Here is a 55,702-nt window from a genome sequence, read left to right as displayed (position 1 = left end):
CAGTCCAGCGTCCTCGATGCGCTGCGAAACGGGGGAATGTGATGGCGGGCATCTACCGCACGAAGGAAGGCGATGCGCTCGACCTGATTTGCCAGCGGGAATACGGCATCGCGGCGGGCGCGGTTGAGCGGGTCTTGGAGGCCAATCCGCATATCGCGGCGACAGCGCACCGGCTGCAAGCAGGCATCGAGATCACCTTGCCTGACCTCAAGGTCCAAACCATCGCGGGCCAACCGGTGAGGCTTTGGGACTGATGGCGCATCCGAGTGTGACAGTGACGGTGGACGGCACGCCCATCACCGGCCCGATCTTGAGCCGTTTGGTGTCGCTCACGATCACGGATCGGGAGGGCATCCAGTCCGACACGGTCGAGATGACCTTCGCCGATGGGCCGCCATTTGTTGCCGCGCCCCGGCGTGGGGCGGTCATGTCTGTGAGCTTCAGCCTCGATGGTTTGGGGGTTTTTGTGGGCGCCTATGTGATCGACCGGGTCGAGTTTGCCTGCATGCCCTACACGATCACGGTGAAGGGGCATTCTGCGGATCTGCGCTCGGCGATGAAGACGAGCAGATCCCGGCATTGGGACGGCGCGTCGGTCCGGTCGGTGGTGGAGGAGATCGCCCGGCAGCATGATCTGGCCGCGCGGATCTCCGATGCGGCGGCGCGCCATGTTTATGATTGGCTCGGCCAGCAGGACGAAGCGGACCTTGCCTTTCTTGACCGCTTGGCGCGGCGGCATGGGGCTTTGTTCACGATAAAGAACCAGACGCTTTTGTGGCTTGAGCGCGGAGCCGGGCGGGGTGTCGATGCGGACCTTCCCATCGTCACGATCCCGGCCTCGGTGATCATCGAAGGATCGTGCCGCTTGTCGGAAACCGATGTGGATCGGTTCGGGACGGTCAAGGCGTTCTGGCAGAACACGGCGGCGGCAGAGCGCGAAGCGGTCGTCGTCCCGGCGGATCCATCGGCGACAGGCGAGCATGTGTTGCGCGAGCCGTTCAGTTCTCGGGCAGAGGCGGAACGGGCAGCACAAGCCGCCGCCCGCGAAATGCAGCGCGGCCTCATTGAGACGTCCTGCGCGATTGTGGGTCGCCCGTCTTTGATGGCCGGGCAGCCTATCACCTATTCCGGCGTGCGCCCCATGGTCGATGGCCGCGTGTTCATCCTTGAGATGGTCCGGCACACGTTCACGAAATCAAGCGGTCTTCGCACTGCATTCACAGGAAAACTGCAGGCTCCGACGTTGGGCTGAGATGGGGTGGTGATGACCGCAAATCCAAAAACCGATGTGGCGCTTTTGGCGGATAAGCTGGCCCATGCCTTGGCCAAGGTGGAGCAGGAGGAGCCATATATCTTCACCCGCTCCGAGGTCGAGACGTTGCAAAGCGTGATCGCCTTTGTCGAGAAACTGAAGGCGCTGCGATGGCTGGGGCGGGGGATATTCTACCTCGTTGTGGCGACGGGCGTTCTGGTCAGCAATTGGGACCGGATCAAAGAGGCGGTGCTCAAATGGTTCGCCTGACGCGCAAGCGCCGCTTCGACATCGCGCTGTTTCTGTTCGCGATCTTCTATGCGGCTCTGATCATCACGCCGGTCAGTTGGTGGTACGAACTGGGCGAGATTGAAGTGATCGACGCGCGCGAAGGCGAGCCGATCCTCATCGTCTATCATGGTGGTGCGACGCGCGAATTCCTTGGCTCCTATTCGGTCGTGGTGCGGGATTTTGCGACGCGCGGGATTGTCTGCGAAGGGCGGTCGGGGCGTTTTGTCTATGAAGTTGGTGCCCCGCGCCCGGATCCGCTGAGCATGGCGTGGTGGGCACCGTCTGACCCGCGCTGCGCGGCATTGCCCGCTGGCACCTATGTCATGGAAACCTGCTGGACGGTTTACAGCCCATTTTGGGGGCTGGTGCCGTCCAAAACCGAATGCCTGCGAAGCCCGGCTTTCACGATCCATCCGAAAGACTAACCACAAAAGGAGGCCATCATGGCTGTTGATCCTGTTCAGGCATCCCTGAACGGGCGCTTCACCTATCGTCCGGATCGCGGCGAAAGCTGGCGCATCCTAACAGGTGAAGACCCGGTCGAGGGCGATTGCGAAGACTACGCGCTGACGCTCATCTGGCTCTATGAGGCGCGATCCATGCTCCGCTTTTGGTGGGGGCTGATCACGTTGAAATATGTGTTGTGGCACTGCACCGGCCCCGGTGGCGGTGGGCATGTGGTGGTCTGGTGTCGCGGTCGCGGCTGGACCGACAATATCCAGCGCAAGATGGTGCCGAATTTGCCGCCGACCTATCGGCGGCGCTTTCCCTACATCCTGCCCACGCTCCTCCTGAAATTCGGCCTGCGCCCGCTCTTGTCCCGGCGCTGATCGCTCAAGGAACATCACCATGTTGGAACGAAACTGGCGCTTTATCGCGTTGCGGTCCTATACCGCGTGGGCGTTTTACACGCTCGCCTTGGTCACCCTCGCTCCGGACCTGATCTTCATCGCATTTGGGATCGATACCAATCCGGCCTTTTGGTCAGGTCTGTCGCTCTGGATCATCGGTTTGGGAATTCTTGGTCGGCTTGTCCTTCAGCCCAACGATGGCGTTCTGCGGCGGCGTATGATCTTGCTGGCCATCATTTTGGCGACGGTCTTCGTCGGATCAAAAGTAGCCGCGCAACCGTCGGAGCGGGACACGCTACGCGTGCTCATCCCTCTCATCATGAAATGGGAAGGGGAGCATCGCTGCGCGGATGATCCGGCCCTGCATTGCGCTTACCTCGACCTCGTCGGCGTCCCGACGATCTGCTTTGGGGAAACGCAAGGCGTGCGCCTCGGGGATCGGGCGACGGATGCGGCCTGTCGGGACATGCTGGAGCATCGCCTCGCCGCCGACTTTCGGGCCGGGCTGCATGGGTATTTCAACGCCACGACGCGCGCCCATCGGCTGACGCCCTACCGGGACGCGGCGTACGTCTCGCTCGCTTACAATGTGGGCATTCGCGGGGCGGGCCGGTCCACGGCAACCCGCCGCCTGAACGCCGGGAATATCGAAGGTGGTTGCCGCGCAATTGGGTGGTGGAACAAGGCCGGTGGTCGGATCGTCCGGGGATTGGTCAATCGCCGGACCGAAGAGGTGGCGCTGTGTTTGCGGGGCCTCTGATCGGGACGCTGCTGCGCGGGGTCTGGACCTTGCTCACAAGCCGGATCGGCCTTGCCGTGATCCTCTGTGGGCTGCTCTGGGCCTTTCACATCCATGACAAGCGGCAGGCCGTCGATGCGGCGCGGGACGGATTTGTCACCGCGTTCGAGCTTGCCGCGACAGAGGCGGAACTCGACGCCATGCGGCGGCGGCTTCTGACCGCAACCGTCGCGAACCAATCCTTGCAAGAAAAGGTGCAAGCAACCGAAGGCGACGCCCTGCGCTTTGCCGCCGAATTGGAGGCATTCAAACGTGATACGGATATCAATCCTCAGTGCCGTGTCGATGACACTGTTCTGCGTCGCCTGCGCGCCAACTGACCGCGACAGGGTAGAGGCCGCAGGCCGGGCGGTTGGGGAGGCGCGGGCGGAAGCGCTCCTGCCGGAGCTCCCGGATGACTGCCGAAAGACGACCCGGATCGGCGCTGTCGCGGGCGACCGCCTCGACGTTGCCCTGCTGCGCGCCGACAACGCCTTGGATCAACAGAACCGCCGCACTCTGCGCTGTGCGGATTGGTACGACGATCTGCAAAACGCGTGGCGCGAATGACGCGCCCGGCACGCTGGCAAGGGCGCGCGGATTGACTGAATAAGCCATCAATTCGCCCAGCCATCTTCGGACAAAAATCGCATGAAAAGAGCAACTTAGAGATATCGACTGTGCGCCCCACCAGAGCGACAAGTGTGGGGAAGCAAGGAGATGAACATGACCAACGCCGCAAAAAACACCCTGACCAACGAAGAGAAATTCGCCCTTGAGGCCATCGCGGGCCAGCACCTCGGCCTCGACACACTGGAAGCGCAAAACAGCGACGACGCGGATTTCTCAGAACAGGCCGTCTGGTCAATCGAAGCCGCGCTGCGCGCCGCTTTTGAGGCCGGTCGCGCCTCCGCGACCTCCTAACGACATACCCCGCCCGAAAGGGCGGTGGTGAAGGTGTGCAAACACCCTCACCACGCAGCATAAGCTCTCACACCAGCTGCGCCGATACCTCACTCAGATCGCATCGCCCGCGCCCCCCAGGAGGGAGCGGGCGTAGTCTAATCTGGGAATCACAATGGATCGTCAACACAAAGTGCCGCCAGCGGCACCCGTCGCCCCGTGGCTGGGCGGCAAGAAAGCCTTGCACCGTCGGATCATCCAGCGGATCGAGGCGATTGATCACTCTGCCTATATCGAGCCGTTTGTCGGCATGGGTGGGGTTTTCCTGCGTCGGACATGGAAACCGCGCACTGAAGTTGCCAATGATCGGAATGGTGACATCACCAATCTGTTCCGAATCTTGCAGCGCCACTATCCCCAATTCCTTCAGATGATGCAGTTTCAGATCACGTCGCGCCGGGAATTTGATCGGCTGCGCGCCTGTGATCCTTCCACGCTGACCGACCTCGAGCGCGCTGCGCGGTTCTTGTACCTGCAGCGTTTGGTTTTCGGAGGGCAAGTCAACAACGTGTTCGGTGTGTCCCCGCAAACGGCACCACGATTCAGCTTGGCCCGATTGGAGCCGCTCTTGGAGGCGGCCCATGCCCGGCTTGATGGTGTCGTTCTTTAAAACCTTGACTGGCGTGAGATGATCGATCGCTATGATTTCAAGGACGCCCTGTTCTACCTCGATCCGCCTTATTGGGGAGGGGAAAACGATTATGGCAAGGGCATCTTCGAGCGGGATCAGTTTGAAGCGATCGCCAACGCGCTGCGCGACCTTAGCGGCAGCTTCATCCTGTCGATCAACGACCGCCAGGAGATCCGCGAAATCTTCGCCGGTTTCCAGTTTGAGGAGTGTCGCCTGACCTACTCCATCGCCCGAGGCGAGGGCGTGGCCGCGAAGGAGCTGCTGATCAGCAATCGGTCAGATAGCACGATGTTGATCTGAGTACCGGGGTGTAAGCTGGACGTCGTAGCGGCAGATGGGTCGCTAAAAGCTGAATAGCGGCCCACGAAAATGCTCACTAAGTCATCTGTTCCGAGTGTGTTCGTTTGGATCTGTGTCAAAATCCAGCTTTCCGGGTCCAACGTTGGAAAACAAGGCAATCAATCCAAAAATTGTCCAGCCCGTAGTGCGTACCTGGACTTGGCGTACAAGATGTGCTAGGAGTTTTAGGTAGGTGACATTGGCGTGGGGAAAATAAGTGTTTCAAGGGGTTACGGAGAATTTCCATCACGAATCCAGTGACGGCGGGAACAACAGCCAGAAGGCCGCCTCGAGCCTCTACACGATGGTCGACCTCTTCGCCGGGTGCGGAGGCCTGTCGATGGGGTTCGAGAACGCGCAGTTTACGCCCGTGTTCGTGAACGAGCTCGATAAGGATGCCATCCAAACCTACCTCAAAAATCGTTACCACGAGCTGGGCGGTGAGAAGTTCGCGGAAAACGCGGACCTACGTTGCAACGACGCCCACGAGCTCCAGGGCGAGCGTCTGGAGCAGCTCGTGTCCGACCTGTCCTCCCTCAAGGAGGCTGATTTCCGGTTCGACACTGCGACCGCAGACAGCGGCGGCGGCAGTACCCTCGACGTGCTGGCCGGTGGCCCACCTTGTCAGGGCTACTCCGGTATCGGCATCCGCCGATCCTACGCGGTTGATCGCAAGGAGATTCCTGCGAATGTCCTTTATGGCCGAATGGCCCAGATCATTCGTCGCCTACGCCCCCGGATTTTTCTTTTCGAGAATGTAAGGGGCCTGTTGAATGCTAAATGGACCCGTGAAGGCGGTGAACCTATTTGGCCAGACGTGAAAGCCGAGTTTCGGAATATACCAGGCTACGAGGTGCGATGGTCACTTGTCTATGCGAAGGACTACGGCGTTCCGCAGAACCGCCCCCGCGTTCTCCTCGTAGGCATCCGAAAAGATATCCTCGATGCCTGCCCGTCCATTGACGCGAACGCCGACCCCGAGGATGCCGTGAAATGCGGCTTCCTGCCCGAAGGTCAACCGGGCACCTTCCCACACTTGAATGACCTACTTGGGGACCTCGTGGACCCCGGCGTGGCGGATACTCTTCGTTCTGGCAAGTTTGCGCCTGGCACCTTTGAGACCACAAGCTATCCCCGCCCTGCCCGCACGGCGATTCAAAAGCACTTGCGGTCGTCGCCCCCTTGGGACCCGAATGGCCAAGTGAGGCTTACGGAGCAGGAATATTCCAAGCACAAGTGGGCGGTGGTCGATAAGTTTGACCATATGCTGACCAACAACGGCGAAATCCCCCAGCACTACCAGACCCGGAAGTTTTCTCAACGGGTGTTGCCACCTCATTGGGGCAACAAGGAACCGCATATGACGGCGACCTCTTTGCCCGACGATTACGTGCATTACTGCCAGCCCCGCATCCTGACAGTGCGGGAATGGGCTCGGCTCCAGCTCTTCCCGGACTGGTACCGTTTCGCCGGTAAGCGCACGACCGGAGGGATCCGTCGCGCAGGAAACCCGCTTGAAGGCATCTACGACCGGGAGGTGCCGAAATACACGCAAATCGGCAATGCCGTGCCGGTGGGACTGGCTCAGAAAGTGGGTGAACACTTCCGAGGCATCCTAGACCAAGCATTGGGCGAGAGGTAGGCAATGCCTCTTCGCCAACTGACTGAAATCGAGCGGCGCCGGATGAAGCGTCTTACCGCCGAGTCCGTTGATATCACTCTTTTGCAGCCGACATGGACCGCTTTGGATAAAGGCTACATGGACGCCACGGCACCCGTTCGCAACTATCTTAAGGAGAACGGGCTGCACGACTTCGAGCTCCAAGGTCGTGGCGCACGCGAGAACGGGGTGAAAATCGAGGCGTTTCTTGTCAGCGAACAGCAGCAAATCAAAGCGCCAGCATCGCTATACAAGCCGAAGGCCAAGCCCACGAAGGACGGTGACCCGAGGATTTGGTTTTCCAAGCTGCATCACCATGCCAACCCGGACGACATGCTGGCCGTCACGGAGCATGCTGGCCAGCTCGTGGTTATCAACCTCACGCAGGTTGACGTGTCCCACGCGCTGGATGTCCAGCAAAGCGGCCCGTTGTGGGATGTCCTTCGGAATATCAGCGCAGAAGCGACCAGCATCGCGGACGAACTCTTGGGCAAGCTCCGTATCATCGCAGCGGGCGGTTACGTCCCTTCCATCATGGACGAGCGAGCGGATACCGCGATCGGTCGCACCCTTGAGGCCGCGCTTGGCATTGCCATGAACGCGCGGCGGGAGCCCGATTACAAGGGCATTGAGCTCAAGTCGTACCGGCGAAAACCCAAGTCGCAGGAGAACCGGAAACAGCTTTTCACGAAGGTTCCCAACTGGGAAATCAGCAAGTTCAACAGCATGACGGACGTGCTCAATGCCTTCGGGTATTTTCGAGATGGTCGAGACCGTCTGAATTGCACGGTCAGCGCGGCCAAAGTGAATTCACAAGGGCTCACGTTCAAGCTTGATGAGAAGAGCGGCATACTAAACGAGGTCTCGGCTACAACAGATCATGGAGCTTTCGCTGCATGGTATCTGTCTGAATTGCGGGCCGATCTGGAGAAGAAGCACTCTGAAACATTCTGGGTCGGCGCTAATGTCCATCGGATCGGAGGTCGTGAGCATTTCGAGTTCACGGATGTGATACACACGCGTAAACCGATAGGCTCTCAGTTCGATATCCTCATCGAACAGGGTGAAATCACCATGGACCATATGATGAAGCGGCTCGATTCAGGACGTGCGCACGAACGTGGACCCTCGTTTAAGATCGAGGCGGGTTCACTTGATCTATTGTTTCCACCAAGTAAGACTTATGCACTGGTTTGAGGTTGTGACCTGAGACCCGTTTCCTCCTCCAATTTGAGATAGAGTCCGTCCCAACGAAGGAGACGGACGGAAGGAAGAGATCAGGGTTCAGCGAAGAGCAGATCATTGCGATTCTGAAGCAGCAGGAGAGCGGCTTGGTGACGGCGGATGTCTGCCAGGGGCACGGGATCAGCTCGGCGACCATCTACAGATGGACAGCGAAGTTTGGCGGTCTAGAAGTGTCGGATGCCCGACGGCTGAAGGCTCTCGAAGACGAGAACGCAAAGCTGAAGAAGCTCTTGGCTGAACAGATTCTAGACAACGCCATGTTGCAGGATGTCGTGTCGCGAAAGTGGTAACGCCCGCGGCTAGGCGGGAAGCCGTGGCGCACCTCTGCCAAATGCATCAGGTGATCCAACGGCGGGCGTGTTCCGTTCTTGGTGTTGATCGGTCATACGACCGCTTCCTAAAATTTTTTGCGTCTGACAAGCCTTAGGAACTTTCGACATGCGCTGCCAACTTCGCGAGAGTTTGGCCGCCAAGTTCTACTGCACCAAAGCTTCAGGGACGAGCTCTCAAGCGGCGAAAGCTTCTACAGCCTGCGAGAGGCTCAAATCCTGATCAAAGAATGGAAGAATCACCGCAACACAAAACCCCCCTACAGTGCTCTATGCTACTTCCCACCGGCCCCTGAAACCATCATCCAGATGGACCCAAGGCCAGTCATGTACTAACAATCCCAATAGACCACTCAGGTGGGGCTGATCAGGGTCGCAGTTTCAAGCATTGAGTGCTGGAGGAGTTCAGGATTGCACATGAATTTGAAGGGTAGCCGAGAGTGGTAGAAAGAAATTGGTTTTACAAACGTGTTGATCCTGACGGCGGCGCTGGCGGAGAAGTCTTCAAGTCGATTTTCAACGGCAGTGGATTGGACGCCGCCGAACGCTTGGCGCGCGAGGCGCTGCAAAACAGCGTCGATGCGGCGCGAGAAGGTGAAACGCCGCGAGTTTCGTTGCGGATGCACGCCTATTCAGACGCCGATCTGGATCGTTTCTGGCATGGCGCTGGCTTGGATGCGATTGCCGCAAGGGTCGGTGTGCTCGGCTTACACACAGGGAACGCTTTCGAGACGAAACCGGAGACGCTTCGTGTCCTGCATGTCGTTGATTCCGGCACAACCGGCTTGGCAGGGGACCCGACGTCTCCCAGCTCGAAAATGCGCAAGCTGCTAATGGAAATCGGGGGCAGTCAAAAAGTTGTCGAAGAAAAGAATTCTGGTGGTTCTTATGGTTTCGGGAAAGCGGTCTACAGCGCTTCATCCCGGGTTGCTGTGATCTTTGCTTACTCGCGGACACATGATGCCAGTGGGCACCCGCTCTCAGTTTTGATGGGGTGCGCTTATCACCGAGAGCACGAATTCGATGGACAGGCCACGAGCGGACGCGCGTTTTTCGGAAGGCGGATCGAGGAACATAGCATTCCGATTCGACACGATCCCTTCGTTGGAGAAGAAGCTGACGAGTTGGCGGCGGAACTCAACATGTCGCGTGAAGAAGGCGACATCGGCACGACGATCGCCATCGTGGATTGTCCGCTCAAGATGGAGGACATCAAACGAGGCGTCGAGCGATCCTGGTGGCCGAAGATTCGCCGCGAAAACTTCCGCGTAACTATTACCGATGAAGACGGACAGCGGCTGCACTTGCGACCTCTCCAAGATCCTGAGTTGAGGCCATTCATCGATGCACTCGATGTCGCTTTGGGGCGTTCGCCCGAGCAGAGCGGAAAGTCCCGGCGCAAGGCTGACTTCAACAAATTGGACGGAAAGAAAATCGGTCAACTCGGGCTTTTTGCATTGGCGGATGAGCAAGAAGTGGATGAAATGTCCGATCAGGTCGATCGCCGCGACACAATCGCTTTGGTGCGTTCGCCCGGTATGGTCGTTCAATACTACCGGCGTGGTTTCCCAAGTCATCCGCCTGTTGTCGGTGTGTTTCTGGCAGACGACGATATCGACGATATTCTGCGTCGATCAGAGCCACCGGAACATGACCAGTGGGATGCGAATGCCGACAGATTGGATCCTTCGAGTAAGGAAAGGGAGATCGTCCAGTCAGTCCATGCGCGCATTTGGCGAGAGTTGCGCACTTTCCAAAAATTTGCGCGTCCGCCGGAGAAATCCGATGGCAATCGTTTTCTCCAACTGGAGCGTGAGCTTGCGAAGCTGTTTGGCCCGACCGGCAAACGGGAGCCGATCGGTGGGGGAAAGGGTGAGACCCCGGTTTCGCTGAGGCCCGATGTCCTGATCGAACAAGCTGCGGATGGCCTGAAGGTGAAAGGCCAAGTCACGATCCAACTAAAGGAAGATCACGAGGGTGATTTGCCGGTGATCGTGACGATGCGGCTGAGTTCGATCGACGAAGGCCATCGTCACCTTGATCCGATTGCATTGACCGCGTCGTTCTATGGTGCCGACGTCGAGATGGTCGATGTAGCGGAATGGCATCTGACGTTATCGCCTGGCGAGAAGGTCAATGTGGAGGTGGAAAGCGCGGTTTACGAACCCGATTGGACCGTGGATTTCGTGCCACGCGTCAAGCCGCTCGGTGCGGAGGGTAAGGAATGAACGCTTGGGTCAGATCACAACCGAAGACGCTCCGCCCCTATTTCGGGGCGCAAGCGGCAGAAGGTTTACTCGACGAAATGGAGCTGTTCCTGAAGTTCGGGGATGCACCAGTACAGGGAAACCGACTGATCGTCGATGACAGCCAAATGAAGGATATGGCTCCGCGGTTGTACCCGAAGCTGTCGGAAGAGCGGATCAATGCCGTATTCGGAGAGCGACGATCGGCCTTCGACCTGGTCGTCACTCTTCGGACCCCGCAGATGCTGCGCCGTGAGCTGGTGAAAAGGTTTTCGCTTGGCGAAGAGGCGCGGGAATGTATCGAGGTTCCTCAACACATGCTCAAGGATGCCAAATTGACGGGTCTTTTCGAACTTGGCGCTTCAATCTGCCTTTCGAAGGAAGTCGATCTCGGCCCGGGATGGCCAAACCATTTGGGAAGCTGGGTGGCAAAGGAGATCTATACGATCGGCCTGGATCGTAGGCAGTCGGCCTTCCGTATCGAAGTGTTAACCAAAGAAATGAGAGAGCAGCGCGCCTTACCGGATGAAACCCTAATTTGGGTAGATGTGGACGATCTGAACGAGGTCTATGAAGCCGGAACAACTTGTGCAACGGCTTACGTTAGCGAGCGACTTCATGATCGTTACAAATCCGGAAAGACGCATTCCGCGGTCAATGCGTTGTTGTACTCGGAAATCGTTTGTGCCGTTCTCGCATCTCCTGACAATGGTCTCAAAGAGTCGACTTTTGTCGCTCCCGGAAGTCCGCTCGAGAATATTTGTGAGCAACTAAGGCCTGGCGAGGCCCTGAATTTGAAAGAGCTTAAATCGTTCTTGGACGATCCAGTGCGTTTGCGGGCCTTCGTTCATGACAGTCGCGGAATGGCCAAAGAACTGGAGAAAATCTAATGCCCTATCCGCTCGTAAGCGAGGAGTCACTGAAGTCCTGGTATCTTGGTTGGCGGGATGAGTGCGAAAAAGCCTGGGCGAGGGTGCCGCCGACCGAGTGCCCGCAGGTTATAGAAAACACAACCGGTGCTGAATTCGACTGGGCGACGGAAGTCGCCACCATTATCGAACAGCTGCGAAAGATCCTCGAAGAGGAAGGCGACAAGTTATTCGAGGTCCGCGGTGCTGAGATCATTCATCGAGCTCTGCCCGACCACGAAGCTCTCAGAGATCCAGAGTTCTGGTATTGGATGGCGTCGGTTCCCGGACGGGAATTGATCGAAATGCGCTATCCTTACAAAGAGAAAATTCCCACGCGCGAAGACTGGGAGGCATCAGGGAAGACGGAAAAGCCTTCATTTCTGCCGGCCCGGGCGAATTTCGTGAGCCCGGATGCCAAAGAGGTTCTGTTCTTTCGTCTTTGGATTCGGGCTGAAATGAGCAGACTTGTCGACGACTCGGGATACGATCCTTATGAATACACCGGTGGCGGGACCGAATTTTGGCGAAGCCACCTTCTGCGCGTACTCTATGCTCAGCATCGCCCGTTTCTGCAAGCCTTTGTCGATTTTCAGTTTCCGGGGCCGGACCGTGATAAACCTGCGCTCGGTGTAGAAGAGATACGCCAACTGGCGAAGGACTTGTCCAAGGCTTGTGCCAACGTGTCCGTTGAGTTATTTGACAGAGATCAGAGCAAAGCGTTCATTGAGCGCGTCTGGGCGAGAACGTCCAGTGCTCGGGCTTGGGTCAAAGGCTGACCGGCCTGTCGTCATGAAAGTGGTACTATGAATATAGACGTGGCAGCGGATTGCCGCCATTCCGAAGCCGACACGGCGCATTCGGAATGGTGGCGGGGATTCTTGAAGGGAGATCATCTTTGGGATGATCCCACCAAGGAGCCATTGTCTGTTGTCGATTTGTTCTGCGGTTCCGGAGGGTTCGGATTGGGTGCAGCTCTTGCAGCCGGTTGCTTTGATCGCCGCGCGGTTTTCCGTGCAATCGCCGATGCGGATGTTTCCGCGATGGAGGTCTACGGTCGGTCCTTACCGGTAAGAAACAAGATCGCCGACTCTTTGGCGACGATTGTGGACTATTCGGTTGATCAAATGGGCGATACCGCAGAGTTCGACTATCCCCCCGAAATCATTCAACATGACCTCGCGAAGGAGGTCGGCAAAACGGATCTGCTTATCGCGGGGCCGCCATGCCAAGGGCATTCAAACCTGAACAATCACACCCGTCGAAATGATCCTCGGAACGATTTATTTGTCGCGACTGCTGCGATCGCAGTCGCCCTAGGGGCGAAGGCTGTGGTAATTGAGAATGTGCCAGGCGTGGTTCGCTCCCATAGCGACGTCGTCGAACTCGGACGCCGCCTTCTGGCGTCCGAGGGCTATGCTGTGGCCGACCATGTCCTTAGGATGGACGATCTCGGCGGGTGGCAGACCCGCGCGCGGTATTTCATGATCGCGGTCAAAGATTCGCAGCAAGAAATCTTGCAGGAAACGCTGACCCACTTGGCGACTGAGGCTTCTGGAGCATGTTTCGGGAAGCGGGAGCCACGCGACGTCCTTTGGGCGATCGCCGACCTCGAGGGCAGCAAGGGTAATTCCGTTTTCGACACGTCGCCTGTACCGGGACCTGAGAACCTTCGGCGGATAGACTTCCTCTTTGACGAGGGAATCTACGACCTCCCGAACAGCGAACGTCCCGACTGCCACAAAGATGGAACGACCTACACGTCGGTCTATGGTCGAATGCACCCTGATAGGCCCGCGCCAACGATCACGACCGGCATCGGCACACCTGGTCAAGGCAGATTTATCCATCCGACCCAGCGTCGCCTGGTTACGCCGCATGAGGCTGCTCGAATTCAATCCTTCCCAGACGGTTACGGCTTCATGGGTGGAGATAGCCAGACGCCTCGAAAGGCATTGGCGAAATGGATCGGTGACGCGGTGCCTCCCTACCTTGGCATGATAGCCGTATGCGCGGCACTCTCGGTCTTGACGGGCGCTGCTCCCAAGGTTCCCTGGGGAGCTAGATAACCAATGATCTGCGTAAGATCTGGTGCCCTAGAGCTCCGCAAGGACGCAATTCAAAGGGAGATGGGTGAGTAAGTGCAACGGTCTAGAGGTTTCGGACGAACGCCACCTTAACGATCTGAAAAGAGTTCAAGGTTTGTTATCCCCTTCGGGCATTATGACGCCGCGATATGAGTTGATATGCTGCACCGCCAATGAACCCGCACAAGGCTATGCGAAGCGCATTGCCGCGGTCCTTGAAGGAGTGTCCTGAGTTTTGTGTAGCTTGTGTGGGCCATGACCCAAACGCCCAATTAGAGAAGCTGCCGTCCACTGGAGTTGCAAGTGCTACATCCTGCCGAACTTCCGCTTCTTCGACGGAGCCATATAGTTTCACACATGCAGCGAACTTCCGCTCTCCGCCAAAATTTCTCTCAAATACACCGAACGGCCCAAACCGGCCAATCACCCGTAAAACGGCGTACTGCAGTGCGGCCCGTCAAACCGGACGTTCGCTGCAGGAGCAAAAACTCAGTTGCAGAAAGCTCGCATTTCGCGAGGAATAGTTGGTAATCTGGCCTCCCCTCGCATCCTCCGCTCTAGCTCCTGCGGTGCCAGTCAGAAATTGTCAGACTATCTCGACACTTTGTTCATTAGTCTGGATATCCTAAACAAAGGATGTAACATCTGCCTAACATCGATAGAAAGCACTTGGCACAATCTGGTACACAGGACACCACGACTGTTTTCGAGTAAAAACCTACAGGCACTTCAAAATGATAAACTTCCAGAACGCTGAGTTGCTGCTTGATAGTAGGGTCAATTGCGCGTCGTTAATGACATCAATGACGGTGCAAGACTATATCGAATTGGTCAACGAAGCTTACAAAGAACGCGGTGGTATTGCTGGACAGCGTGAGCCGCTGAAAACAACCAGTGCCAAGCGAATTCGGAAGCGAATGGTGGAGGATCTTCTCGCCGGTGCAGTCCTTCCACCTGTGGTCATTGGTAAGGTGGTTGATGACCTAGCTAGCCTTGATACCGCAGGTGCGTTGATGACCGCGATTTCAGATGAGGATAAAGGCAAACTTTCAATCATTGATGGAATGCAACGTACTACGGCTCTTTTAGAAGCATTCGCTGAGTCTGAACAAGTGATCAAACACCGCCTCTTGCGGGTGGAGTTTTGGATCGCAGAGGAGACTGAGAGCTTAATCTATAGAATGTTGGTGCTAAACACAGGCCAAGTTCCTTGGAATCTCAGCAGGCAGCTTCAGGTCGTGTACGCGCCGTTGGTTGCCGAGATGAAGGAAAAAATCACTTTTGATCGCGTCTTGGAAATTCAAGGCTCTAATCCTGAGAGGCGCACCAAAGCAGGTCAGTACAGGCCTGATGATCTCGCAGAGTTGTTTATTGCATTTGGATTACGCAAGACTGATGTTGATACCAAGGAAACATTAGCAGATGAATTCTCGCGCCTGGATATGGCCGAGGCGCTTTCTTCTCATCTCTACAGAGAATTTTTCTACCCGACAGTTCAAATGATGGTCGATCTTGATGGAGCTATTTCTCGTCTTGATGATCAGTTGATTCAGCCCAACGGGGATGACGAAACAGATGGAAAAAAATTGGTTGGAAGAAATGTCTTTGACAGTAAGCCCGCTCGCATTGGGTTCGTCGTCGCCGTCGCCATTGCAGTTATGGGACGAATTGGAATGGAGAAAGACAAGGATCAGCATGCTATGGAGCAGCGTATTAAAGCCATCGAAGATGGGTTGACGCAGCTAACAGACAAACTGGGCAGAATGGATGCTGAGGGCATGAACGATTTCCTCAGGTTGGGTGTTCTTCAACAACAACTTTACGGAACAAAGCGCTCCGCGGTTGGACGATATGAACGCGCCTTTTTTGAGAATGCATTCAAAATTTTGATCGAAGAAAGCTTTGACATACCCACGTTGGAGACATGCTGGCGCGGGTAAATGGCAAATCGGAATAGAATGCAAATGTCTACTGAGCTATTTGCGACGCTAGTGGCTTCCGTGGAAGCCTCGTCGGATCGAGCGCTTTCTAATAATGACGCACCACGTTGGATAAGAAAGCTATCAGAAGAAGACGCTATCCTAATGTCTCAAGCGGACGTTAGAGACGTTTGTATTGTAACACGTCATCTAAGGGCTTTATTATTACAGCATGAAGGGAAAAGGTTCCTAACCGTCTCAGGACTGGATGCAGACGATGATTTGCCTGAAGGGTTTGAAGCACTTGAACTCACGCCTAGTTTTTTGGCGTTAGCTGTTTCTCAATTGAAACTAGCACCAAGAGCAAGTCCGATTGAAATTTTTGATACCATTGAAAGCAGCTTTGCAGGCGAAGACGGCTACGAAGGTCACGAGCTTGAAGATATAGCCAAACTCTTCCCAAGTGTTTCTGTCTTTAAGCTGAACGAAGATGCAGATTCATCTGGATCAATTTGGAGATCCGTGGGCGTACTTCTTTCCAAATTCTACGGACAAGGTCCGATTGAATTGAGTGGCGAAGCACTAAACGGATTAAAAGAGCTCTATGAAGCGGGGTCAAATCACGTCCCATTTAGAAATATTGTGCAGGGTCATCTGGCCATAACTTGGAGTGGCCTGTTTTTGGAATTGTACAGAGCTATTGAACAATTGTACTCAGTGCCAAAATTAGTCAAATTAACCGATATTTGGGCTTCACCAAAATCATTCTATGAGCTTGCTGAACTGTTGGAGAGTCAGCTGGGGTGGCGCCCAAAAGAAGAAGATGCGCTGCGGGAGCTCATCGAGAGCTGCGATGCTTCACTTCTTGAAATGCTGGCCAACGAGCTTTGCCCAGATGCTGAAAACAAGTCTCAAGCCGTGGCTAAGGCGATTTACAAACAAAGAAATTCGTTGGTTCACTTTCGTTCAGCTATGCCAGAACAGTGTTATTCTAACGAACAATGGAACAACAGAATCTGTCTGATGATTAAGCTCGTATCTCAATTATACGAGAGGCATGGAAATAACTACATGTTACCCCGTGCGCAATGATTTCCCGATGCTGGGTCAAATTTGGGTGCGATATGCGATGAGAACATATTAGGAACATTCTGCTGTATCTGGCATGCTGCACACTTGCAGCGATCCAGGGTGTGTGTTCTAACTCAACTAAATAATGGAGTAGTCGTGAGAACTTTTTTCGAATTTTTTGCGGGTGGTGGCATGGTACGGGCTGGTTTAGGTCCGGGCTGGTCTTGCCGTTTTGCAAATGACTTCGATGCCAACAAGGCTGAAGCATACTGCGACAACTGGGGTGATGGTGAGATGGTTGTCGATGACATCCGCAACCTGAGCCCAGATGATATGGACGGCACGCCCGATCTCGCTTGGGGTTCCTTTCCTTGCCAAGATCTCTCTCTGGCAGGCGGTGGCGCTGGCCTAAAAGGTAATCGAAGCGGAACCTTCTATCCGTTCATCTCGATTATGAAAGAGCTGCAAGACCGCGACCGCGCACCATCCATTATCGCGCTGGAGAACGTCGTTGGCACACTGACATCCCACAAGGGAAAAGACTTCCGAGCAATCTGCGATGCGTTGGATGACCTTGGCTACCGATATGGCGCGTTAGTGGCCGACGCATCTCTCTTCGTTCCACAGAGCCGTCCACGGTTATTCGTGATTGCAGTGAAGTCTGACATCACTTTGCCTGATGGTATCACTGGTGATGGGCCTGAGCGGCCCTGGCACACGGCCGCTCTGCGCCGCGCAATGACCAACCTTTCTGATGCTCAACAGTGTCGGTGGATCTGGTGGTCTATGCCTGAGCCAAATGAGCGCGAGACTGACTTCTGCGATCTAATCGAAGACAAGCCGAAGAGCGTTGACTGGCACACCGCATCCGAGACGACAGCACTTTTGTCCATGATGAGTGAAGTAAATCTTGCGAAGGTTGAGACCGCCAAAGCTGCGAAAAAGAAAATGGTGGGCGCTATCTATAAGCGCACGCGTTGGGAGCACGGAATAAAAGTGCAGCGTGCCGAGATCCGCTTCGATGACATCGCTGGATGTCTGCGCACACCTGCCGGTGGCTCTTCGCGTCAGCTGATCATGACTGTTTATGGAAGCAAAATCCGGTCGCGCTTGATCTCAACACGTGAGACAGCGCGCCTGATGGGGCTGCCTGACACCTACAAGCTGCCCGAGAAATACAACCAAGCATATCATTTAACTGGAGACGGGGTCGCGGTGCCTGTGGTGCGGCACATCGCAGAGAATATCTTCGAGCCGATCGTCAGATTGAAAACGGAAGTGGATTTGGGGGATGGCAGGCGCGACACCTTGCGGGGAAAATACAGCACTGAAAGCGCGGGTAGCCGCTCTCGCTGAAGTACTCAAGACTGAAGCGCACACCTTGGGTGATCACGGTCTTGACGATCAGGAATTTTACAACTCAGGTTTGTTTCGCGGTGCCATAGAACAGATCCGCGGCGAATTCGTCGCATCAATGACGCCGAAGCGTGAATATGTATCACATGTTCTCAATCACATGGTCGACGAAGGCTTCATTCAAGATTGGCTGTCAGCAGGTGCCGCAAACCGTCACGACTACTCTGTGACGCTGAATGATGGGAGGACGGCCGCGATCGAATTGAAGGGCTGTCTAGACGGAAACAACACGAACATTTTCACCCGGCCGCCGCACGCTGATGAATTTATCATCTGGTCAGTCTGCACAAATCCATCTGCGGATCCTGCCAAGAACGTCTGGTCGGGAATACACACGCGGCTGAGTGCTGAAATGATTGACCGCGATCAGCGCATAGACGGGCTTGTAGTTTGGGATTATGTCTGTGGGACTGTGGGGCGGCCATGTCCGAAGCTTGTCGCGGCTCCGGATCGGCTGATTGAGCTTGGGCCGTATCGTTTGCCGCCGCCATGCGTCTACATGTTCCCCTCATCCGTCCCAGCGCCACGGAACAACGCAGCGCCACACCCGCAGCGAATTGGCAATGTCGGGATACTTGATGCGATGCATCGGTGCTTTGGTGGGCGAGATGAGGAAGTTCACAGCGTCTTCTTTGAGGCACGGTATGATGGAGCTGACCTGCAACGTAAGACCCGCATCGAACGCAACGGGGCGTTGATGCGAGAATCTGGGTTTACATCAATCAAGAGGGATTAATCAGGCTGCTTCGTCGAAAACTGCAGTCCAACATTGATCTTGCCGTGATTTCTTTAGATCAGCGCTACATTGAACCTGAAGCAAACGTCCGCTTCAGCTCGTGACTGCTCGTGATAGTGCTCTCGCAGCGAACGGCTCCTTCCCGCCACAACGGGGTGAGCGTCCAGAAATCCAATTGCTCTGGTCACAAGCTTGGATTTCCCGTTGTTCAAGAACCATTCAGCCCCCGCAGCATAGCGTGCTTCTCACTTCGTTTTACGAACTGCTCAGTGGTTCAATGAACCTGCTTTCAAAGGAAAAGTTGAAAAAAGGCCAGTTTTGGCCGGAATAAAAAGCGCTCGGATGATGTAATTTCAATAAGTTGGCAGGCGGTGAATTTGTTTACACCGAATGGGTCGGGGGTTCGAGCCCCTCACCGCCCACCATTCTTTTCAATGATCGTCCGTAACTGGGCTGTGTGAGCCTCACAGGCCGCTTGCCCCGCTGTCGTCTCAACGTTGAGCCGCAACAGCGGCTCTGTGCTGGACGCGCGCAAATTGAACCGCCAGTCAACAAAGCTCATGCTCAGCCCGTCAGCGTGATCGGAATGGCTGGCGATGGGGGAAAAATGCGCCGCGACGCGGGCGATAACCTTGGCCACATCATCGACCGTAAAATTCATCTCCCCCGAAGCACAAAATCGGGTCTTTCGACCTGCGACCAGCTGTGAGAGGGGCTGTCCTGTGCTTGACAGCAGGCCCGCGACCTTGAGCCACGGGATCATCCCACTGTCGCAGAACATGAAATCACGGAAATAGTGATGCCCTGACATCTCCCCGCCATAGAGCGCGTCGGTGTCTCGCATGGCCTGTTTGATGAAGATATGGCCCGCGCGGGCCAGAACGGGCTGCCCGCCTGACGCGGTGATCGCATCGGTAATGTTCAACATTACGCGCCGGTCCATCACGATTGAGGCGCCGGGTGCGTCGCCTAGCATGGCTTGAGCCAACAGGCCCACGATGAACTCTCCATCCACGAATGTCCCGGCTTCGTCGAAAAAGAAGCAGCGATCAAAATCCCCATCCCATGCGATGCCGATATCTGCGCCATGGTCCAGAACCGCCTGTGCCGTCTCCGCCCGGTTCTCCGGCAATAGGGGGTTGGGGATGCCGCGCGGAAACCGCCCATCGGCGACGTGATTGATGCGGTGGATGGTCCACGGCGGCGCAAGCCGGGCAACAATAGCGTCAAAAGCCGCACCAGCGACACCATTCCCGGCATTCACCAACAGGCGCAATGGCCGCGTGCCCACGGGCGCGATTTGCGCGATATGGGCTGCGTAATCCGCGCGGGTGTCGACTTGACGATAGGCGCCCTGTGCGGCCCCAGCGCTGAACTGCGCGGTTTCGGCAAGGTCGCAGATGGCACAGAACACCTCCTGCGGCAGAGGGCGGCTTTCTGCGCCAACAAACTTGAAGCCATTATAGTCAATCGGATTGTGGGAGGCGGTCACCTCCACCCCGCCCGCCGCACGCAGATGGCTGACAGCGAAATACACCTCCTCCGTGCCCGACTGGCCCAGATCGAAAACATCGCCCCCCGAGTGGCGCACACCGTTGATGAAGGCATTATGCAGCGCGGGGCTGCTCAAACGGCAGTCATGACCGATCACAAATGGCCCGTTACCCAGCACCTGCGCAAAGGCGCGGCCAAACCGATATGCCAATGCCGGCGTCAGATCGCGGTCGAGCTTGCCACGGATATCATAGGTCTTCACACAAGAGAGCATGGTCGGGGATCACTTCGCTTTCCCGAACAGCGTCGCACAGCACTTGGCACTTGCCCATAGAAAAACCCGAGCGCATGGCTCCATGCGGTCGGGTCTTCAGCTTTGGATAGGTTTGGCCCGCTGGGCCTGACGAGGTATTACTCGGCCTGCTCCCCGAAAATGTGGTGCGTGCTGTTCGCGGCGGTCGGCAAATAGGTCGGCACGATGAACAATTCGGTCTCGCCCGATGCGGCGGCGGTCACATAGACGCCATACTGGTTGCCGTTGAACATGAAGCTGCCGCTGCCTGCGTGAGCAGAGGTGCGGGTCAACACGATGCTTTTGGCCCCGAAGGTGCGGTCAGTGAAGGACACCGACACGGTCGCGTCACCCGGCGCGACGGCCATCAGCACACCGTCAGAGGCGCCCGTGCCCACATGATATGTCTTGGTGATGGTTGCAGAAGCTGCGGTTGCGACAACAGACAGGATGACTGCGGCGGCTGCGGTTTTCAGTACGTTGATCATGTTTTTCCCCCTCACGATCATATGCGTTTTAAGCGATCCGCAATTGTTTAAAACTTTCCCTAAATTGCGTTGACGGGGTGATACGTCGACTGCTCGATTCTTCCTAGCATTTTAAGTAATTTTGGTTAACAGGTGCGGATATGTTCATCCATCGTTAACTATAGGCCGATCTCGCGTGGTTTTTCACTGTGACAGGAACCACGGTTTCTGAGCCACAAAGGAATAGATCGATGCATTCTCCACATTGGGGGAGGCCGCAGGGACGATGATCAGGTCCACCTGTCCTTGCCCGCCTTGTACGAGGTGAACGCCAAACGCCACACCATTGAGGGTGAAGCCGCCATTGGCCTCATGCGTGCTGGTCCGGTTCAACAGGAAAGTGACCGTGCCCTGTTGCGGATCGGTCAGGCCCGCCGTGATCGTTGCCCCGGCCGGGAACAGTTCCAATACCGCCCCTTCCGCCAGCCCAACGCCGGTAAAATGTTTCGCATCCGTGGTGGCGGCAGCGGGGGTCAGCATGACGGCCAGCAAGATAACAGAGAGAAAAGCGCGAAGAGTGGTCATGATTGGCGTCCTTCAATGAGCGTTCAATATCGCCGCTAGGCCCGCCTGGTGTTCAAAATTTGTGCGGATCAGGGCGTGATTGTGGCAATGCCGCCTTGGGGGAGAGCCATTGAATCGCCATGCAAACAAGGGGAGAATCCTTCATCCAGAGGGTGAGCCGGTGCGCTGGCCTGTTCGTCCCTGACGGGTGCGAAAGCCCACCTTTGGTGGCACGTTCCTGACACAACGAATCAACATCCGAAGCCCCGGAAGGTGGCAGGGTGGCGATAGTTTGGCGCTTCGTGTCGATCCTGCATTTTCCTGCCGCGAATCCGCTTGACGCTCCTGCAACCCGCCACTAAACACCCTGCACGCCCGGGCGCTGCCCGGAGGAAAGTGCGGTTGTAGCTCAGTTGGTTAGAGTACCGGCCTGTCACGCCGGGGGTCGCGGGTTCGAGCCCCGTCAACCGCGCCACTTTCCCCCGAAACGCCCCGGACCGTAATGCGGTTGTAGCTCAGTTGGTTAGAGTACCGGCCTGTCACGCCGGGGGTCGCGGGTTCGAGCCCCGTCAACCGCGCCACTTGATTATCCCAGACATTCCGTCTTTTAGTGGCTCGGTATCCGCGTGCCGAGTGCTCATCATGACATTGACTGTTTTCCTTGCTGTTTTGCTCGCTGCGGCCCTGCACGCCAGTTGGAATGCGCTTGTGAAAGGCGGGCAGGACATGTGGGTGAATATGGCCGGTGTCGTGCTGGGTCATACGCCCATGGCGCTGATCGTGCTGTTCTTCGTGCCGATGCCCGCGCCCGAAAGTTATCCTTATATCCTTGCCGGGATCGCGCTGCATTTCGGCTATCAGCTTTTCCTGCTGCAATCCTACCGGATCGGAGACCTGACACAGGTCTATCCGATCGCGCGCGGGATCGCGCCGCTGATCGTGGCAGGCGTGTCTACCATGGCGCTGGGCGTCGTGCTGGAACGGATGGAGCTGTTGGCCATCGGATTGATCGCAGCGGGGATTATGAGCCTCAGCCTTGTGCGCAAAAGCGATGGGACCAGAAACCATGTCGCGGCCCTTCTGGCGGCAATCACCGGCTGCTTTATCGCGTCCTATTCGCTGAATGACGGGATGGGCGCGCGCGTCGCGGGTACGGCGCTTGGCTTTTATGGGTGGGTCGCGCTGGGCAATGCGATTGTATTCGCGCTCTACCTCTCCGTCACGCGGCGGCAGGTGTTTGCGCAGCTTGGGCGCGGGCAGGGGCTGCGGGTGATGGTGATTGGCGGCACGGCGTCCTATCTTGCCTATGCCATTGTCACATGGTCCTTCACTCAGGCACCGATTGCGCTGGTTACCGCGTTGCGGGAGACAAGCATCATTTTCGCGCTGCTGATCGGTGTTGGGTTTCTAAAAGAGCGGCTTGATCTGTTCAAGGTCGCCTCCACCTTCCTCACGATCTGCGGGGCAGCCTTGTTGCGGCTGGCCCGCCCCTGATCATTTGACCCCGATCAGCCGATCCACCGACAGCGGCCCGGCGCCCTTGACCACCAATGTGACGAGGATCACCAGCCAGAACAGGCGCTGATCCGCGATCAGGCCATAAGGGTCACGGTCAAACAGCGCGCCGATTGTGTCGGCATCAAGCCCATGGCCAAAGATATCGACCCAAGACATCACAGCGATAAATCCGATCATGCCAAGTGCGGCGAGCCGGGTCATCAGGCCCAGCACGATCAGCGCAGGCAGCACATATTCAGCATAGGCACCGGCAAGCCCGATGAGTTTGTGCACAAACCCGAATTGCGACAGGTCATAGCCATATGCCTCCAGCGTGCGCGGGAAGATCTGCCCATACGCGCCGAAGGAGAGCGTGAACACACCGTCGAGTTTCGTCCCTGCCGAATGCCAGAAAAACACCAGCAGCGCAGAGGCGAAGGTGAAGCGCGCCAATGTCGGGATCAAAAACCCGGCCCGCGCCTCAATCGCGTCGAATATCAGGTTGGGCAGGCGCAGCAGGGTCAGCATCGGGTGGTCTCCTCACGCATCAATCACTCCGGCGAAGGCACGCGCCGGGATAAGGGTTTGCATTGTTGTTGAAAGGTCGAAATCGCGGTGGACCATCGCCGCGGCCTCTGCGGCCTCGGCCAAGGGTGCGCCGTCTGACAGGGCCATCAGGAAAGTATCCGCGCCAGTGGGCAGGGGCCACATGGTCACCGTCATCTCCGGGCGCAGGATCAGCACCGACTGGGCGGTCTGCGTCAGCGGCAGGTCCGCCCCTTCGTGATTGATCCGCCAGATCGTCAGGATGGGAAAGGAGGAGGTCACAACCCGAAGCGACGGCAACAGCCGCAGCCGCGCGGTATCAAGCGCCTCTGGCGCGATCTCAGCCAACAGGGTGGGCGCGGCAGGAGCGGCATCAGCGGCGTGAAACGCCTCCCGCCGCGCCAGATCAAGCCGCGCCACATCGGGCAGATAAGGCAGGGAGGATGCCGGCCGAAACCCGGCGATCCAGTCGGGAAAGGCCGCGCCATATTTGAACATGAGCGGGTTGCTCGGTGGATGGGCGCGCACGAACACCCCTGCCATGGCCGCGAAAAACTCCGTGCCGACCAGCTTTGCCACGGTGGGAAAGCCCGTCTCCAGCGCGTCGATCAGGCTTGAGACGACATTATTGCGATAGACGGTGAAGCGCCGCCAGGCCGGGTGGCCATCAGGGCGGATCACGCCATCGGGCACTTTGGCATCCGGGTCCAACAGCGCCGCGCCGAACCCTTCAAGCATGGGTCAGCACCTGATCCGCGCGCGTGAGTTCGGCCTCAAGCACTGGCCAATCCGGCACATCATTGTCCCATTCGATCAGCGTGGGCCGGGGGCCACCGCGCGCGATGGTATGGGCATAGAGCTGCCAGACATCGGGCACGACAGGGCGGCTATGGGTGTCGATCAACAGTGGCGCGCCGACCTCGTCCGCGTCCTCCTCATGCCCGCCAAGATGGATTTCGCCCACATGATCCAGCGGAAAGGCATCAATATAGGCCACCGGATCGTAATCCTGATTGGTGGCGGAGACGAACACGTTGTTTACATCCAAAAGTAGCCCACAGCCGGAGCGGGTCGCGATCTCCCGCAGGAACGTGATCTCATCCATCTCGCTTTGTGCGAAGGCGACATAGGTGGAGGGGTTTTCCAGCAGCATTTGCTTCCCAAGCACGTCCTGCACCTGTGTGATATGGCTCACGATCCGGTCTACGGCTGCTTGTGTGTAGGGCAGGGGGAGCAGATCGTTCAAAAACCCGCTGTCATGGGTGGACCATGCCAGATGTTCTGAGAAAAGTGCCGGTTCCAGCCAATCAACCAGTTTGCGCAACCGCGCGAGATGGTCGGTGTCAAGCGGCCGCTCGCCCCCGATTGACAGGCCAACCCCGTGGCAGGACACCGGATAGACCTCGCGCAGGGCGCGCAATTGCGCCAGCGCCGGGCCACCATCGCCCATATAATTTTCAGCATGGATTTCGACCCATCCCAAAGCGGCCGGGCGCGCCATGACCTCAGCGGCATGTTGCGCCTTGAAGCCCACGCCCGGGCGGTTTGGGATTGTGTTGGTGAGAGTATCGAACATCGGCTTGCTCTGATCTGCTGGAGGGAGGGTGGGGTGCCCCGTTGTGAGGGCACCCCGGAGGACGGCCTTATGCCGGCAGATCGCGCTCAAGCGCCTCAAGGGAGCCCATGCGGTCGCCCGGAATTTCCATGGAAAGGCAGGTGCCCGCGGGCACCAGCGTCCATGCGTTGCCCTGATAATCGACCTTGGAGGTGCCTGCACAGGTCGTGCCGGGGCCAGCGGCGCAATCATTCTCGCCCGCGAGGGAAACGCCGTAGCACTTCTCGGTCGCTTGTGCGGATGCCACCGTTGCGGTCATCGCGATGGCGGTGGTGACGGCGGATGCGATGGCAAGGCCTTTAACGACGGTATTGGACATGTGGTAACTCCTTGAGAGGTTGGTTTTGAATGACACCCACCGATGCGGGGGTGAGGCACACTAGGCAGAGGCTTCGATCAACTGCTAATCACGTAAATGAGACCTCTCTGTTTCGTGAAAATCGACAATTTCCGCGTGATGTGTGCTGATTCCGCCAATTTCCCGGGCCCCGGCCACCGCTTCCTGTTCCCGTGTGACAATCGTTCTGTTAGAAAACGAATATTGCGGTGAGGCATGGCGCGTTTGGCTGTCACGGGATGGAAGGGAAATTCGTGTGCAATTGCATACGATGCGACGTCCCGTTCTGTTGACCCACGCGCGCAGCAGGTTTAGACCCGCAACCGAAATAACGCAGCAGTGAGTCCTTTCTGAGGCTTGCCGCAACGCACTGGAGGAGCACCCTTTGGACGACCTTCTCAGAGAGTATCTGCCGATCCTCGTCTTTCTTGGCCTTGCCATTGGCCTTGGTCTTGTTCTGCTTTTGGCCGCCGCGATTGTCGCCGTCCGCAACCCTGATGCCGAAAAAGTCTCTGCCTATGAGTGTGGCTTTAACGCGTTCGACGATGCGCGGATGAAGTTTGATGTGCGGTTCTACCTCGTGTCGATCCTGTTCATCATCTTTGATCTGGAAGTCGCGTTCCTGTTCCCATGGGCGGTGAGCTTCCAATATCAGGGCGACCTCGGGTTCTGGTCGATGATGGTGTTCCTTGCCGTGCTGACCATCGGGTTCATCTATGAATGGAAGAAGGGAGCACTCGAATGGGAGTGACAACTTCGCTCAATACCGCTGGTGCGGATAAGGAAGTCACGACGCAGGCTCTGTCGAATGAACTGGCGGATAAGGGTTTTCTGCTGACTTCGACGGAGGCCGCGATCAACTGGGCACGCACCGGGTCGCTCCATTGGATGACATTCGGGCTTGCCTGCTGCGCGGTGGAGATGATGCACACCTCCATGCCGCGCTATGACCTTGAGCGGTTCGGCACGGCCCCGCGCGCTTCCCCCCGCCAGTCTGACCTGATGATTGTGGCGGGCACGCTGACGAACAAGATGGCCCCGGCATTGCGTAAGGTTTACGACCAGATGCCCGAGCCGCGCTATGTGATCTCCATGGGATCCTGCGCGAATGGCGGCGGGTATTATCACTATTCCTATAGCGTTGTGCGCGGCTGTGACCGGATCGTGCCGGTGGATGTGTATGTGCCGGGCTGCCCGCCAACGGCAGAGGCACTTCTTTACGGTATCCTGCAACTTCAGCGCAAAATGCGCCGGACGGGGACGATTACCCGATGAATGACAGCGTAATGATCGAAGAGTTGAAAGACCTCGGCGCGCATCTTGAGGTGCGGCAGGAGGCAGCGATGCTGTCCCATCAGGTTGTGGGCGGTGAATTGACCGTGACCGTGACGCCGACCAACGTCCCGTCTTTCGTGCAATTCCTGAAGGATGATGCGGCCTGCCAATTCACCACGCTGATCGACATCACCGCGATTGACTGGCCCGAGCGCGAAAAGCGGTTCGAGGTGGTCTATCACTTCCTGTCGATGACCCAGAACCAGCGCATCCGGGTGAAAGTCCCCGTGCGGGAGCGTGAGATCGTCCCCTCGATCATCGACGTGCATCCGTCCGCCGATTGGTATGAGCGCGAAGTATTCGATATGTATGGCGTGATGTTCTCTGGCCACCCGGATTTGCGGCGCATCCTCACGGATTACGGCTTCCGCGGGCATCCGCTGCGCAAGGATTTCCCGACCACCGGTTATGTCGAGGTCCGCTATTCCGAGGAGGAAAAGCGCGTGGTCTATGAACCCGTGAGCCTTGTGCAGGATTACCGGCAGTTTGACTTCATGTCCCCATGGGAAGGTGCGGAATACATCCTTCCCGGCGATGAAAAGAAGGAGGCGTAAGGCTATGGCTGCTGATGGCTCCAAATTCGACGACGCCCTGACGGGTGAGCAGAAAATCCGCAATTTCAACATCAATTTCGGGCCTCAGCACCCGGCAGCGCATGGCGTGTTGCGGATGGTGTTGGAACTCGATGGTGAGATCGTGGAGCGGGTGGACCCGCATATCGGCCTTCTTCATCGCGGTACTGAAAAACTGATGGAAAGCCGCACCTATCTGCAAAACCTGCCCTATTTCGACCGGCTCGATTACGTAGCACCCATGAACCAGGAACATGCGTGGTGCCTTGCCATCGAACGGCTGACAGGGACGGAGATCACCCGCCGCGCGTCGCTGATCCGGGTGCTTTACTCTGAAATGGGCCGGGTGCTGAACCACCTGCTGAACGTCACCGCGCAAGCCATGGATGTGGGCGCGATGACGCCTCTGGCATGGGGCTTTGAAGAGCGTGAAAAGCTCATGATCTTCTACGAGCGGGCCTGTGGCGCGCGGCTTCACGCGGCCTATTTCCGGCCCGGTGGCGTGCATGTCGATCTGCCGCAAAAACTGTGTGACGATATCTGGGCCTGGACCGAAAGTTTCGGTGAAGTGCTCGATGATATCGAAGGGCTGATCACCGAAAACCGCATCTTTAAAGAGCGGAACGTGGATATCGCCGTCGTCAGCCGCGAGGACGCGATGGCTTACGGCTTCTCCGGTGTGATGGTCCGTGGCTCCGGCATGGCATGGGATTTGCGCCGCGCGCAGCCCTATGAATGCTATGACGAATTCGATTTCCAGATCCCTGTCGGGCAGAACGGCGATTGCTATGATCGCTACCTCTGCCGGATGATGGAGATGCGCGAAAGCGTCAAGATTATGCGTCAGGCGCTCGAAAAACTCGACCAGTGCAAGGGCGAGGACGTGCTGGCCCGTGGCAAGCTCACGCCGCCCAAGCGGGGGGATATGAAAACCTCCATGGAGGCGCTGATCCACCATTTCAAACTCTACACAGAAGGCTTCCATGTGCCTGAGGGTGAGATTTATGCCGCCGTTGAGGCGCCCAAGGGCGAGTTCGGCGTGTATCTGGTGAGTGACGGTAGCAACAAACCCTATAAGGCCAAGCTGCGCGCCCCGGGCTATCCGCATTTGGCCGCGATGGATCACCTGTCGCGCGGTCACCAATTGGCCGATGTCGCAGCGATCCTCGGTTCGCTCGATATCGTGTTTGGCGAGGTGGACCGCTGAGATGACCGCCGCTTTCGCCACGTTCAGCCTCTACTATTTCGTCGTCTGCTCCGCCATTGGTGGCGTGGCGTCGATGGTGACGGTGAAGGCAGGGCGCGCGCGGGCTGGCATGATCGGGGCCGGGATCGGCGCTGGTCTCTACATAATTCAACTTCCCATATGGGTGGGGCTGATGTCATGACCCACCAAACTGAGATCAAGAAAGGGGCCGCATAATGCTGCGTCGCCTGCATAAAGACCAACCAGACAGCTTTGCCTTTACCCCGGCCAATGCCGAATGGGCGAAAGGGCAAATCGCGAAATACCCGGAAGGGCGGGAGGCATCTGCCATCATCCCCCTCTTGTGGCGCGCGCAGGAGCAGGAAGGCTGGCTGACCCGCCCCGCGATTGAGCATATCGCGGAGATGTTGGGCCTTGCCTATATCCGCGCTTTGGAAGTGGCGACGTTCTACTTCATGTTCCAATTGACCCCCACGGGCAGCATTGCCCATGTGCAGGTTTGCGGCACCACGTCCTGCATGATCTGCGGGGCCGAAGACCTGATCGCAGTCTGCAAGGAAAAGATCGCGGCAAAGCCGTTTACCCCCGGTTGGGACGATAAATTCACCTGGGAAGAGGTCGAATGCCTTGGAGCCTGCGCGAATGCGCCCATGGCTCAGATCGGCAAGGATTACTATGAGGATCTGACCGCCGCACGGTTTGCCGAAATCCTTGAGGAGCTTGCCGCAGGCAAGGTGCCAACACCGGGGCCGCAAAACGGGCGCTACGCGTCGGAGCCGCTGGGCGGTTTGACCTCGCTCAAGGAATGGGAGGCCGACAAGATGGCACATAACGCCTCGGTCGCGCTGGCTGTCGAAAATGAAGATACGGTTTCCCGAATTACGGGGGAATGAGCTAACCTCTCGGGTGGGAGCGTTTTAGACCCACCAAACAGGGAAGGAATATCGCCATGACGACACAGAATGAAACAGGGCTCAGCGGTACGCTGTTCAGCTTGATTGTTGCCGCTGGGGTGGCTTGCCTCGTATTTGGCATCATCACCCTCCTCGGGGATGTGAGCCTGCTTGGGCGGCTCTTTATCGCGGCGATTGTCGCCTCCGCGCTGGCGATTGTTTTGATCTGGAGTTTTGGCAAGCCGCTTCCGGCGCCGAATGCGGCTGAGGCGGTCGAAGTGCAACCGGTCAGCGTGGCCCCGGTCACGGCACCCGCAGCACCCACCGCGACGGAAACCGCCGATTGGCGTCAGAATGCCGCCGCGCCGGTTGAAGCTGCAAAACCTGCCGCGAAACCGGCCCCGGAAAAGAAAGCCGCCGCACCGGCCACGGCAGCCGAACCCGCTGCTGCCGAAGGCGACGGCCCGGCGCGGCTCACGGCTGCGCGCGACGGTGGCCCGGACGATCTGAAAAAGATCAAAGGCGTCGGACCAAAGCTCGAAGGTGTGTTGCACGGCATGGGCTTTTACCATTTCGACCAGATCGCAAGCTGGTCAGCGGATGATGTGGCATGGGCGGATCAGAACCTTGTCGGGTTCAAGGGCCGCGTGTCGCGCGATGATTGGGTCGGTCAGGCAAAAGCCTTGGCCGCGGGCGAGGAGACCGAGTTCTCCAAGAAAGTGGATAAGGGCGGCGTGTACTAAACCACACGGCGCCACCGAATACGGGAGCATTCGACGGTGAAAGGGCAGGATGACAGCACGCGGCGGCAGGGCCGACAGGCGATGTTTGTCATCATTATCGCTTTCTCCGCTTGGGTTGTTCTCAACTTGATTGGCGGTCAGATCGGCTTGGATGCGCGTTATGCCTTCCTTGCCGATTTCGCCGCACTGGCAGCGCTCGCTTGGGCGCTGATCGTACTGATAAGGATCTGGCTCAAGCGCCAGAGTGAAGGGAACTAACAGATGCTGGCTGATCAGGACCGCATATTCACGAACCTTTACGGGATGCATGACCGCTCCTTGGCTGGTGCGCAAAAGCGCGGCCATTGGGACGGGACGGGCGATCTGGTGAAAAAGGGGCGCGATTGGATCATCGAGGAGATGAAAGCCTCCGGCCTGCGTGGCCGTGGCGGCGCGGGCTTCCCGACGGGTCTGAAATGGTCCTTCATGCCGAAAGAAAGCGATGGTCGCCCGCATTATCTGGTGGTGAACGCGGACGAATCCGAGCCCGGCACCTGTAAAGACCGGGAGATCATGCGCCACGATCCCCACACCCTGATCGAAGGCTGCCTGATCGCCTCTTTCGCGATGGGGGCCCATGCGGGCTACATCTATATTCGCGGCGAATATGTGCGGGAGCGCGAGGCGCTTCAGGCCGCGATTGATGAAGCCTATGACGCGGGGCTCTTGGGCAAGAATGCCGCGGGGTCCGGCTGGGATTATGACCTCTATCTTCATCACGGGGCAGGGGCCTATATCTGCGGTGAGGAAACCGCCCTTCTCGAAAGCCTTGAAGGGCGAAAGGGCATGCCACGGCTCAAGCCGCCCTTCCCCGCGAATACCGGGCTTTATGGCGCGCCGACGACGGTGAACAACGTGGAATCCATCGCCGTGGTGCCAACGATCCTGCGCCGCGGCGCAAGCTGGTTTTCCGGCTTTGGCCGTCCGAACAATGCAGGGACCAAACTTTTTGCCATCTCCGGCCATGTGAACACGCCATGCGTGGTGGAAGAGGCGATGAGCATTTCTTTTGAGGAGTTGATCGAGACCCATTGCGGCGGCATTCGCGGCGGTTGGGACAACCTCAAGGCGGTGATCCCCGGCGGCTCATCCGTCCCCCTGATCCCCGGCAAAACGATGTATGAAGACGCGATCATGGATTTCGATTGGCTGCGGGAGCAGAAATCGGGCCTCGGAACCGCCGCCGTGATCGTAATGGACAACTCGACCGACGTGATCAAGGCGATCTGGCGTCTATCAAAATTCTACAAACACGAAAGCTGTGGCCAGTGCACGCCCTGCCGCGAAGGCACCGGATGGATGATGCGCGTGATGGACCGTCTGGTGACGGGGGACGCGGAGCCTGAAGAGATCGACATGCTTCTGGATGTCACCAAACAGGTCGAAGGCCACACGATCTGCGCCCTAGGCGACGCGGCGGCATGGCCCATTCAGGGTCTCATCCGCCATTTCCGCGACGAGATCGAGGACCGCATCAAGCATAAACGCACGGGCCGCGTCAGCGCCGTCGCGGCGGAGTAATACCATGTCTGACCTACGCAAAATGATCATCGACGGGGCGGAGATCGAAGTTGATCCCGCGCTCACCATCCTTCAGGCCTGTGAAGAGGCGGGCGTGGAAATTCCGCGCTTCTGCTATCACGAGCGGCTGTCCATCGCGGGCAACTGCCGCATGTGTCTGGTGGAGGTCGTTGGTGGCCCGCCGAAGCCCGCGGCCTCTTGCGCGATGCAGGTGCGCGACCTGCGCGGTGGCCCGAACGGGGAGCCGCCGGAGGTGAAGACCAAATCGCCGATGGTCAAAAAGGCCCGCGAAGGCGTGATGGAATTCCTGCTGATCAACCACCCGCTGGATTGCCCGATCTGCGATCAGGGCGGCGAGTGTGACTTGCAGGATCAGGCGATGGCCTATGGCGTTGATTTCTCTCGCTTCCGTGAGGAAAAGCGCGCAGCGGTCGATCCCGATCTCGGGCCGCTGGTCGGCACTAAAATGACCCGCTGCATTTCCTGCACCCGCTGCGTGCGCTTTACCACCGAGGTGGGCGGCGTGAGCGAGATGGGCCAGACCGGCCGGGGCGAGGACAGTGAGATCACGTCCTACCTCGGTCAGATGCTGACCTCAGAATTGCAGGGCAATGTCATTGACCTTTGCCCCGTGGGGGCGCTGACGTCCAAGCCATATGCATTCACCGCGCGGCCCTGGGAATTGAAGAAAACCGAAAGCATCGACGTGATGGACGCGCTTGGCTCCTCCATCCGCATCGACACGCGCGGGCGCGAAGTGATGCGCATCCTGCCGCGTAACCATGACGGCGTGAACGAGGAATGGATCAGCGACAAGACCCGCTTCATATGGGACGGGTTGAAGCGCCAACGGCTTGATAAGCCCTACATCCGCGTGGACGGGAAGCTGAAACCAGCCACTTGGGCGCAGGCTTTTGCCGCTGTGGCAGGCGCCGTGAAGGGCAAGAAAATCGCCGCTGTAGCAGGCGATTTGGCCCCGACCGAGGCGATGTTCGCGCTTAAGGAGCTGGTGACGGGCCTTGGCGGCACGGTCGAGTGCCGCACGGATGGCGCGAAACTGCCCGAAGGCAATCGCGCGGCCTATGTCGGCACGGCCACGATTGAAGAGATCGACAGCGCGCAGATGATCCTGCTCGTCGGCACCAACCCGCGCAAGGAAGCCCCGGTGCTAAACGCGCGCATCCGCAAGGCGTGGCTTGCCGGGGCTGAAATTGGCCTTGTGGGTCAAGCTGTTGATCTGACGTATGAATATGCCCATGCGGGCACCACGCCCGCAGACCTGAAAGCACTCGCTGATAAGGGCGTGTCGGACGAGACAAAGGAAAAGAATACCCTTGTCATCGTCGGGCAGGCAGCACTCGCCCGTGAAGACGGTGCCGCGATCCTTGCTGAAGCGCAGCGGATGGCAGAGGTGTCGGGCTCCAAACTTCTGGTGCTCCACACTGCCGCGTCCCGTGTGGGCGCGATGGATCTGGGCTTCACCACCGAGGGCGGCATCACTGCCGCGCTGGACGGGGCAGAGGTCGTCTGGAACCTTGGCGCTGATGAGGGCGACATTCCGGCGGGTCCCTTCGTGATCTATCAGGGCTCGCACGGGGATCGGGGCGCGCACCGCGCGGATGTGATCCTGCCTGCGGCCACCTATACCGAAGAGACGGGCATTTTCGTCAACACCGAAGGCCGCCCGCAAATGGCGCTTCGGGCGAATTTCCCGCCCGGTGACGCGAAAGAGAACTGGGCGATCATCCGCGCGGCCTCTGCCGAGTTGGGCGCGCAACTGCCCTATGACAACATCAACGCGCTGCGCGCCGCGATGTTTGAGGCTGTGCCGCATCTGGCTGAGATTGACACGGTGCCGGAGAACACGGGCGATATGCTGCCCTCCGGCGCATTGGGCGAGCAGGCGTTTGGGCAGGCGATTGCCGATTTCTACTTCACCAACCCGATCGCACGCGCGTCACAGGTGATGGCGGAGTGTTCCAAACTGGCTCAAGAGCACAACATGCCGGTGGCGGCGGAGTAAGATATGGACTTTTTCGACACAAATTTCGGCATCTTCCTGATCATCCTCGCCCAGTGTTTGCTGGTCACGGTGATGGTGCTCGTGAGCCTTGCCTTCCTGATGTATGCGGACCGCAAAATCTGGGCCGCTGTGCAGATCCGCAAGGGGCCAAACGTGGTGGGCGCCTTTGGCCTGCTGCAATCCTTTGCGGATTTCCTGAAATACATCGTCAAGGAAATCGTGGTACCTGCGGGTGCCGACAAGGCGGTGTTCTTCATCGCGCCGATGATTTCCTTCGTTCTGGCCGTGATCGCCTGGGCGGTGATCCCGTTCAACGATGGCTGGGTCGTGGCCAATCTAAACGTCGGTATCCTCTACATTTTCGCGATTTCGTCGCTGGAAGTGTATGGCGTGATCATGGGCGGTTGGGCGTCGAACTCCAAATATCCGTTCCTTGGCTCGCTCCGCTCTGCCGCGCAGATGATTTCCTATGAGGTCTCCATCGGCTTTATCATCGTGGGCATCCTGATCTCCACCGGGTCGCTGAACCTCACGGCGATCGTGATGGCGCAATCGGGTGATTGGGGGCTGCTGAATTGGTACTGGCTGCCGCATTTGCCGATGGTGGTGCTGTTCTTCATCTCCGCTCTCGCTGAGACGAACCGCCCCCCGTTCGATTTGCCGGAGGCAGAGGCCGAACTCGTCGCGGGCTATCAGGTCGAATATTCCTCCACGCCGTTCCTTTTGTTCATGATTGGGGAATTGATGGCGGTCGTGCTGATGTGCGCGCTGCTGACCCTCCTGTTCTTTGGCGGCTGGCTGTCGCCCATTCCGGGTGCTGCGGACCTGCCGATCCTTGGCGACGGGGTGCACTGGATGGTGATCAAGATGGCCTTCTGGTTCTTCATGTTCGCGATGGTCAAGGCGCTCGTTCCGCGCTTCCGCTATGACCAGTTGATGCGGATCGGCTGGAAAGTGTTCCTGCCGCTGTCGCTGGCATGGGTCGTCCTCGTTTCCTTCTTCGCTCATTTCGAACTGTTCGGCGGGGCCTATGCCCGCTGGGCCATCGGAGGCTGATATGGCACAGATCGATTACAACCGCGCCGCGCGCTATTTCTTCCTGTCGGACTTTTTCGCCGGGATGAAGCTGGGGATGAAGTATTTCTTCAAACCCAAGGCGACGATCAACTATCCCCATGAAAAAGGCCCACTGTCCCCACGGTTCCGGGGGGAGCACGCGCTGCGCCGCTATGCCAACGGCGAAGAGCGCTGCATCGCATGTAAGCTGTGCGAAGCGATCTGCCCCGCGCAGGCCATCACCATCGAGGCGGAGGAGCGGGAGGACGGCTCCCGCCGGACCACCAAATACGATATCGACATGACGAAATGCATCTATTGCGGCTTCTGTCAGGAAGCCTGCCCGGTGGATGCCATCGTCGAGGGGCCGAATTTTGAATTCTCCACCGAGAGCCGGGAGGAGCTTTACTACGACAAGGCAAAGCTTCTGGACAATGGCGACCGGTGGGAGGCTGAGATCGCCCGCAATCTGGAACTTGACGCGCCTTACCGCTAAGGCAACGGCCCCGTAAGAGGGCCATCCGAAAGGACGACCAACGATGACCGTGTTTGCTGTCATATTTTACCTGTTTGCCTGTACGGCGGTGGCCTCTGCGCTGCTTGTCACGCTGGCGCGTAACCCGGTGCATTCGGTGCTGTGGCTGATCTTGTGTTTCTTCAGCGCGGCGGGTCTGTTCGTGCTGATGGGCGCTGAATTCCTCGCGATGCTCTTGGCGATTGTCTATGTGGGCGCGGTCGCGGTGCTGTTCCTGTTTGTGGTGATGATGCTCGACGTGGACTTTGCCGAGTTGAAGGATGGCATGGCCAAGCATATGCCCATCGGGTTGTTGATCGCGGTGATCCTGACGGTCGAGTTGATGCTGATTGTCGGCGTCTGGGCGTTCGCTGATGCCGCCCCCGCCATGCGCCAAGCCGTCGCGCCCACGCCAGAGGATGTGGAGAACACGGTGGCGCTCGGGCAGCTGATCTACACCGACTATATCTACATGTTCCAGGTCGCGGGCCTGATCCTGCTGACCGCGATGATCGGCGCGATTGTGCTGACCCTGCGCCACCGCACGGATATCAAGCGTCAAAACGTAATGGAGCAGATGTCCCGCGATCCGGCTAAGGCCGTAATCCTCACCGATGTGAAACCAGGGCAGGGGATCTGAGCCAATGATCGGACTTGAACATTACCTCACCGTCGCGGCCCTGCTGTTTGTGACCGGGATTTTCGGCATCTTCCTGAACCGCAAGAACATCATTGTAATCTTGATGTCGGTCGAACTCATGCTGTTGTCGGTCAACATCAACCTCGTCGCGTTTTCGACCCATCTGGGCGATATGGTCGGGCAGATCTTTACCCTGTTCATCCTGACCGTCGCCGCCGCAGAGGCCGCCATTGGCCTTGCGATCCTTGTCTGCTTCTTCCGCAACCGTGGCACGATCGCGGTGGAAGATGTGAATGTGATGAAGGGCTAAGGACACCTCATGTATACGTTTATCCTCCTCGCCCCTCTGGTTGCCGCGATTGTTGCCGGGTTCGGCTGGCGCTATATCGGGATCAAGGCAGCACAGTACCTGACCACAGGCACCCTGTTTGCCGCCGCTGCCCTGTCATGGGTCGCCTTCCTCGGTTATGACGGGAATGCTCAATCCATCGTGCTGGCCCGGTTCATCGACAGCGGCACCTTTACCGCCGATTGGGCCATTCGCGTGGACCGGCTCACGGTGATCATGCTGATCGTGGTGACGACCGTCTCCAGCCTCGTGCACCTGTATTCGCTGGGCTACATGGCCCATGACGAGCATTTTAAGGAAGGTGAGGAAAGCTACCGCGCGCGGTTTTTTGCTTACCTCTCGTTCTTCACCTTCGCGATGCTCATGCTGGTCACGGCAGATAACGTCGTGCAGATGTTCTTCGGCTGGGAAGGGGTTGGTGTCGCATCCTACCTGCTGATCGGCTTCTATTACCGTAAGCAGAGCGCGGGGGCAGCGGCGATGAAAGCGTTCATCGTCAACCGGGTTGGCGATTTCGGGTTCCTTCTGGGGATTTTCGCGCTCTACATGCTGACGGACAGCCTGTCCTTCTCCGAGATTTTCGCGCAGGTGCCGGAATTGTCGGAAAAGACCGTGGGTTTCCTGTGGCTGGAAATCAGCGCGGTTGAACTGGTCGCGTTCCTCCTGTTCGTGGGCGCGATGGGCAAATCGGCGCAATTCATCCTGCACACATGGCTGCCCGACGCGATGGAGGGGCCGACGCCTGTGTCGGCGCTTATCCACGCGGCGACCATGGTGACGGCGGGCGTGTTCCTCGTGTGCCGCATGTCGCCGATCTATGAATATGCGGATGGCACGGCGCTGTTCATCACGGTGATCGGTGCGACGACCGCGTTCTTTGCCGCGACCGTGGGTCTGGTTCAGAACGATATCAAGCGGGTGATTGCCTATTCCACCTGTTCGCAGCTTGGCTACATGTTTGTCGCCGCCGGCGTGGGCATGTATTCCGCCGCGATGTTCCACCTGCTGACCCATGCGTTTTTCAAGGCGATGCTGTTTCTTGGCGCGGGTTCCGTCATTCACGGGATGCATCATGAGCAGGACATGCGGAACTATGGCGGCTTGCGTCATAAGATGCCCAAGACATTCTGGGCGATGATGATCGGGACGCTGGCGATCACGGGTGTCGGCATTCCGCTCACCTATATCGGGTTCGCCGGGTTCCTGTCGAAAGACGCCATTATCGAGAGCGCCTATGTCGGACAAAACGCCTTCGCGGGGGAGGCCTTCTGGCTTCTCGTGGCGGCGGCGGCGATGACGTCCTTCTATTCCTGGCGCTTGATGTTCCTGACCTTTTATGGGGAGGCGCGAGGCGACAAGCATACGCATGAGCACGCCCATGAAAGCCCGCTTGTGATGACAGCTCCCCTTGGTGTTCTGGCCATTGGCGCGGTGTTTGCCGGGATGGTCTGGCATGGTCCGTTCTTTGGCGATGTCGAGGAAGTGGCGGAATTCTACTCAATCCCGCTTGCGGAAGAGGGTGAGGTCCATGGCGATGACCATGCCGCAGTGATCGGCCTGTCCTCTGTCATCGGTGTGGCCAATGCCGCGGGTGAGAAAGACGGGCATCATGCGTCCTTTGGCGGTGTGCCGGGGGATGGGGCGCTTTATATCGCGCCGGACAACACCGTGCTTCAGGATGCCCATGCGGTGCCGAAATGGGTGAAAGCCGCGCCGTTTGTTGCAATGGTATTCGGTCTCGCACTTGCATGGTTCATGTATATCGCGCGGCCGCATCTGCCCGGCCAACTCGCCAAGAACCAGAAGATCCTCTACGAGTTCCTTCTCAACAAATGGTATGTGGACGAAATCTATGATGCTGTGTTCGTCCGCCCGGCCAAGGCGCTTGGCGTGTTCCTGTGGAAAAAGGGCGATGGTGCGGTGATTGATGGCGGCATCAACGGGCTGGCGATGGGGATCATCCCCTTCCTGACCCGGCTCGCGGGCCGCGCGCAGTCTGGCTACCTCTTCCACTATGCGTTCGCGATGATCATCGGGCTTGGCGCTCTTATCACGTTCTTTGTTATCTCGGGGGCCAACTGACATGGACCTGCCAATTCTTTCCATCGTCACGTTCCTGCCGCTGATCGGAGCGGCCGTTATGGCCTTCCTCCTGCGGGGCGAGGACGAGATGTCCAACCGCAACGCAAAGACGCTGGCGCTGTTGGTCACGGTTGTGACGTTCCTGTTGTCGCTGTTCGTGCTGTTTGGGTTTGACCCCAACAACACCGATTTCCAGTTCGTCGAAGAGGCGGAGTGGATCGGGGGCCTTCAGTATAAGATGGGCGTCGATGGCATTTCGGTGCTGTTCGTGATGCTCACCACCGCGCTGATGCCGATCGTGATCGGCGCAAGCTGGAACGTGACCCACCGGGTCAAGGAATACATGATCGCGTTCCTGTTGCTGGAAACGCTGATGATCGGCGTATTCTGCGCGCTCGACCTGATCCTGTTCTACCTGTTCTTTGAAGCGGGCCTCATTCCGATGTTCCTGATCGTGGGCATCTGGGGCGGGAAGGACCGCATTTACGCGGCATTCAAATTCTTCCTTTACACGCTTCTTGGCTCCGTCCTGATGCTCATCGCCATGATGTATATGGTTTATGATCAGGGCAGCACGGATATCGTGGCGCTGTTGAACCATGAATTCAGCTACGAGACGATTGACGTCATGGGCTGGCAGATTGTCGGTGGCGCGCAAACGCTGATGTGGCTCGCGTTCTTCGCCTCCTTCGCGGTGAAGATGCCGATGTGGCCAGTGCATACATGGCTGCCGGACGCACACGTTCAGGCGCCCACTGCGGGCTCCATCGTGCTGGCGGCGATCCTGTTGAAAATGGGGGGCTACGGCTTCCTGCGGTTCAGCCTGCCGATGTTCCCGGTGGCGTCGGACCTGATGGCGAATTTCGTCTTTGCGCTGTCGGTGATCGCGATCATCTACACCTCCCTCGTGGCCCTCATGCAGGAGGATATGAAAAAGCTGATCGCCTATTCCTCCGTCGCGCATATGGGTTTTGTGACCATGGGGATTTTCGCGGCGAATGAGCAGGGCGTGGATGGTGCGATTTTCCAGATGATCAGCCATGGCTTCATCTCTGGCGCGCTGTTCCTTGGGGTTGGCGTGATCTATGACCGGATGCATACGCGGGAGATTGCGGCCTATGGCGGGCTGGTGAACCGGATGCCGGTTTATGCGCTGATCTTCATGCTGTTCACGATGGGCAATGTGGGCCTGCCGGGCACGTCTGGTTTCGTGGGCGAATTCCTGACCCTCGCCGGAGCCTATCAGGCCAACACTTGGGTTGCCTTTGGTGCGGCGACGGGTGTGATCCTGTCGGCGGGCTATGCGCTGTGGCTCTACCGCCGGGTCGTGTTTGGCGAATTGGTCAAGGAGAGCCTCAAAGGGATTAAGGATATGGACGCGCGCGAAAAGCTGCTCTTCGCGCCGCTCGTCGCCGCGACCCTGATCTTTGGCATTTTCCCATGGCTCATCACTGACCTGATCAGCCCCTCCGTCGATGCGCTGCTTGGCAGCTATGACCTTGCTGTAGCGGAGGCTGGCCTGCATGGGACGATGCATGCCGCCACCGGTTCCGGCCACTGAGCCCGTTTGGAGAACGAGTTATGATTTCCGCTGATCTCAACATCATCCTGCCCGAGCTTGTGCTGGCGATCTTCGCCATGGCGGCGCTCATGTGGGGCGTGTTCATGGGCAAGGACAGACAGGCCGAGCCGCTTTTGTTCGCCACGTCCGTGGTGTTCGTGCTGACCGCCGCATGGGTCGCGACCCTGCCGGGGGGCGAGCGTGTGGCATTTAACGGCGCGTTCATCGACGACGGGTTCGGGCGCTTTGCAAAGGTGCTATTGCTGCTGGCAGCGGCATCCATGCTTCTGTTGAGCCGTGAATACCTCAAGAAATTCGAGCTGATGAAGTTCGAGTTTCCGGTCCTCATCACCTTGGCCGTGATCGGCATGATGATGATGGTGAGCGCGGGCGATCTGATGGCGCTTTATATGGGGCTCGAATTGCAGTCTCTGGCGCTCTATGTCGTGGCCGCGTTCCGCCGCGACAGCGTGCGCTCCACCGAGGCGGGCCTGAAGTATTTCGTGCTGGGCGCGCTGTCCTCCGGCCTGCTGCTTTATGGTGCGTCGCTGGTCTACGGCTATACCGGCACCACGAATTTCGCGGGCATCTCCGAGGTGATTGCGGCTGAGGGCGTGGGCCTTGGCCTGTTGTTCGGTCTGGTGTTCATGTGCACCGGCATGGCGTTCAAGATCAGCGCCGTTCCGTTCCATATGTGGACCCCGGATGTGTACGAAGGCTCCCCGACCCCGGTCACCGCTTTCTTCGCAACCGCGCCCAAGGTGGCTGCGGCGGGCCTGTTCGCGCGGGTGCTGTTTGAGGGCTTTGCGGGTGCGGTCAGCGATTGGCAACAGATCCTCGCCTTCCTCGCGATTGGGTCCATGTATCTTGGCTCCATCGCGGCGATTGGGCAGACGAACATCAAGCGTCTGATGGCCTATTCTTCGATCGGGCATATGGGTTTTGCGCTGGTCGGGCTGGCTGCCGGGACCGAAGAGGGCGTTCAGGCGCTGCTGATCTACATGGCGATTTATGTGACCATGAATGTCGGCGTCTTCGCCTTTATCCTGAACATGGAGCGGGATGGCCGCCCGGTGACGGATATTCACGCGCTTGGCCTTTATTCGCGGGTCCGGCCCGCGCGGGCACTCGCGCTGGCGATCCTGATGTTTTCGCTGGCAGGTATTCCGCCGCTCGTCGGGTTCTTCGGCAAGTACTATGTGTTCCTTGCTGCTGTGTCCGCCGGGCTGGTGCCGCTGGCGGTGCTGGGTGTGATCGCCTCCGTGATTGGGGCCTATTACTACCTGCGCATCATCTTCCTGATGTATTTCGGGGAAGAGGCCGAAGCGATGACCGGCACCATGCCGGTGATCCATGCGGCCTTCCTGATCGTGGCCACCGTGGCGATGGTGCTGGGCGCGGCCCCCGTCATCAACCTTTTCGGGGTTGAGGCGGTCGCAGCCGATGCCGCCGCAGCGCTTTTGAACTAAACGATGGCGGATTGGCCAGCGGGTGTGGGCCGGATCGTTCTGGCCCAGACCGATAGCACAATGAACGAGGCACCCCGGCAGATCGCCGCGGGTGCCTCTGTGCCATTCTGGGTGCTGGCGTTGGCCCAATCGGGTGGCCGGGGGCGCAGGGGCCGCGCATGGGACATGCCCGCGGGAAACTTCGCGGCAAGTCATGTAATGGCGCCAAAAGGCCCGCAGGCGGATTGGGCGTTGCGGTCCTTTACCGCGTCGCTTGCGCTCTATGAGGCGTTTGATGCGCTGACCGGCCGGGCTGATTTGTTTACGTTGAAATGGCCCAATGACGTGCTGTGTGAGGGGCGCAAATGCGCGGGCATCCTGCTGGAAACGGATGGCGCGCGGCTGACACTCGGCATTGGTGTCAACCTTGTGGCCTATCCTGAGCAAGCGACGCTTGAGGCGGGGGCTCTTCCGGCGACCAGCATTCTGGAGGCGACGGGCCGCCGGATCACGCCCGAGGCTCTGCTGGACGCGCTCGCCCCCGCATTCGCCCGCTGGGAGCAGGTGCTTATCGAGGATGGCTTTGCCCCGGTGCGCGCGGCATGGTTGAGCCGGGCGGCGAATATCGGCAAACCTGTCACGGCGCGGATGCCGGGGCGCAGCGTGTCGGGCCTGTTTGACGGGATCGACACAACCGGCGCCATCGTGATCGACACAGGCGCAGGGCGGCAGGTGCTGCCCGCCGCCGACATATTCTTTGCCCCGAGCTGAGGGAGGCGGCCCATGCTACTGGCCATTGACGTAGGCAACACCAACACCGTTTTCGCGATCCATGACGGATCGGAATTCATCGCGGAATGGCGCTGCTCCACCTATCATCAGCGCACTGCGGATCAGTATTATGTCTGGCTCAGGCAGTTGATGGAATTCACCGGAACAAAGGTCGATGTGACCGAGGTCGTGATCTCCTCCGTCGTGCCGCAGGTCGTGTTCAATCTGCGCCTTTTGTCGGATCGGTATTTCAACTGCCGCCCGCTGGTCGTGGGGAAGGAAGGCTGCAAACTTGGCGTTGAGGTGCGGGTCGATGCCGACACGCAGGTCGGCGCGGACCGGCTTGTGAACACCGTCGCGGCCTTTGACCGCTATGGTGGCGATCTGATCGTCGTGGATTTTGGCACCGCGACCACATTTGACGTTGTGGCACATGATGGGGCTTATGAGGGCGGTGTGATCGCGCCGGGTGTTAATCTCTCCCTCAAAGCATTACATGAAGCAGCAGCCGCGCTCCCGCATGTGGATGTGACGCGGCCTGACCATGTGGTGGGCACCAATACGGTGGACTGCATGCAGTCGGGCGTTTTCTGGGGCTATATCGGCCTCGTTGAAGGAATTAGCAGCCGCATCCGGGCTGAACGACAAACGGATATGAAAGTGGTCGCCACGGGCGGCCTGTCCACCTTGTTCGACAAGGGCACGGACATTTTTGACCATATCGACACCAAGTTGACCATGCATGGTCTGGTGTTGATCAACGCACTGAATCGGAAGACTGAATGACAAAAGACAATAGCCTCGTTTTCGTGGCCCTTGGTGGCGCGGGCGAGATCGGGATGAACATGTACCTCTACGGCTATGGGCCGCAGAGCAATCGGCGCTGGATCATGGTGGATGTGGGCGTCACCTTCCCGGATATGGACGGCTCTCCCGGTGTGGACCTGATCGCGGCGGACCCCGAATTTATCGAAGCGCAGGCTGACAAGCTCGACGGGATTTTCATCACCCATGCGCATGAGGATCATGTGGGCGCCATCGGGCGGCTTTGGCCTTCGCTGAAAGCCCCGATCTATGCCCGCGCTTTCACCGCAGAAATTGCCCGGCTCAAGATGCAGGATGCGGGCGAAGACCCTGACAAGATCATCACCGTCGATGTCTGGCCCGCGCAGGTGGAGGCCGGGCCGTTCAAGGTGGGTTTCATGCCCGTCAGCCACTCCGTTCCCGAAACCTCCGGGCTTGTGATCGACACGCCCAAGGGCCGCGTGATCCATACTGGCGATTGGAAGGCCGATCCGACCCCGCAAGTCGGGGAGCCTTACGACGAGGCGCTGCTGGCGGAGATTTCCAAAGATGGTGTCCTTGCGCTCGTGTGCGATTCCACCAACGTGTTCTCCCCCAATCCGGGCCGGTCAGAGGCCGATCTGGTGGAGCCGATTACACAGTTGATGAAAGATGCGACTGGCATGGTCGTGGCCACCACCTTTGCCTCCAACGTCGCGCGGTTGCGCACGTTGGCCATTGCCGCGAAGGACGCGAACCGCACCATCGTTGTGCTGGGTCGTGCGATGCACCGGATGATCGCCACCGCGCGCAAGGTGGGCCTTTTGACCGATTTTCCCGATACGCTTGATGCGCGGGATGCGGGTGATGTTCCTGCCGAAAACCTCTTTATCCTTGCCTCCGGCTCTCAGGGGGAGCGGCGCGCGGCGTCGGCGCAATTGGCGCGGTCCGGCCATTCCGGACTGAGCCTGCGAGCAGGGGACACATTCCTCTTTTCGTCCAAGACCATTCCCGGCAACGAGGTCGCGGTTGGCTATATCCAGAACCAGCTTGCCCGGCAGGGCGTGACGATCATTGACGATGAGGGCGGTAAATATCACGTCTCTGGTCACGCGAACCGCCCCGACTTGGAGCGGATGCATGAGATTGTGAAGCCAAAGGGCCTGATCCCCATGCATGGTGAATACCGCCATCTGGCGGAGCACGCCCGGCTTGCCGAAGCGCGGCAAATCCCGTCGGTCGTGGCCGATAACGGTGCGGTCGTGGAACTGACCGCCGAGGGGCCGAAGATCGTCGAACATATCGAAACCGGCCGCCGCTATATCGAGGGCAACCAGACCTTCGGCGCGCTGGACGGGATCGTGCGGGACCGTTTGCGCATGGCAATGCGCGGGCTGGTCGTGGCCAACATCGTTTTTGACGAAAATGGCAATCTGTTGGGCGACGCGTGGATCGAGGTAAAGGGGCTGTTCACCGATATTGACGGCGTCGATGACGCGCTTCAGCGCAAGCTGGAAGATGACGTCACCAAAACGCTTGAAAAAGCGAAACGCCGCGTGCGGGAAGATGACGAGCAGGTGGAAAAGACGGTGAAAGCCCGGATCAACACCATGGCACAGCGTCTGATCGGTAAAAAGCCTGAGATCATTGTGATGATCAACCGCGTCGAGGACTGATCAAGCCCTAGAAAACGACCGGCCCCGTCCTTAGCGCGGGGCCGGTCCATCATCTGGCTCGCTCAACAGGTGACGCAGCACGGCAGGCAACGCCTCTGGTAAGTCCTCCGCGATCAGGCCCGGCCCGCACTCCGCGGCGCAAAGAAGGTGCAGCGTCGCGCCAAGGGCACCTGCCTCCATCGCGTCACAGCCGCGCGCCAGCAGCCCCGTGATGATCCCCGCCAACACATCGCCTGATCCCGCAGTGGCAAGCCATGCCGCGTGCGCAAATGCCGTGGACGCGACGGTCAGGCACCGCCCGTCGGGGTGCGCGATGATGGTCTCCACCCCCTTAAACAGGATCACGCATCCCCACCGCTCTGCCGCCATTCGGGCGAGCGTCTCGCGGTTGGTCGTCGTATCGAATCTATGCGGGATCAGGCGGCGCAATTCGCCCGCATGGGGCGTCATGATCGTCTGGGCAGGAAACGGACCCGCGTACGGTGCTTCGCGCTCAGCGATCAGCGTGATCGCGTCGGCATCAAGGCAAACGGGATGGGGCAGGGACAGCGTGGCGTCCAACAGATCACCAGCCCGCGCCGTCAGCCCCAGATTTGGCCCGATGCACAGCGCGGAAGGGTTCAACCCGGCAAGCTGACGGCCAATGTCCTCTCCGCCAGCGAAGGGTTTGACCATGATCGCGTCAAGGCGCGCTGCGTGTTCTGCCACGCTATCCGCCCCACACAACACGCTGACCAGCCCCGCTCCGACACGCAGCGCCCCGCGCGCGGCGAGCCGCGCAGCGCCGCCTTGACCCGGTGGGCCAGACACGATGACAGCATGACCATAATCGTATTTGTGCCGCGCGCCACTTTTCGCCAGCCGCGCGATATCGGTGCTTGATGGGATGTAACGGGCGGCTGTTGTCATTGGACCCTCACTCTGATGCGGGCAAGCATCCCTGATCCCGCGCGATGGAGCAAGACTGGCACCCCAAAGCAAAGGCGCGGCGCATTTTCATGCCGCCGCGCCCGCTTTTCAGTTTCGTCGCTGCCGCCCGTGCGGCATCGCATCAGGCGGCTTGATCGCCGTCATCGGCGTCCGCATCAGCGGGCGTCTCGGTCTTTTTCGCCTTCGGGTTGAGATCGCGCAGCAGGAACGCCGGAACGTGATCGCCCATGCCGACGACGCGGTTGTCACGACCACCGCCGCCATTGCCGCGCCCGGAATTCCCGCCCGAACGGCCACCACCGCCACGACGGCGGGACGGTTGCCTTTCCTCTTTCGGCTGCTCTGCCTGAGGCTCGGCCACCTTTTCGGGTGTTTTGGCCTGCTCTGGCTCTGCCGCCTTTTGCGGCTGGTCGGCGGTGTCCTGCGGTTTGGGATCGGGTTTGCGGCGACGGCTGCGGCTGCGCGGCTTGGGCGCGTCCTCATCCGCTTTCGCGTCCTCCGCCGGGGCGTCGGGTGTGGACGTGGCTTTCAGCGGATTGTCGATCCGGGGGATTTCCATCTTGACCAACTCTTCGATCGCCTTGAGGTGTTTCTCATCGGGAGCGGAGCAGATCATGATCGCGGTGCCGGTTTTGCCCGCGCGCCCGGTGCGCCCGATGCGGTGGACATAATCCTCAGAATGGATCGGCACATCATAGTTGAACACATGCGACACGTTCGGAATATCGAGCCCGCGCGCGGCCACATCCGACGCAACAAGGAACGTCACCTCGCCCGAGCGGAACCCGTCGAGGGTCTTCATCCGCAATGATTGGTCAAGATCGCCATGGATCGGGGCGGCGTTCAGGCCGTATTTCTTCATGGATTTGGCGACAATATCCACATCCCGCTTGCGGTTGCAGAAGACGATGCCGTTGGTCAGGCCGGTCTTGCTCTCATCCTCGATGATCTGGCGCAGGAGTTTGCGTTTTTCGCTGTCCGCGCGGTCCTTGCGGGACGCTTTGAACATGCAGACCTTTTGCGTGATCGTGTCGGAGGTCGTGGCCTGACGGGCCACTTCGACGCGCACGGGGTTATGCAGGAATGTCTCCGTGATCCGGGTGATTTCCGGCGCCATCGTTGCGGAGAAAAACAGGGTCTGGCGGGTGAAGGGCAGCAGGCCGAAAATCCGCTCGATATCAGGGATGAACCCCATATCAAGCATCCGGTCGGCCTCATCCACCACCATGATCTGCACGCCGTTCAGCAAAAGCTTGCCGCGCTCGAAATGATCGAGCAGGCGGCCCGGTGTCGCGATCAGAACGTCCACGCCGCGCGTGATCTTTACATCCTGATCCTTGAACGACACGCCCCCGATCAGCAGTGCCATGGTCAGTTTGTGATATTTGCCATATTGCTCAAAATTCTCAGCAACTTGCGCGGCAAGTTCCCGCGTGGGGCAAAGGATAAGGGAGCGCGGCATCCGGGCGCGCGCCCGCCCTTGGCTCAGGGCCGTAATCATCGGCAGAGTGAAGCTGGCGGTTTTGCCCGTCCCCGTCTGCGCGATACCGAGCACATCCTTGCCCATAATCGCATGGGGGATTGCCTGCTCCTGGATCGGCGTCGGCTTCTCGTAGCCCGCCTCCAATACAGCTTTCAGCGTCTTTTCGTCGAGGTTCAGGTCATTAAAGGTCGTCATTCCGGTCCTTTGGTCAGTAATTGAGCGGCTGGGTTCATGGGGCCGCACTCTCTTACGCGACCAGAGGCACCCGCATTGGCACCTTCATTCAAGTTAGCGCGATATAGGGTGCGGCAGGGGGAAAAGTCAACGAAAACACTCAAAATTGCGGCAATTTGCGCGCTGCGTCACTAGAGAGGGTTTTGACTGGCCAAAGATTGCGGTAGAGCGCCTACAAGACTTCGGAGTATCTGCCATGACCTATTCTTCCGCCACCCCCGCTGACGCGCTGCCCAAGGGCCTGAAGGGCGTGACCTTCCTCAAGGTGCATGACGTGCATCATTGGACGGATCGGACCTTTTCCTTCACTTGTGAACGGCCTTCCAGCCTGCGGTTCCGCTCGGGCGAGTTCGTGATGATCGGTCTTGTGGATGGAGAAAAGGCGCTTGTCCGGGCCTATTCCATCGCGTCGCCAAATTGGGCGGAGGAATTGGAGTTTTATTCGATCAAGGTCGAGGACGGCCCGCTAACCTCCCGCCTGCAACATCTGAAACCGGGGGATGAGATCGTGATGCGGGCCAAGCCTGTCGGCACGCTCGTCCATGATGCGCTGATCCCGGGCAAGCGGTTGGTGCTGTTCTCCACCGGGACGGGGATCGCGCCATTCGCGTCCATCATTCGGGATCCCGAAACCTATGACAAGTTTGAACAGGTGATCCTGACCCAGACCTGCCGCGATCTGCATGAGTTGGATTACGGCCACCACCTGATCGAACAGATCCGCGGCGATGAGATGCTGTCGGAGATCGTGGGGGACAAGCTTTTGTTCGTGCCCACCACCACGCGGCAGGAAAGCCCGCAAATGGGCCGGATGACCGACTGGCTGCGCGATGGTCGGTTTGCCGATGTCACCGGCGCACCTCTGTCGGTTGAGACGGACCGCGTGATGATCTGCGGCTCCATGGCGATGCTTCAGGATCACAAGAAAATCTGCGAAGATATCGGGATGGATGAAGGCTCCAACAGCAGCCCCGGCCACTTCGTGATCGAAAAAGCCTTTGTGGATTGAGGGGTGCGCAACCCTAGGGTGAGCGCGTCATAAACCTGTCACAAAATTGCCCCCTCACGTCATCGTGAACGCCGATTTTGCGCCGCTTTTCTCCCCCAACACTTCATCTTGTAAAGACGATGTTGGAGTGAGAAGGAAAGCGTATGCGTGATCTCATCGAGGGTGGGGCAGAGGCCGCGGCAACCAGTTTTCAGACTTTACGGCATATGGCCGGCTCCGACATCGCCTTTACGCTTTGGGGCTGTTTCGCCCTGTTGGTGACCCTGTTCGTGCTCACGCGCCTGACGCGCCTGATGACAGCACGCCGCAAGGCCCATAACGCGACCGCAGTGCGCACGGGGAAACGCTACGACACGGATGCCGTGCGTAGCTTGCGCAAGGCGCGGGAAACAGACGGCGGTGGCTGGTCGTAGTCAAAGGATGCTCGGCAGGTGGGGAGGGATCACCCGCCGAGCATCTCTTTGGTTGCGGACAGGGTCAGATCGGGCTGATCCCGCTCCACCCGGTCGATGTCCCATTTCAGGCGCGTGAGATAGACAGTGTCACCATCGTGATCCGTCGCCATGTGGCTCTTGTTTACGTTCATGAACGCATTGAGTTTGTCTTGCGGTCCGGTGATCCAGCGCGCTGAGGTAAACTGGCTCGGCTCAAAGCGCACGGGGATGCCGTATTCCAGCTCGATCCGGCTGGCCAGAACCTCAAACTGCAACGCCCCCACGACCCCGACGATAAAGCCCGAGCCGATCATCGGCTTGAACACCTTGGCCGCGCCCTCTTCGGCAAATTGCATCAGCGCCTTTTCCAGATGCTTGCCCTTCATCGGATCGGTGGAGCGCACCGATTGCAGCAATTCCGGCGCGAAGGACGGAATGCCGGAAAACCGCAGCATCTCTCCTTCAGTCAACGCGTCGCCGATGCGCAATTGCCCGTGGTTGGGGATGCCGATGATGTCACCCGCCCAAGCCTCTTCGGTCAATTCCCGGTCGCTGGCCAGAAACATGACGGGATTGCTGATCGCCATCGGCTTCTTCGAGCGGACATGGGTGAGTTTCATGCCCCGCTTGAAATGCCCTGAGCAGAGCCGCACAAACGCAACGCGGTCGCGGTGCTTGGGGTCCATATTGGCCTGCACCTTGAACACAAAGCCCGAGACCTTGGTCTCATCCGCGCTTACGGCGCGCGGTTCTGCCGGGCGCACCTGAGGCTCCGGCCCGAACTCGCCAATCCCCTTCATCAATTCCTGCACGCCGAAACTGTTGATCGCGGAGCCGAACCAGATCGGCGTCAGGCTGCCATCAAGGAAATCCTGACGGCTGAACGGCGGCAGCAATTCGCGCGCCATCTCCACATCCTCGCGCAGCTTTTCCAGCAGGGGGGCGGGGATATGCTCGGCCAGTTTCGGATCATCGAGGCCTTCGATCTTGATGCTTTCTGCGACGGTGTTGCGGTCCGTGCGATCCATCAGCTCCAACCGGTCATGGAGCATATCATAGGCCCCCAAGAAATCCCGCCCGATCCCGATGGGCCAGCTTGCCGGGGTCACGTCGATCGCAAGGTTTTCCTGAATTTCGTCGATAATGTCGAAAACATCGCGGCTTTCCCGGTCCATCTTGTTACAGAAAGTCAGGATCGGCAGATCGCGCAGTCGGCACACTTCAAAGAGCTTTTGGGTTTGGCTTTCCACCCCTTTGGCCCCGTCGATCACCATGACAGCCGCGTCCACGGCGGTGAGCGTGCGGTAGGTATCCTCGGAGAAGTCGGAGTGCCCGGGCGTGTCCACCAGATTGAACCAATAATCGCCAAACTCAAACGACATGGCGGAGGCGGAAACGGAGATGCCCCGGTCCTTCTCCATCTGCATGAAGTCGGACCGCGTGCGCCGCGCCTCCCCCTTGGCCCGGACTTGGCCCGCCATCTGGATCGCACCACCATAAAGGAGGAACTTTTCGGTCAGCGTCGTCTTGCCCGCATCCGGGTGAGAGATAATGGCAAAGGTCCGCCGCCGGGCAATTTCCGGCGGAAGAGCGGGGAGGTTATGGGCGCGATCTAACATGCGCTGGCATATAGCGGAGCACGAGCAGAAGGGAAAGCGCTCCCGCATGCTTGTGCTGCATCAAAGATGCATCAAAAGCCCTTGGGCCTGGCCGGCGCTGCGCGCCGGTTTAAGATTGCGCTGAGGTGATTTGAGGAACAGGTCTGTTACTCAAATCACCCGTTCAATTGTGGGGGTCACGATTCGCCCGCGCGTCAAGGCCGCTCGTGCCTCGGGCCTTGACCCACGGCCGAATCGCGGTGGCTGCTCTGTTAACGCAAACCCCAATTCACTTTCTTCAAATATACCCCGCCGGAGGCACCGCCGCGCCGTAAGGCGCGGCGCCCGGCCCAAAGGGAGCGTCAGCGACGTGCGGGAGGGTTGCGCCCGGGCGGCAATGCGCTAACTCTGACCCAAGCAAACATTAGGGAGAATAAGATGGATCTGGGGATCAAAGGGAAAACGGCGATTGTGTGCGCAAGCTCAAAGGGGCTCGGACGGGGCTGCGCTGAGGCGTTGGCGGAGGCGGGGGTGAACCTTGTCCTCAATGCCCGCACCGAAGGGCCGCTTTTGGAGACCGCGGAGCATATCCGCAGCACATATGGCGTGACCGTCACCTCCGTTGCCTGCGACATCACCACGAAAGAGGGCCGCGAGCAGGTGCTGGCGGAGGCCCCATCGCCGGATATCCTCGTCAACAACGCAGGCGGCCCGCCCCCCGGCATGTGGTCCGACTGGGACGAAAGCGATTTTGAGGCGGCACTACAGGCCAACATGATCACCCCGATCATGCTGATCAAGGCGGTGCTGCCAGGTATGATTGAGCGGAAATGGGGCCGGGTGGTCAACATCACCTCCCAATCCGTGAAAGCCCCGATCCCGGTTCTCGGTTTGTCGAATTCGGCGCGTGCGGGCCTCACGGGCTACGTCGCAGGCACGTCCCGTCAGGTGGCCGAGCATGGGGTGAACATCAATAACCTCCTGCCGGGTATTCACGCCACGGACCGGGCTGTTGCACTGGATGGTGGCGTGTCAAAGGCACAGGGCATCAGTGTGGAGCAGGCGCGCAAAAACCGTGAGGCCACCATTCCCACGCGTCGCTATGGCACTTCTGCCGAGTTTGGCGCGACCTGCGCGTTCCTTTGCTCCCAACATGCCGGGTTCATCGTCGGGCAGAACATCCTGCATGATGGCGGCGGCGTGAACGCGACGCTTTGATCAAGCGACGCCGGAGGGTTGATCCTTCGGCGTCCTTGTCTTTTTTGGTTATCGTCTGTCTTCAGCCGTTGATCAAATTCATCCCTTGTCCCGGTCATGCGCTTGCGATGTCCTATTCTGATTGCTAGTTCACAGTCAGAAAGATAATCGTTTTAGTAAGGAATAACGGAGCCGTCCGGGGATGGGCCTCACACCACCACGATTGGAGCTGGAGCATGTCAGCCGCGTCTATGATGGACAGCGGGTGGTGGATGACGTGTCCCTGTCGCTTGCGCCGGGGCAGGTGACGTGCCTTCTTGGCCCATCGGGATGCGGCAAATCCACAACGCTGCGCATCGCCGCGGGCGTCGAGGGGCCAAGCAGCGGCGTGGTGCGCATTGACGGGCAGGTAGTGGCCGATGGCACCCTGACCTTGCCCCCCGAACAGCGCAATGTCGGGCTGATGTTTCAGGATTTCGCGCTGTTTCCGCATCTGGATGTGGCGGGCAATATCGCATTTGGCCTCAGCGTTCCAAAGGCGGAGAAAGCCGCGCGTGTCCGCGATCTGCTCACCCGTGTTGGGCTGACGGGCTATGAGCGCAAATATCCGCACCAACTTTCTGGCGGGGAGCAGCAGCGCGTTGCCCTTGCGCGCGCGCTTGCCCCGCGTCCGCGCGTTTTGCTGATGGATGAGCCCTTCTCCGGGCTCGATAATCGGCTGCGCGATGATGTGCGCGACGCGACGCTCGATATCCTGAAGGAGGAGGGCACGGCTGTCCTTCTTGTGACCCATGAGCCAGAAGAGGCCATGCGCATGGCCGATCAGATCGCATTGATGCGGGCCGGGCGGATCGTGCAAGTGGGCGCGCCCTATAATATCTACAACACACCGGTGGATAAGGACGCGGCGGGCTTTTTCTCGGACATCAACGTGCTGCACAGCAGCGTGAAGGATCGTCAGGCCAGCACGCCTTTTGGGCGGTTTCTGACACCGGGGCTGGTCGATGACGCGGATGTGGAGATCATCTTTCGCCCCCAGCATCTGCATCTCGATTTTGACCGGAAAGATGGCCCGCCGCGCGAAACGCCGGAACGGGGCAGCCCGGCGCGGGGCCATGTGCTGCGCGCGCGCTTTATCGGCAATCAGTCACTCGTGGAGTTTGAGATGGAGCAGGACCGCTCCGTCATCCGGGCGACCATCCCCGGCGTATTCCTGCCGCCAAAGGGCACGCCCTTGTGGCTTTCCTTGCGCCGGGACCGCTGTTTTGTGTTTCCTTGCGCCCATCAAACCAAGGTTTCCAGCCCGTTTGAACGGGATTACCCGCCACATTCGGCGTGATAGCGTTTGAACCCCGCGCCCTGAGTGCGTATCTATAGGGCGAACAAGGATCGGGGGCACACCCTCGGCTGACTCGTGACATAGCTAAGGGAGCGTTCCATGCTCAACAATATTGGCCCCATGGGCTTTCTCGTTATCGCGGTTGTGGTGCTCGTGCTGTTTGGCCGGGGCAAGATCGCGTCTTTGATGGGTGAAGTCGGCAAAGGCATCACCAGCTTCAAAAAGGGCGTCGCCGAGGGCGCGGAAGAGGACAAGAAAATCGCGGAGTCCACGCAAGACACCGTGGCCTCCACCGAGAAGGACAAGGCCTGATCGCCCGCGATCCGGCTTTAGCCCATGTTTGACATCGGATTCTATGAGCTGGCGGTCGTCGGCGTCGTTGCCCTGATTGTTGTCGGCCCGAAGGACTTGCCGCGCATGTTCCGCACGGTCGGCCAATATGTCGGCAAGGCGCGCGGCATGGCGCGCGAGTTTCAGCGCGCGATGAACGACGCCGCGCGGGAGGCCGATCTTGATGGCGTGGGCGATATTGCCAAAACGATGAAACAGGCGGCGGATCCGCTGAAATCGGCATCCGATGCGGCCCGCGATTACGCGCAGAGCTTCAAATCCGATATGCTCGACGTGGAAAAGCAGGCAGAGCGCGCGGCTGCGCGCAAGGCGCAGGTTGAGGCCGCAAATGCCGCTGCCGAAACATGGACGCCCCCTGCCGCGGCAGAAGCCGCAGCCCCCGAGGCCGAAGCACCGACCGATTTGCCTGAACCCACGCCGACCGAAGCACCCGATCCGGCACCCGCCCGCAAGGACGCCTGAGCAAAGGCCACTCATCCATGAGCCAGCACGACACCGATCCATCCGCCATGTCGCTCGTCGATCATCTGACGGAGTTGCGCACGCGGGTCATCCGCGCGCTGGGCGCATTCGTGGTGGCGATGGTGCTGTGTTTCACGGTGGCCGAACCGATCCTGAATTTCCTCGCAGAGCCGATCTCCGACGTGCTGCGCGCGCGCGGGCAGGACCCGCGCCTGATCTTCACCGCACCGCAGGAAAAGTTCTTCGTCTTGATCCGCATCTCCATGCTGGGCGGATTGGCGCTCGCCTTCCCGATCATCGCGTTCCAGCTATGGCGGTTCATCGCGCCGGGCCTTTATCGGGAGGAGAAAGCGGCCTTCATGCCCTTCGTTCTGGCCTCCCCGATTCTGTTCGTGATGGGGGCCGCGTTCGCGCATTATGTCGTAACGCCCTTGGCGATGAACTTCTTTATCGGCTTTTCCGATGTGATCCCCGCGCTCACGCAATTGATCGCGGGCAATACGGGCGAAGTGGCGACACCCGATGAGGAGCTTTCGACGGTGTTCCTTGGCTCCGTCCGGGAATCCCTTGATCTGACGTTGAAATTCATCATGGCCTTTGGCCTGTGTTTCCAGCTTCCGGTGCTGTTGACGCTCATGGGCAAGGCCGGCTTGGTGAGTGCCGCTGGCCTGCGCGAAGTGCGCAAATATGCCGTCGTGGGCATCCTGATCGTCGCCGCACTTGTGACCCCACCTGATGTGGTCACCCAGTTGATCCTGTTTGTGGTGGTCTATGGCCTTTATGAAGTGTCCATCAACCTTGTCGCGATGGTGGATCGCAAGCGGGAGCGGGAGTTGCGCGCGGCAGGCGTCTGGGACGAAGATATCGACGGCCCGGGTGAGGTGAAGGACGACGCGTCCAAATGAACGACGCGCTGCTGACCCGCATCGCTGAAGCGCTTGAGCGGATGTCGCCGCCTGCGCTGTCTACCCCCGATTTTGACAGCGCCGAGGCGTTTGTCTGGCATACGGAGCCTGACCGGCTTGATCCTGTGTCGCGCGTCGCGCGGGTGGAGATTGATCTCTTGATCGGGGTGGATCGCGCGCGCGACACGCTGGTCGCCAATACCTTGCAATTCGCCAAAGGGTTTGCCGCCAACAACGTGCTGCTGTGGGGCGCGCGCGGCATGGGCAAGTCCTCGCTGGTGAAGGCCGCTCACGCGGTGGCAGTGGCAGAGGCGCCGGGTCTCAAACTGATCGAAATCCTGCGCGAAGATCTGCCCTCCATCGCCCGGCTGATGCGGCATCTGAGGGGGCGAGAGGAACGGTTTTTGCTGTTCTGCGATGACTTGTCCTTCGATCAGGATGACAGCCATTACAAATCGCTCAAGGCGGTGCTTGATGGCGGGATCGAAGGGCGACCGGAGAATGTCCTCTTTTATGCCACGTCAAACCGCCGCCACCTGATGCCGCGCGATATGATTGAGAATGAAAGATCATCCGCGATCAACCCGTCCGAAGCGGTGGAAGAAAAAGTATCCCTGTCGGACCGGTTCGGGCTGTGGCTTGGGTTCCATCCCTGTGGCCAGGACGCGTATTTTGCGATGATCCGCGGGTATTGCGATCATTTCGGGATCGACATCGCTGAAGAGACCCTGCGGGCGGAGGCCACGGAATGGACCCGCACCCGCGGCGCCCGCTCTGGCCGTGTCGCGTGGCAATATGTCTCCGACCTCGCGGGTCGCCGGGGCATCTCCCTGACATAACAAAGCGCTCACGCCCGTCGTTCGGTCGCTGACGCTCCCTCCTTCCGTTGGGGGTGGCGCGGCTGCGCCGCGAGAAGAGAAGATTGCGCTGAGGTGTTTGAGGAACAGGTCTGTTCCTCAAATCACGCATCCGATTGTGCGGCTACGATTCGCCCGAGCGTCAAGGCCGCTCGT

59 protein-coding genes, 2 tRNA genes and 3 pseudogenes (1 of these 64 cut by a window edge) are annotated in these 55,702 nt (G+C 58.8%); 54 read left to right on the top strand and 10 right to left on the bottom strand.

Annotated elements, in window-relative coordinates:
- The 23 genes and pseudogenes from FHS89_RS08820 to FHS89_RS08710 form a co-directional block, all read left to right on the top strand.
- Window positions 1-42: the 3' end of a phage tail protein gene (locus tag FHS89_RS08820; RefSeq protein ID WP_184010762.1), read on the top strand. Its footprint begins 381 nt before the window's first position; the window shows 42 of its 423 coding nt (coding positions 382-423); its start codon lies beyond the left edge, outside the window; the stop codon is at window positions 40-42.
- Window positions 42-254, top strand: coding sequence for a tail protein X (locus FHS89_RS08815; protein WP_184010761.1), 213 nt, complete (start codon window positions 42-44; stop codon window positions 252-254). The genes FHS89_RS08820 and FHS89_RS08815 overlap by 1 nt, the downstream gene beginning before the upstream one ends.
- Window positions 254-1,252, top strand: a complete 999-nt coding sequence (locus FHS89_RS08810) for a phage late control D family protein (protein ID WP_184010759.1) — start codon at window positions 254-256, stop codon at window positions 1,250-1,252. The genes FHS89_RS08815 and FHS89_RS08810 overlap by 1 nt, the downstream gene beginning before the upstream one ends.
- 12 nt (window positions 1,253-1,264) lie before the next feature.
- Window positions 1,265-1,522 (top strand): hypothetical protein, encoded by a 258-nt coding sequence (locus tag FHS89_RS08805; RefSeq protein ID WP_184010757.1) that lies wholly within the window; start codon window positions 1,265-1,267, stop codon window positions 1,520-1,522.
- On the top strand, window positions 1,510-1,968 hold the full coding sequence (locus FHS89_RS08800) for a hypothetical protein (RefSeq protein ID WP_184010739.1): 459 nt from the start codon (window positions 1,510-1,512) through the stop codon (window positions 1,966-1,968). The genes FHS89_RS08805 and FHS89_RS08800 overlap by 13 nt, the downstream gene beginning before the upstream one ends.
- Before the next feature lie 18 nt (window positions 1,969-1,986).
- On the top strand, window positions 1,987-2,373 hold the full coding sequence (locus FHS89_RS08795; protein WP_184010737.1) for a hypothetical protein: 387 nt from the start codon (window positions 1,987-1,989) through the stop codon (window positions 2,371-2,373).
- A gap of 19 nt (window positions 2,374-2,392) precedes the next feature.
- Window positions 2,393-3,154 (top strand): lysozyme, encoded by a 762-nt coding sequence (locus FHS89_RS08790; protein WP_184010735.1) that lies wholly within the window; start codon window positions 2,393-2,395, stop codon window positions 3,152-3,154.
- On the top strand, window positions 3,136-3,513 hold the full coding sequence (locus FHS89_RS08785) for a hypothetical protein (RefSeq protein ID WP_184010733.1): 378 nt from the start codon (window positions 3,136-3,138) through the stop codon (window positions 3,511-3,513). Before FHS89_RS08790 ends, FHS89_RS08785 begins: the two co-directional genes overlap by 19 nt.
- Window positions 3,479-3,742 (top strand): hypothetical protein, encoded by a 264-nt coding sequence (locus FHS89_RS08780; RefSeq protein ID WP_184010731.1) that lies wholly within the window; start codon window positions 3,479-3,481, stop codon window positions 3,740-3,742. The genes FHS89_RS08785 and FHS89_RS08780 overlap by 35 nt, the downstream gene beginning before the upstream one ends.
- A 156-nt stretch (window positions 3,743-3,898) precedes the next feature.
- A complete protein-coding gene (locus FHS89_RS08775; RefSeq protein ID WP_184010729.1) occupies window positions 3,899-4,096 on the top strand; it encodes a DUF6900 domain-containing protein in 198 nt (65 codons plus the stop codon).
- 154 nt (window positions 4,097-4,250) lie between these two features.
- Window positions 4,251-5,066, top strand: a pseudogene (locus FHS89_RS08770) (DNA adenine methylase).
- A gap of 256 nt (window positions 5,067-5,322) precedes the next feature.
- Window positions 5,323-6,747: a DNA (cytosine-5-)-methyltransferase gene (locus tag FHS89_RS08765; protein WP_221229351.1), complete on the top strand. Its 1,425-nt coding sequence runs from the start codon at window positions 5,323-5,325 to the stop codon at window positions 6,745-6,747.
- Window positions 6,748-6,789: 42 nt separating this feature from the next.
- Window positions 6,790-7,962, top strand: a complete 1,173-nt coding sequence (locus tag FHS89_RS08760) for an MvaI/BcnI family restriction endonuclease (RefSeq protein WP_184010727.1) — start codon at window positions 6,790-6,792, stop codon at window positions 7,960-7,962.
- A gap of 38 nt (window positions 7,963-8,000) precedes the next feature.
- Window positions 8,001-8,407 (top strand): annotated as a pseudogene (locus FHS89_RS08755) (transposase); the annotation flags it as partial.
- Window positions 8,408-8,501: 94 nt separating this feature from the next.
- Window positions 8,502-8,675 (top strand): annotated as a pseudogene (locus FHS89_RS16475) (integrase core domain-containing protein); the annotation flags it as partial.
- Window positions 8,676-8,779: 104 nt separating this feature from the next.
- Window positions 8,780-10,567: a hypothetical protein gene (locus tag FHS89_RS08745; protein ID WP_184010723.1), complete on the top strand. Its 1,788-nt coding sequence runs from the start codon at window positions 8,780-8,782 to the stop codon at window positions 10,565-10,567.
- Complete coding sequence (locus FHS89_RS08740; RefSeq protein WP_184010722.1) at window positions 10,564-11,475, top strand: hypothetical protein; 912 nt, start codon at window positions 10,564-10,566, stop codon at window positions 11,473-11,475. The genes FHS89_RS08745 and FHS89_RS08740 overlap by 4 nt, the downstream gene beginning before the upstream one ends.
- Window positions 11,475-12,272 (top strand): DUF6339 family protein, encoded by a 798-nt coding sequence (locus FHS89_RS08735; protein WP_184010720.1) that lies wholly within the window; start codon window positions 11,475-11,477, stop codon window positions 12,270-12,272. The genes FHS89_RS08740 and FHS89_RS08735 overlap by 1 nt, the downstream gene beginning before the upstream one ends.
- Window positions 12,273-12,299: 27 nt before the next feature.
- Window positions 12,300-13,562 (top strand): DNA cytosine methyltransferase, encoded by a 1,263-nt coding sequence (locus tag FHS89_RS08730; RefSeq protein WP_184010718.1) that lies wholly within the window; start codon window positions 12,300-12,302, stop codon window positions 13,560-13,562.
- An 821-nt stretch (window positions 13,563-14,383) separates the two neighbouring features.
- Window positions 14,384-15,520 carry a hypothetical protein gene (locus tag FHS89_RS08725; protein ID WP_184010716.1) on the top strand — a complete coding sequence of 379 codons (1,137 nt, stop codon included), beginning with the start codon at window positions 14,384-14,386 and terminating at the stop codon, window positions 15,518-15,520.
- 18 nt (window positions 15,521-15,538) lie between these two features.
- The gene (locus FHS89_RS08720; protein ID WP_184010714.1) at window positions 15,539-16,591 is read left to right on the top strand and encodes a hypothetical protein; all 1,053 of its coding nucleotides are present in this window, start codon (window positions 15,539-15,541) and stop codon (window positions 16,589-16,591) included.
- Between the two features lie 135 nt (window positions 16,592-16,726).
- Complete coding sequence (locus tag FHS89_RS08715) at window positions 16,727-17,926, top strand: DNA (cytosine-5-)-methyltransferase (protein WP_184010713.1); 1,200 nt, start codon at window positions 16,727-16,729, stop codon at window positions 17,924-17,926.
- Window positions 17,862-18,722 carry a hypothetical protein gene (locus FHS89_RS08710; protein WP_184010711.1) on the top strand — a complete coding sequence of 287 codons (861 nt, stop codon included), beginning with the start codon at window positions 17,862-17,864 and terminating at the stop codon, window positions 18,720-18,722. The genes FHS89_RS08715 and FHS89_RS08710 overlap by 65 nt, the downstream gene beginning before the upstream one ends.
- Window positions 18,723-19,134: 412 nt before the next feature.
- On the opposite strand, the gene FHS89_RS08705 is transcribed toward FHS89_RS08710, so the two are convergent.
- From FHS89_RS08705 to FHS89_RS08695, 3 genes are all read right to left on the bottom strand, one after another.
- The gene (locus FHS89_RS08705) at window positions 19,135-20,478 is read right to left on the bottom strand and encodes a phosphohexomutase domain-containing protein (protein ID WP_343051380.1); all 1,344 of its coding nucleotides are present in this window, start codon (window positions 20,476-20,478) and stop codon (window positions 19,135-19,137) included.
- Between the two features lie 149 nt (window positions 20,479-20,627).
- Window positions 20,628-20,996 carry a hypothetical protein gene (locus FHS89_RS08700; protein ID WP_184010706.1) on the bottom strand — a complete coding sequence of 123 codons (369 nt, stop codon included), beginning with the start codon at window positions 20,994-20,996 and terminating at the stop codon, window positions 20,628-20,630.
- Window positions 20,997-21,179: 183 nt separating this feature from the next.
- The gene (locus tag FHS89_RS08695) at window positions 21,180-21,560 is read right to left on the bottom strand and encodes a hypothetical protein (protein WP_184010704.1); all 381 of its coding nucleotides are present in this window, start codon (window positions 21,558-21,560) and stop codon (window positions 21,180-21,182) included.
- A gap of 377 nt (window positions 21,561-21,937) precedes the next feature.
- On the opposite strand from FHS89_RS08695, the gene FHS89_RS08690 reads away from it, so the two are divergent.
- From FHS89_RS08690 to FHS89_RS08680, 3 genes are all read left to right on the top strand, one after another.
- Window positions 21,938-22,014 (top strand) — tRNA-Asp (locus FHS89_RS08690).
- 29 nt (window positions 22,015-22,043) lie between these two features.
- Window positions 22,044-22,120, top strand: a tRNA-Asp gene (locus tag FHS89_RS08685).
- A gap of 61 nt (window positions 22,121-22,181) precedes the next feature.
- Window positions 22,182-23,033, top strand: a complete 852-nt coding sequence (locus FHS89_RS08680; RefSeq protein ID WP_184010702.1) for a DMT family transporter — start codon at window positions 22,182-22,184, stop codon at window positions 23,031-23,033.
- Here FHS89_RS08680 and FHS89_RS08675 read toward each other — a convergent pair whose 3' ends face one another.
- The 4 genes from FHS89_RS08675 to FHS89_RS08660 form a co-directional block, all read right to left on the bottom strand.
- Window positions 23,034-23,564, bottom strand: coding sequence for a DoxX family protein (locus FHS89_RS08675; protein ID WP_184010700.1), 531 nt, complete (start codon window positions 23,562-23,564; stop codon window positions 23,034-23,036).
- A gap of 12 nt (window positions 23,565-23,576) precedes the next feature.
- Complete coding sequence (locus FHS89_RS08670) at window positions 23,577-24,320, bottom strand: HvfC/BufC N-terminal domain-containing protein (RefSeq protein WP_184010698.1); 744 nt, start codon at window positions 24,318-24,320, stop codon at window positions 23,577-23,579.
- Entirely contained in the window at window positions 24,313-25,158 is an 846-nt protein-coding gene (gene bufB / locus FHS89_RS08665; RefSeq protein ID WP_184010697.1) for an MNIO family bufferin maturase, read from the bottom strand. The genes FHS89_RS08670 and bufB overlap by 8 nt, the downstream gene beginning before the upstream one ends.
- Before the next feature lie 67 nt (window positions 25,159-25,225).
- Window positions 25,226-25,516, bottom strand: a complete 291-nt coding sequence (locus tag FHS89_RS08660) for a BufA1 family periplasmic bufferin-type metallophore (RefSeq protein ID WP_184010696.1) — start codon at window positions 25,514-25,516, stop codon at window positions 25,226-25,228.
- A 403-nt stretch (window positions 25,517-25,919) separates the two neighbouring features.
- Between FHS89_RS08660 and FHS89_RS08655 the strand changes: the two genes are divergently transcribed.
- Genes FHS89_RS08655 through FHS89_RS08560 form a run of 20 tightly spaced genes read left to right on the top strand, consistent with a single transcriptional unit; the run spans window position 25,920 to window position 44,747 of the window.
- Window positions 25,920-26,285 carry an NADH-quinone oxidoreductase subunit A gene (locus FHS89_RS08655; protein ID WP_184010695.1) on the top strand — a complete coding sequence of 122 codons (366 nt, stop codon included), beginning with the start codon at window positions 25,920-25,922 and terminating at the stop codon, window positions 26,283-26,285.
- Window positions 26,276-26,809, top strand: coding sequence for a NuoB/complex I 20 kDa subunit family protein (locus FHS89_RS08650; protein ID WP_184010694.1), 534 nt, complete (start codon window positions 26,276-26,278; stop codon window positions 26,807-26,809). Before FHS89_RS08655 ends, FHS89_RS08650 begins: the two co-directional genes overlap by 10 nt.
- Before the next feature lie 11 nt (window positions 26,810-26,820).
- Window positions 26,821-27,423, top strand: a complete 603-nt coding sequence (locus FHS89_RS08645) for an NADH-quinone oxidoreductase subunit C (protein ID WP_184011273.1) — start codon at window positions 26,821-26,823, stop codon at window positions 27,421-27,423.
- A gap of 4 nt (window positions 27,424-27,427) precedes the next feature.
- Entirely contained in the window at window positions 27,428-28,648 is a 1,221-nt protein-coding gene (locus tag FHS89_RS08640; RefSeq protein WP_184010693.1) for an NADH-quinone oxidoreductase subunit D, read from the top strand.
- Between the two features lies 1 nt (window position 28,649).
- Complete coding sequence (locus tag FHS89_RS08635) at window positions 28,650-28,829, top strand: hypothetical protein (protein WP_184010692.1); 180 nt, start codon at window positions 28,650-28,652, stop codon at window positions 28,827-28,829.
- 34 nt (window positions 28,830-28,863) lie between these two features.
- A complete protein-coding gene (gene nuoE / locus FHS89_RS08630) occupies window positions 28,864-29,541 on the top strand; it encodes an NADH-quinone oxidoreductase subunit NuoE (RefSeq protein ID WP_184010691.1) in 678 nt (225 codons plus the stop codon).
- Window positions 29,542-29,597: 56 nt separating this feature from the next.
- Window positions 29,598-30,284 (top strand): NADH-quinone oxidoreductase subunit E, encoded by a 687-nt coding sequence (locus FHS89_RS08625; protein WP_184010689.1) that lies wholly within the window; start codon window positions 29,598-29,600, stop codon window positions 30,282-30,284.
- A gap of 36 nt (window positions 30,285-30,320) precedes the next feature.
- Entirely contained in the window at window positions 30,321-30,542 is a 222-nt protein-coding gene (locus tag FHS89_RS08620) for a DUF5337 family protein (protein ID WP_184010687.1), read from the top strand.
- A 3-nt stretch (window positions 30,543-30,545) separates the two neighbouring features.
- The gene (nuoF, locus tag FHS89_RS08615; RefSeq protein WP_184010685.1) at window positions 30,546-31,844 is read left to right on the top strand and encodes an NADH-quinone oxidoreductase subunit NuoF; all 1,299 of its coding nucleotides are present in this window, start codon (window positions 30,546-30,548) and stop codon (window positions 31,842-31,844) included.
- A 4-nt stretch (window positions 31,845-31,848) separates the two neighbouring features.
- The gene (nuoG, locus tag FHS89_RS08610; RefSeq protein ID WP_184010682.1) at window positions 31,849-33,867 is read left to right on the top strand and encodes an NADH-quinone oxidoreductase subunit NuoG; all 2,019 of its coding nucleotides are present in this window, start codon (window positions 31,849-31,851) and stop codon (window positions 33,865-33,867) included.
- A 3-nt stretch (window positions 33,868-33,870) separates the two neighbouring features.
- On the top strand, window positions 33,871-34,923 hold the full coding sequence (gene nuoH, locus FHS89_RS08605; protein WP_184010680.1) for an NADH-quinone oxidoreductase subunit NuoH: 1,053 nt from the start codon (window positions 33,871-33,873) through the stop codon (window positions 34,921-34,923).
- 1 nt (window position 34,924) lies between these two features.
- Window positions 34,925-35,419, top strand: coding sequence for an NADH-quinone oxidoreductase subunit NuoI (nuoI, locus tag FHS89_RS08600; RefSeq protein ID WP_184010678.1), 495 nt, complete (start codon window positions 34,925-34,927; stop codon window positions 35,417-35,419).
- A gap of 43 nt (window positions 35,420-35,462) precedes the next feature.
- A complete protein-coding gene (locus FHS89_RS08595; RefSeq protein WP_184010676.1) occupies window positions 35,463-36,077 on the top strand; it encodes an NADH-quinone oxidoreductase subunit J in 615 nt (204 codons plus the stop codon).
- A 4-nt stretch (window positions 36,078-36,081) separates the two neighbouring features.
- Entirely contained in the window at window positions 36,082-36,387 is a 306-nt protein-coding gene (nuoK, locus tag FHS89_RS08590) for an NADH-quinone oxidoreductase subunit NuoK (RefSeq protein WP_184010673.1), read from the top strand.
- A 9-nt stretch (window positions 36,388-36,396) separates the two neighbouring features.
- Window positions 36,397-38,508 carry an NADH-quinone oxidoreductase subunit L gene (gene nuoL / locus FHS89_RS08585; RefSeq protein WP_184010671.1) on the top strand — a complete coding sequence of 704 codons (2,112 nt, stop codon included), beginning with the start codon at window positions 36,397-36,399 and terminating at the stop codon, window positions 38,506-38,508.
- 1 nt (window position 38,509) lies between these two features.
- Window positions 38,510-40,069: an NADH-quinone oxidoreductase subunit M gene (locus FHS89_RS08580; protein ID WP_184010669.1), complete on the top strand. Its 1,560-nt coding sequence runs from the start codon at window positions 38,510-38,512 to the stop codon at window positions 40,067-40,069.
- A 20-nt stretch (window positions 40,070-40,089) separates the two neighbouring features.
- Window positions 40,090-41,538: an NADH-quinone oxidoreductase subunit NuoN gene (nuoN, locus tag FHS89_RS08575; RefSeq protein WP_184010667.1), complete on the top strand. Its 1,449-nt coding sequence runs from the start codon at window positions 40,090-40,092 to the stop codon at window positions 41,536-41,538.
- Between the two features lie 3 nt (window positions 41,539-41,541).
- Window positions 41,542-42,288, top strand: a complete 747-nt coding sequence (locus tag FHS89_RS08570) for a biotin--[acetyl-CoA-carboxylase] ligase (RefSeq protein WP_184010665.1) — start codon at window positions 41,542-41,544, stop codon at window positions 42,286-42,288.
- Window positions 42,289-42,300: 12 nt separating this feature from the next.
- Window positions 42,301-43,074, top strand: coding sequence for a type III pantothenate kinase (locus FHS89_RS08565; protein ID WP_184010663.1), 774 nt, complete (start codon window positions 42,301-42,303; stop codon window positions 43,072-43,074).
- A complete protein-coding gene (locus tag FHS89_RS08560; RefSeq protein WP_184010661.1) occupies window positions 43,071-44,747 on the top strand; it encodes a ribonuclease J in 1,677 nt (558 codons plus the stop codon). The genes FHS89_RS08565 and FHS89_RS08560 overlap by 4 nt, the downstream gene beginning before the upstream one ends.
- Window positions 44,748-44,777: 30 nt before the next feature.
- On the opposite strand, the gene FHS89_RS08555 is transcribed toward FHS89_RS08560, so the two are convergent.
- Both FHS89_RS08555 and FHS89_RS08550 read right to left on the bottom strand, forming a co-directional pair.
- Window positions 44,778-45,656, bottom strand: a complete 879-nt coding sequence (locus FHS89_RS08555; RefSeq protein ID WP_184010659.1) for an NAD(P)H-hydrate dehydratase — start codon at window positions 45,654-45,656, stop codon at window positions 44,778-44,780.
- 142 nt (window positions 45,657-45,798) lie between these two features.
- A complete protein-coding gene (locus FHS89_RS08550; protein WP_184010657.1) occupies window positions 45,799-47,355 on the bottom strand; it encodes a DEAD/DEAH box helicase in 1,557 nt (518 codons plus the stop codon).
- A gap of 235 nt (window positions 47,356-47,590) precedes the next feature.
- On the opposite strand from FHS89_RS08550, the gene FHS89_RS08545 reads away from it, so the two are divergent.
- Both FHS89_RS08545 and FHS89_RS08540 read left to right on the top strand, forming a co-directional pair.
- Window positions 47,591-48,403 (top strand): ferredoxin--NADP reductase, encoded by an 813-nt coding sequence (locus tag FHS89_RS08545; protein WP_184010655.1) that lies wholly within the window; start codon window positions 47,591-47,593, stop codon window positions 48,401-48,403.
- Window positions 48,404-48,546: 143 nt separating this feature from the next.
- Window positions 48,547-48,816, top strand: a complete 270-nt coding sequence (locus tag FHS89_RS08540; RefSeq protein WP_184010653.1) for a hypothetical protein — start codon at window positions 48,547-48,549, stop codon at window positions 48,814-48,816.
- Window positions 48,817-48,845: 29 nt separating this feature from the next.
- Here FHS89_RS08540 and FHS89_RS08535 read toward each other — a convergent pair whose 3' ends face one another.
- A complete protein-coding gene (locus tag FHS89_RS08535; RefSeq protein ID WP_184010651.1) occupies window positions 48,846-50,456 on the bottom strand; it encodes a peptide chain release factor 3 in 1,611 nt (536 codons plus the stop codon).
- Window positions 50,457-50,873: 417 nt separating this feature from the next.
- Between FHS89_RS08535 and FHS89_RS08530 the strand changes: the two genes are divergently transcribed.
- The 6 genes from FHS89_RS08530 to FHS89_RS08505 all read left to right on the top strand — a co-directional run bounded on the left by FHS89_RS08530 (window position 50,874) and on the right by FHS89_RS08505 (window position 55,528).
- Complete coding sequence (locus tag FHS89_RS08530) at window positions 50,874-51,653, top strand: SDR family oxidoreductase (protein WP_184010649.1); 780 nt, start codon at window positions 50,874-50,876, stop codon at window positions 51,651-51,653.
- 181 nt (window positions 51,654-51,834) lie between these two features.
- Window positions 51,835-52,971, top strand: a complete 1,137-nt coding sequence (locus FHS89_RS08525) for an ABC transporter ATP-binding protein (protein ID WP_184010647.1) — start codon at window positions 51,835-51,837, stop codon at window positions 52,969-52,971.
- A 99-nt stretch (window positions 52,972-53,070) separates the two neighbouring features.
- Entirely contained in the window at window positions 53,071-53,283 is a 213-nt protein-coding gene (locus tag FHS89_RS08520) for a twin-arginine translocase TatA/TatE family subunit (RefSeq protein WP_184010645.1), read from the top strand.
- A 24-nt stretch (window positions 53,284-53,307) separates the two neighbouring features.
- Window positions 53,308-53,784 (top strand): Sec-independent protein translocase protein TatB, encoded by a 477-nt coding sequence (tatB, locus tag FHS89_RS08515; RefSeq protein WP_184010643.1) that lies wholly within the window; start codon window positions 53,308-53,310, stop codon window positions 53,782-53,784.
- 17 nt (window positions 53,785-53,801) lie between these two features.
- Window positions 53,802-54,689, top strand: coding sequence for a twin-arginine translocase subunit TatC (gene tatC, locus FHS89_RS08510; protein WP_184010641.1), 888 nt, complete (start codon window positions 53,802-53,804; stop codon window positions 54,687-54,689).
- Window positions 54,686-55,528, top strand: a complete 843-nt coding sequence (locus FHS89_RS08505) for an ATP-binding protein (protein ID WP_184010639.1) — start codon at window positions 54,686-54,688, stop codon at window positions 55,526-55,528. The genes tatC and FHS89_RS08505 overlap by 4 nt, the downstream gene beginning before the upstream one ends.
- The last annotated feature ends 174 nt before the right edge of the window (window positions 55,529-55,702 follow it).

This window comes from Rubricella aquisinus, from assembly GCF_014199445.1.
Taxonomy (GTDB): Bacteria; Pseudomonadota; Alphaproteobacteria; order Rhodobacterales; family Rhodobacteraceae; genus Rubricella; species Rubricella aquisinus.
Note: the sequence above shows the minus strand (reverse complement) of the source record. Positions and strands in the feature narration are given on the sequence as shown.

Excerpts from the sequence above, each read along its gene's own strand:
- FHS89_RS08815 (WP_184010761.1), top strand. The coding sequence starts at position 42 with ATGGCGGGCATCTACCGCACGAAGGAAGGCGATGCGCTCGACCTGATT.
- FHS89_RS08810 (WP_184010759.1), top strand. The coding sequence starts at position 254 with ATGGCGCATCCGAGTGTGACAGTGACGGTGGACGGCACGCCCATCACC.
- FHS89_RS08805 (WP_184010757.1), top strand. The coding sequence starts at position 1,265 with ATGACCGCAAATCCAAAAACCGATGTGGCGCTTTTGGCGGATAAGCTG.
- FHS89_RS08800 (WP_184010739.1), top strand. The coding sequence starts at position 1,510 with ATGGTTCGCCTGACGCGCAAGCGCCGCTTCGACATCGCGCTGTTTCTG.
- FHS89_RS08795 (WP_184010737.1), top strand. The coding sequence starts at position 1,987 with ATGGCTGTTGATCCTGTTCAGGCATCCCTGAACGGGCGCTTCACCTAT.
- FHS89_RS08790 (WP_184010735.1), top strand. The coding sequence starts at position 2,393 with ATGTTGGAACGAAACTGGCGCTTTATCGCGTTGCGGTCCTATACCGCG.
- FHS89_RS08780 (WP_184010731.1), top strand. The coding sequence starts at position 3,479 with ATGACACTGTTCTGCGTCGCCTGCGCGCCAACTGACCGCGACAGGGTA.
- FHS89_RS08775 (WP_184010729.1), top strand. The coding sequence starts at position 3,899 with ATGACCAACGCCGCAAAAAACACCCTGACCAACGAAGAGAAATTCGCC.
- FHS89_RS08760 (WP_184010727.1), top strand. The coding sequence starts at position 6,790 with ATGAAGCGTCTTACCGCCGAGTCCGTTGATATCACTCTTTTGCAGCCG.
- FHS89_RS08740 (WP_184010722.1), top strand. The coding sequence starts at position 10,564 with ATGAACGCTTGGGTCAGATCACAACCGAAGACGCTCCGCCCCTATTTC.
- FHS89_RS08735 (WP_184010720.1), top strand. The coding sequence starts at position 11,475 with ATGCCCTATCCGCTCGTAAGCGAGGAGTCACTGAAGTCCTGGTATCTT.
- FHS89_RS08730 (WP_184010718.1), top strand. The coding sequence starts at position 12,300 with ATGAATATAGACGTGGCAGCGGATTGCCGCCATTCCGAAGCCGACACG.
- FHS89_RS08725 (WP_184010716.1), top strand. The coding sequence starts at position 14,384 with ATGACGGTGCAAGACTATATCGAATTGGTCAACGAAGCTTACAAAGAA.
- FHS89_RS08720 (WP_184010714.1), top strand. The coding sequence starts at position 15,539 with ATGCAAATGTCTACTGAGCTATTTGCGACGCTAGTGGCTTCCGTGGAA.
- FHS89_RS08710 (WP_184010711.1), top strand. The coding sequence starts at position 17,862 with ATGGCAGGCGCGACACCTTGCGGGGAAAATACAGCACTGAAAGCGCGG.
- FHS89_RS08700 (WP_184010706.1), bottom strand. The coding sequence starts at position 20,996 with ATGATCAACGTACTGAAAACCGCAGCCGCCGCAGTCATCCTGTCTGTT.
- FHS89_RS08695 (WP_184010704.1), bottom strand. The coding sequence starts at position 21,560 with ATGACCACTCTTCGCGCTTTTCTCTCTGTTATCTTGCTGGCCGTCATG.
- FHS89_RS08680 (WP_184010702.1), top strand. The coding sequence starts at position 22,182 with ATGACATTGACTGTTTTCCTTGCTGTTTTGCTCGCTGCGGCCCTGCAC.
- FHS89_RS08675 (WP_184010700.1), bottom strand. The coding sequence starts at position 23,564 with ATGCTGACCCTGCTGCGCCTGCCCAACCTGATATTCGACGCGATTGAG.
- FHS89_RS08670 (WP_184010698.1), bottom strand. The coding sequence starts at position 24,320 with ATGCTTGAAGGGTTCGGCGCGGCGCTGTTGGACCCGGATGCCAAAGTG.
- bufB (WP_184010697.1), bottom strand. The coding sequence starts at position 25,158 with ATGTTCGATACTCTCACCAACACAATCCCAAACCGCCCGGGCGTGGGC.
- FHS89_RS08660 (WP_184010696.1), bottom strand. The coding sequence starts at position 25,516 with ATGTCCAATACCGTCGTTAAAGGCCTTGCCATCGCATCCGCCGTCACC.
- FHS89_RS08650 (WP_184010694.1), top strand. The coding sequence starts at position 26,276 with ATGGGAGTGACAACTTCGCTCAATACCGCTGGTGCGGATAAGGAAGTC.
- FHS89_RS08645 (WP_184011273.1), top strand. The coding sequence starts at position 26,821 with ATGATCGAAGAGTTGAAAGACCTCGGCGCGCATCTTGAGGTGCGGCAG.
- FHS89_RS08640 (WP_184010693.1), top strand. The coding sequence starts at position 27,428 with ATGGCTGCTGATGGCTCCAAATTCGACGACGCCCTGACGGGTGAGCAG.
- FHS89_RS08635 (WP_184010692.1), top strand. The coding sequence starts at position 28,650 with ATGACCGCCGCTTTCGCCACGTTCAGCCTCTACTATTTCGTCGTCTGC.
- nuoE (WP_184010691.1), top strand. The coding sequence starts at position 28,864 with ATGCTGCGTCGCCTGCATAAAGACCAACCAGACAGCTTTGCCTTTACC.
- FHS89_RS08625 (WP_184010689.1), top strand. The coding sequence starts at position 29,598 with ATGACGACACAGAATGAAACAGGGCTCAGCGGTACGCTGTTCAGCTTG.
- nuoF (WP_184010685.1), top strand. The coding sequence starts at position 30,546 with ATGCTGGCTGATCAGGACCGCATATTCACGAACCTTTACGGGATGCAT.
- nuoG (WP_184010682.1), top strand. The coding sequence starts at position 31,849 with ATGTCTGACCTACGCAAAATGATCATCGACGGGGCGGAGATCGAAGTT.
- nuoH (WP_184010680.1), top strand. The coding sequence starts at position 33,871 with ATGGACTTTTTCGACACAAATTTCGGCATCTTCCTGATCATCCTCGCC.
- nuoI (WP_184010678.1), top strand. The coding sequence starts at position 34,925 with ATGGCACAGATCGATTACAACCGCGCCGCGCGCTATTTCTTCCTGTCG.
- FHS89_RS08595 (WP_184010676.1), top strand. The coding sequence starts at position 35,463 with ATGACCGTGTTTGCTGTCATATTTTACCTGTTTGCCTGTACGGCGGTG.
- nuoK (WP_184010673.1), top strand. The coding sequence starts at position 36,082 with ATGATCGGACTTGAACATTACCTCACCGTCGCGGCCCTGCTGTTTGTG.
- nuoL (WP_184010671.1), top strand. The coding sequence starts at position 36,397 with ATGTATACGTTTATCCTCCTCGCCCCTCTGGTTGCCGCGATTGTTGCC.
- FHS89_RS08580 (WP_184010669.1), top strand. The coding sequence starts at position 38,510 with ATGGACCTGCCAATTCTTTCCATCGTCACGTTCCTGCCGCTGATCGGA.
- nuoN (WP_184010667.1), top strand. The coding sequence starts at position 40,090 with ATGATTTCCGCTGATCTCAACATCATCCTGCCCGAGCTTGTGCTGGCG.
- FHS89_RS08570 (WP_184010665.1), top strand. The coding sequence starts at position 41,542 with ATGGCGGATTGGCCAGCGGGTGTGGGCCGGATCGTTCTGGCCCAGACC.
- FHS89_RS08565 (WP_184010663.1), top strand. The coding sequence starts at position 42,301 with ATGCTACTGGCCATTGACGTAGGCAACACCAACACCGTTTTCGCGATC.
- FHS89_RS08560 (WP_184010661.1), top strand. The coding sequence starts at position 43,071 with ATGACAAAAGACAATAGCCTCGTTTTCGTGGCCCTTGGTGGCGCGGGC.
- FHS89_RS08555 (WP_184010659.1), bottom strand. The coding sequence starts at position 45,656 with ATGACAACAGCCGCCCGTTACATCCCATCAAGCACCGATATCGCGCGG.
- FHS89_RS08550 (WP_184010657.1), bottom strand. The coding sequence starts at position 47,355 with ATGACGACCTTTAATGACCTGAACCTCGACGAAAAGACGCTGAAAGCT.
- FHS89_RS08545 (WP_184010655.1), top strand. The coding sequence starts at position 47,591 with ATGACCTATTCTTCCGCCACCCCCGCTGACGCGCTGCCCAAGGGCCTG.
- FHS89_RS08540 (WP_184010653.1), top strand. The coding sequence starts at position 48,547 with ATGCGTGATCTCATCGAGGGTGGGGCAGAGGCCGCGGCAACCAGTTTT.
- FHS89_RS08535 (WP_184010651.1), bottom strand. The coding sequence starts at position 50,456 with ATGTTAGATCGCGCCCATAACCTCCCCGCTCTTCCGCCGGAAATTGCC.
- FHS89_RS08530 (WP_184010649.1), top strand. The coding sequence starts at position 50,874 with ATGGATCTGGGGATCAAAGGGAAAACGGCGATTGTGTGCGCAAGCTCA.
- FHS89_RS08525 (WP_184010647.1), top strand. The coding sequence starts at position 51,835 with ATGGGCCTCACACCACCACGATTGGAGCTGGAGCATGTCAGCCGCGTC.
- FHS89_RS08520 (WP_184010645.1), top strand. The coding sequence starts at position 53,071 with ATGCTCAACAATATTGGCCCCATGGGCTTTCTCGTTATCGCGGTTGTG.
- tatB (WP_184010643.1), top strand. The coding sequence starts at position 53,308 with ATGTTTGACATCGGATTCTATGAGCTGGCGGTCGTCGGCGTCGTTGCC.
- tatC (WP_184010641.1), top strand. The coding sequence starts at position 53,802 with ATGAGCCAGCACGACACCGATCCATCCGCCATGTCGCTCGTCGATCAT.
- FHS89_RS08505 (WP_184010639.1), top strand. The coding sequence starts at position 54,686 with ATGAACGACGCGCTGCTGACCCGCATCGCTGAAGCGCTTGAGCGGATG.